Origin of the sequence: Leptospira stimsonii (genome assembly GCF_003545885.1) — a bacterium.
Lineage (GTDB): Bacteria > Spirochaetota > Leptospiria > Leptospirales > Leptospiraceae > Leptospira > Leptospira stimsonii.
The window spans coordinates 1,209,700-1,267,370 of the sequence record NZ_QHCT01000001.1 but is presented as its reverse complement, the minus strand read 5'-3'; the positions used below and the strand labels follow the sequence as shown (position 1 = coordinate 1,267,370).

Sequence of the window (57,671 nt, the reverse complement as noted above, 5' to 3'; positions counted from 1 at the left end):
ATTAAAGAAGGGAGACATCGTTTTCCTGCATTCCGATTGCCTTTTTGAAGTAAGGAATATGGACGGTGATATTCTTGGATACGAGGAATTTTTCGAAAGACTCCGAGAAATCCCGGTCCAAACTCCCGAAAAAATTCTTAAGACGTCCATAGATCATTCTTTGGCTTTCGGTCGCGGAAAACTTACCGACGATCTCGCGATCCTGATTCTGGAGGTTTTTTGATCATGAACCCTTATGTTCTGATTCCTTTTACCGCCTTGATGATCAACGGATGTTTGTTTGCGTATGTCAGCGCACTCAAAGGTAAATCAAGAACCGTAAATCTTTACCTTAGATTTTCGTTCCTTTTGGCCATCTGGCATATCGCACTCATTCTTTATTGGTCTTTTTTACCTGGAAACTGGCCTGAAATCATTTTTAAAATTTCCTCTTTTTCTTGGATCTTTATCGGTTGTCTGTTCTTCGAATTCGCTGTGGAATTCACGTCCGCATCGTTTCGGTTTCTGATCTATTTTTTTCGAGGCCTTTCCTTGGTGTCGTTTATCATAGCGATTAGCACCGATTTGGTGATCGCTGGTAGCACGAGAACTTATTGGGGCGACGTAATTGCGACGGGGCCTTTGTATATTTCGGTGAGCACCGTCGTCATCGGCGTTCCGACCTTGTTCGGTTCCGTGATTCTGATCGTTAAAAGTTTTCGTTCCCAAAATTCCTTTTTTAAAAAACAATCCAGACTCGTCGCGTATGGAACGATAGTAACCTTCGTCTTTAGTTTTCTTACCACCATTCTACCGAGATTTATCAATCCATCCCTAACCTTCCCTCCGATGAGCGGGAGCGCCGCGGTAATCCAATCGATCTGCATTTTTATCGCGATCCATAAATACGGATTTATGGATTTGAAGTTGGAGCACATTGCACTCCGACTTTACTCTGAAATCAGAGAAGGTGTGGTCTTACTATCACCGAAGGGAACTCTATTGTTCAGTAATCTCTCCGCGCGAAAGATGTTAAATCTCCCGGAAGGTTTTGGAATGGGAATGAAGTTAAATCTCTCCGAATATCTGGAAGGATTTCCTTCGGATACGTATTTCGAAAGAAAAGAATTCATGAATCTGAAGGTGAACGCCGAAAAAAATCTTTTCAGTCCACAGGAAGATTACTTTCACGTTCCGGAAAACAAATATTTGGAAGTTTCTTCCTCTCCGATCCCCCTTTCCGGAAAAAACGGAGGGAAAGTTTATATTCTAAGAGATATCACAGAGAAAAAAGAATCATTGGAGAAAATTAGAAAACTCTTATATAGATTGGACTTGGATCTTGACCTAGCGAGGGACATTCAGGAAATGATCACAACTCGCGACTTTCCCGATTCCCCGGATTACAAAATTCATTCCCATTTTCAACCTTACGTAAAGGTGGGAGGGGATATTCTAAACGTGAAAAAGGAAAAGGACGAAAGTCTTCATATTCTTTTCGGCGACGTTTCCGGTCACGGTATTTCCGCCGCGATGGTTGCGGCGATGACTTCCATCGCTTTCGGTGCCGCGACAGGAAGAAGCAATCTTACCGATCAGAATCTTTTGTTTATGCATCATCTTTTGAAAGATACGATCACGTTACATTTTCTTTCGTCTGTTTATATGAGATACGTTCCCTCGGCCAAACGATTGGAATACAGTTACGGAGGTCATCACCCCGGTCTTTTGATTCGCAACGGAGAATGTAGTTTTATCGAAGGTTCGGGCGGAATTCTTTTTGCGATCGCCTCTCCGAAAATTCATCGATACGAACTCGATCTGATCAAAGGAGATCGAATCCTATTCTACTCGGACGGTTTATTCGAAGTCAGAAATTCCGAAGGTAATATTTTAGGAAGGCATCAATTTTTAGACGCGGTGAAATCCTTGGTAAGCGAAGACACAAGCTCGATGATTCGATCCATTCTTTCCTATTCCAGTTCTTACGGCGGCGGAGAAATGTCCGACGATATTACAATCTTTTGTCTGGAAGTATTTTAAACCGAATTCGTTTAAACCGACACAATAGCGATTGTGGAAGAATCAACGATTCTTCTTCGAAATTCTTTCTGCGGTCTTAGGATCGGTTGATGGAGTTTAGGTTGGAGCCGCAGAGAAATACGTTGAGGACGGAAGCGGCTCGTCCTTGGGCGAAACGCCAAGGACGGATTCTCCAAAACTTTCCCTTAGAGGTCGGTCCGTTACGAAATTTTTTCCTGAATCAATTTCAGAAACGGAAGGAATTCGTCTAACGTTCCCGGAAGTTCATATTCGATCAAATCTCCGGCGCGAATAATGTCTTTCTCTTCCAATGCTACGGCGACCGATGCAAGAATCTCGTTCAATTCTCCGGTTTTCTCCTCGAAGCCGATTCCTTCGACTGAAATTTCGGAAAGATCCAAATCCGGTTTTCTGAATTTCAAAGTGATAAACGAAGTCAAAAGTACGTTGATCTGAGAAATCGATTGAGTCAGGAGTTCCGTCGCGACTTCGTCCTTTCCGGATTGGTAGGCTTCGTTTACTTTTACGAAACTTTCCTTGAGTCCGCCCACGTTTCCGATAAACGTATTCAAAATTTCTTTTAGAGTCGGCAAATCCAGATCCAACACTTGCGTTCTCGCGATGAGATCCATGATAAAAAGTTTGAGATCTCTCAGATTCTCCAAAAAGGATTCGATCGCTTCGGTGCTATCAAGATTCGTGCAATGCGAAGATATCTCGGATACGATCTGCGAAACGGTATTACCGGTCCCCATCGGTTTGATCTGATCCAATTTGAGATGAAGAAGGTTCGAAGCGGAATTCAAAACGGATTGTATCCACGTAACTCCGTCCGATAATTCCTTGGATTCCTTTTCAGTCAAAGAATCTCTTCCGAAAAGTGTGGAGCCAACCTTATCAACATAGAGATCCAACTCGGTTAGAGTGGAAACCAAAAAGTCCATCTCTTCCCCGATAAAAAATTCCATCTTGTTTGTGGAATCGATTCCTCGATCCTGCATTTCGGAAGGTTGAAACTCCACTCCGTCCACGGTGCAACCGAGAAGATACTTTCCTTTGGACTCGACCCACTTCGTGATTTCTCCGAAGACTTCGCCCAATTTCTTTTCGTTTTCAAGAGAACTATCTAAGAGATGTTCGTTGATATAAATTTCCATTTCATTCTCCTTCTTGAATCACTCGTTTCTGGCGCCTCTGAGGTTGTTGTTCAGATAGGCTCCCACGGCTTTGTTTTTACCGACTCCCTGCTCCATATAAAGAAACTTGGATTTCAGTTTTTTCTCGTAACTCACGAGATGATTTTCGTATTCTTTAATCTTCTTATTATTATCAGTGACTTGCTCTTCGAGCATCTTCACTTTTCCGGAAACAAGACCGCCCGCATATTGCGTGTAAGGTTTTACGTGTTCTAAAAGATCCACGGCGACTCCGGTATCCATTCTCGCGTCCGAATTTGTGTCGATCGCAAAGAGATTTCGAACCGCATCCGGATTTTCGGCGAGTTTGTTTTTCAACTTCTCTTCGTCGAGAATCAAAAAACCGTCCTGGATATCGGCCCATTTGCTTCCCACGTTTCCCGTGGAAATTCCGATGTCGCTTAACATTCGAACGGGATTCTCACCCGTAACCGGATAAGAAGAACTCGCGACCGTTTTCATTCCGGCGATCAGACGAAGAACGGTATGTTCTCCCGATAAAAGTCCCGTTTTGGTTTTTCCTTCCCAGAAGGTTTGCCCGATTTCGCCGCCGTCCTCTTTTCCGTCGTTTACTTGCGCGTTCTTATCAACGGCAGTGGATTCTTTTGAAAACTTCAGAACCGTATTGTAAGCGGCTATGAATTCTTTGATCATCTCGAGACCCTTATCGGAATCCGTCTTGATATCGATGCTAACCGGCCCTTCCGTTTTTTTGAGAAGGTTCATAGAAACCCCGTCGAGAACGTCCGTCAATCCCTCGTTTTTCGGACGACTGACTTCGATTCCATCTACGAGGAAGACTGCGTCTTTTGCTTCGGTAATTTCCTTTGCAGGTTTTGCTCCTCTGAATTCTCCGGGAACAACTATATGAAAATTTTCTAATACGACTGTCTTTCCGCTCGAGTTCGCAAAAAGAATCTTATGAGCTTTCATACCCGACGGAAAACTTTTGAGATTGAGGACGATCTTTCCTTCCTGTTTGGAAGCGGTTTCCAAGATCATCTTCTCTTTATCGTTTTCTTTATAAAGAATTCCTAATTCTAGTTTGTCTTCCGGTGCGAACTGGGTAGACGTGATGAGTTCTATCTTTGTATTCTTCTTAAATTCCGAAGTCGGAATTCCGAATTGAAACGAACCGACGCTCGCAACTTCGATCCATTTTTTTCCGTTCTCCTCTTTGAAAGTAGGTTTTGCATCTGCGGGAATTCCGTATTTTTCGGATTGAAACACGAGAATCTGATCCGCTTCGGGAAGAAGATTGATTTCTTTCGGCGGATCTGCGGGCTCCGTTGCGCCTACGAGACCGGAAGCTTGAAGAACTCCATTCGCATCCTCGAACTTGAGCTTGCGTTCTTTACCGGAAAGTCCAGCTGTCAACGTGAGAACGTAATTGTCTCCGTCCACTTTTACAAGACCCGTGTTCACAAGTCCCGCGGCGGATACTTTGATAGCGCTCGCAAGATCTCGAATCGTTCCTCCGGAGAATTCGATTTCTTTTTCGGAATCTCCCGAAAAGATTTTAAAACTTCCGGCAGGAATTTGTTTGTTCGCGTCGGTTTTGTCTCCGGAAACTTGGTGAAAGGTTGCGAGTTCTTTGATTTCGATTTTACGTTTTCCAGCGCTCGCGGAACGGGAAGCGTCCCCGCTTACGACACCTTCCGGTTCGGATACGATATTCTTCATCGCAAAGGGGGCGGTAAAAGAGATGAGTGCTCTGGTTTTATTCTGGAGGTCGGTGGTTACGATTTTTAGATCGTTCCACGCTTTTACTTGAGCTTTGTTAAACGAATTCTGTTGCTCAAGTCGGCGAATCGGTTTTCCTTCCAATTCAACCAGTTTTTTTACGATCAAATTCGTGTCTTGACCGGAGCTAAGTCCTGGAATCGTAAATGCGGGCATCTTGTCCTCCTAAGTTCTACATCGGTCGAAACGGAAAAAAGATAAGGGAAAATGAAAAAATTCAGGGCTCTAAAAACCAATTGCCGATCTTAGAAATCCGTGGATTTTGGTCCCGAATTTCGTGGGGGAATTATGATATCGCCTGTTTTGGGAGAATTTTTAGGAACTTTCGTCTTGATCCTTTTGGGCAACGGAGTCGTCGCCGGTGTTCTGCTCGAACACAGCAAATCCAAGGACAGCGGTTGGATCGTAATCACGACGGGCTGGGCTTTTGCCGTGATGCTCGGCATTTTTACTTCCAACGCCTTCGGAAGTCCGGACGCACATCTCAATCCTGCGGTGACACTCGCGTTCGCGATCAAGTCCGGAGACTATTCGAAATTACTAATATACATTCCCGCTCAAGTCGCTGGCGCTTTTTTAGGAGCAGTATTCAACTTTTTGCATTATCTTCCTCATTGGAAAGAGACAAAAGATAAAGGAAAGATCCTCGCGGTCTTTTCGACGGAACCTGCGATTTCAAATACCGTTTCCAATTTTTTTAGCGAATTCTTAGGAACCTTTTTACTTATTTTGGGAATCGTTTCCATCTTCTCTCCAACGATGCAAGGATTGACAACCCACTTCGGCGCATTCTTAGTCGGTATCTTAGTCTGGAGTATCGGCCTTTCGATGGGAGGAACAACGGGTTACGCGATCAATCCCGCGAGAGACTTAGGTCCGAGACTCGCACATTTTCTGCTTCCGATTCCGGGAAAAGGATCTTCGAATTGGAAGTATGCTTGGCTTCCCGTTGTCGCACCTTTGAGCGGAGCCGCGTTCGCCGGATTCGTGCTGGGATTTTTTTAAAGAGGATCAAATCAAATCTAAGAATGGATCGGCAAATCAGTTTTTAAAAAACTAAAAAACCGAGTGAGACAAAACTTGCGGGATCTCCCTCGTTTCGATTGCAATTTCACTGAATCTCCTAGCTAGCTTCTTACAAGATTTCGCAAGTAGCTCTTAAGAATTTTCCGAAATTTTCTCTGAACAAATATCAAGCCTTATCGTATAGCGGAACGGACTTTAAGTCCGTTACAAGCGATTTTTACGAAAAACGGTTTGTCGGAACAAGTGAGCGAGTTTTAAAAGGTTGATTTTATTTAAGAAAAGAATCGGAAGATTGCCTTCGGATACTTTTTAGAGTTCCCGATTTTTTCGTAAGCGTCGTTTATTAAACAGAAACGATTTGGATTTGAGAATCGATTTTATCAAGCAAGATGTATGAAGAATTTTGAATCTTTTTTTACAAAACTTACGGAAGAAGAAAAAGAAATCGTTTTGATTCTCAGAGGGATCGTTCTCGATTGTATCCCTAACTTAAAAGAGAAGATTTCATACAACGTTCCCTATTATTTTCTCAATACGAGAATTTGTTTTATCTGGCCTTCTTCCATCCCACTCGGTCCGAAAAAGGGCGTAGAATTCGGTTTTTGCCAAGGACATCTTCTTTCCGATCCTAGAAATTTACTCTTTTCCGGGGAAAGAAAGATCGTGAGATCGATTTCGTATTTTTCTAAAAAGGAAATCCAAACAAGGACTTTGCGAAACTTTCTCTTAGAAGCGGTGATCTTGGATGACCAGATCCGACCTTCTTCCAAAAGGAAACGTTAAAAATTCCGATTCAAGATCTTTGTCAAAGAGCCTGAAACGTCGGCTTCCAAGCGAGAGGAACTCCTTGTTCTCAAAAGAAAACTACGGAGAAGAATACCAATTTGCGAGAACTCGGAGTTCTAAGAAGAATCCGATCCAACGAAAGAATAGGATTCCTATGAAATCCCATTCTTTAACGAACTCGGAGGAATTCCACTTCCTTGCTCAAAAAAATTCAAACCTTCTTTCGATGATATAAAAAATACGAGGGATCCTCTTTATCTCCTCTCAGACTGAAAGATATAGGACCGTATTGGAGTCCCCCGAAAAATTGCTGACCAGGGATTTGAATCCAATGCATGAACTCGGGAAAGAAAAACTTTCCTCGATTTTTCATACTATAAAATGATGATTTACTCTATTTTTTGTTCACAAAAAGTAGTTCTACAGTATGCGAAATCGAATTCTCATCCTCATTTTTCTTTTGTCCCCTTTTATTTCCTTATTCTCGCAAACCGGAGAGTTCAAAGGAGAATGCAAACCGAAAGAATGGATTTGTATTCTTACTCGAAATGAGAATCAAAAGATCGAGTTTTATATCCAGAATAAAACCCCAAGCGCGGATTATCCTTTCACGGTTTATTTTAATTTTACAACGTTAGAAAATTTCGAATCAGACACTCCTCTTCCGCTTCGATTCGTTTCAAAAGGAAACAGCGAACCGACGAAAATTCTCACCATACAGCCATTAGACGCTCAAAAAGAACGTACCTATAGTTCGAGTATTTACGTGAGGGCGGGTGATTTTAACGCGAGTAAATCCAAAAATGTAGTTTATCGTCTACCTTTCGAATCTTCCGCGAGAATCGGTCAAGGTTATAATGGAAAGTTTACTCATTTCGGTCTCTTCGCTTACGCTCTTGATTTTTCTCTTCCGGAAGGAAGTTCGGTGATCGCCGCGAGAGAAGGTCTTGTCATAGCGGTTCAAGATAAATTTACTTCGGGAGGAACGACCCCTTTCTTTAAGGACAAGGCGAATTACGTTCAGATTCTTCATAAGGACGGAAGTATCGCGGAATACGCTCACTTGAAACACAAGGGTGTTTTCGTTCAGATGGGACAAATCGTTAAAACCGGAGAAAAGATCGGACTTTCGGGAAACACAGGATTTAGCAGTGCTCCACATCTTCACTTTCACGTTTTGAAACCGACGGAAGATTTTCAAAATTTGGAATCCTTTCCGACGGTCTTTGAAACGGATGAAGGGGTTTTGGAAGAACTCAAAGAAGGCGTCGTCTATTGGAATCCGTCAAACGCTCTTCCCGCAGGGAAGGCTATTTTTGAAGATGATTTTAAGATCTGTTCCGATCTCTCAAAGAATAAACTTTCGGAATGTGACGAAAAGTTCAATCCGCAGAAACGACCGATCATCTCTTTGGATATCCGCAAACCGGGGAAACGCGATTTAAAAGTCGAAGTCTGTAATCCGGATTCCGTTTGTAAAAGAGTCGATTGGATTCTGCAACCGGAATGGAAGGTTTCGATTTGGTATTTTGATTGGAGCATTCTTCCGGTCATCTCCGGAAAGTATAAGATTCAAGTGATCGACGATCTGGAAATTCTGAAAACATGGATTATCGAAAGATAGAACTTTTCGTTTTTCTTTTTCAAACAGGACGAGATAGTTTTCTTAGTTCTTAAAAAGGAAAACGGGATTCTCCAACGCTCTCCTAAAAAACGAATCTCTAAAAATGATCGTCCGGATGATTTTCCATAAGGATCCGGACAAGATTCATTCTTTATTTTGAATATTCTACGATTGGAATATATTTTATCTCTTTACACCGAGGAGACTGGAGAATACTCGATTACAAAATTCTCTTTCGACCTTCGTACCTTAGGTGCGTTCACGATCGTATCTTTTTCGACATCCCTGTAACCCAACGTTAGAATCGAAGTTGATCGCAGACCTTTCTCTTTTAGGTGCAACAATTCATCCAAAGCCTTTGCGTTGAATCCTTCCATCGGAGTTGCGTCCACACTTTCCATGGCGGCGGCTACGATTCCGGTTCCGAAAGAGATATAGGTTTGTCTCGCGGCCCAGTTGTAAGCGGTTTCCGGAGTATGCGACTTCAGCCAATTCAGCATGGAATTCTTAAATCCTTCCAGAGACTCCACGGTTTTGTTTCGGGTTTTGGAGATGAGTTGGATGTACTCGTTTATTTTTTCTTCCGTTACTTGTTCCCATGCGGCAAAGATGAGAAGATGAGAGGCTTCTTCGATTTGGGGTTGGTTGTATGCGATCGGACGGATTTGGCGTTTTAATTCTTCATCTTCAATGACGAGGACGTTATAGGGTTGTAAGCCGAACCCGGAGGCGGTCAAACGAATGGCTTCTAAGATTCTTTCCACTTTTTCCCTTGGAACCTTTTCTCCCGTCATTCTTTTTGTCGCGTAACGCCAGTTGAGTTTTTCCAGTAATTCCATGTTCCTTTCTCCTTTGAATTTCCCTATTTTGTATGATTTGGGATAAGATGTTACCTTGTAATAAACACTCTAACAGGTTGGACTGAAAAAAAGGAAAGAAGAAAACGATGAAAATCAGTTTGTGAGAGACATTTTTTTCTGACACTCGCCACGGACCTGCTTCATTACGTCCGCAAGGGAGAATTCTCCAAGTTTGGCTTCGAGCGCGGTTTGTGCCTGCGCGAAAATACATTCCAAAGCCGGAAGAATTCCCATTCCCACCGAACAATCTTGTTTCGGGTGGTCGTGGACATTGAAGAGACAATCCGAATCTTCGATTGCGCGATAGATATCGGAAAGTAGGATCTCCGTCGCCGGTTTTGCAAGGCTTGCGCCGGGAACTCCTTGTCTGGTCAAAACAAGACCGGCCTTTCTGAGTTTTCCCGTTAGAGTTCGGACGATCGCAGGATTGGTTCCTACGGATTGGGCGATCGTATCCGAAGTCGTATCTCCCCCGTTCCCGTTTTCCAGGAATGTGAGAATATGAATTGCGACTGCGTAACGACTGGGAATTGCCAAGTTTTTATTCCTTACTCTGTATTCATTGTTTTAGACGAGTACCTGCCAAGAAGAATTCAGCTTTTCCTACGAATAAAATCGTCTCGATCAGAAAGATTCGTTACTTTTGGATGCGGGAACTCCATGCTTTTTAGGGGAAGGGGGATTCGTCCGGTGAAATCGGAAAAGTAGGAACTCACACTTTTACCGAGGCACGAGGGAAACTCGTTTTACCAAAGTGCGGGAACTCCACACCGAAAAAACAGGGGACAGGACTTTACAAACCTCACTCGAACTCAAAGAAAAGCCTTGTGTGGGAGTTCCTACAAGGGAGGACTTTTTTCTTGCAAAGAGAATGTTTTTCTGGTAAGGAAAATTTCCCGAACGTTTTTCCGCCCCCCACCCCACCACCCAAAATCAGGGTGGGGCGCGCGACTTTTTACAAAAGAGTGTCGTTTCTCCGACAATGAAGTTTCGGAGAATCTTGTCCAAAAAGAAGAAGGGATCCGAAGCTCTTCATCAAAATCCCTCTTAGAATCATTGACTCCCCGCAAAGGAGGTTTAAACAGGAATAGAATCCCTCGTTTCGATCTCTTTTCCTCCGAGGGGTCCCAGAATTTTCAGGATATCCAAGTGTCAAAGCCAAGAATACAAGAACAAGCTCCTTCAAAGACGAGCGAAAACGGTTCTCCCAACGGGAATCAACCGGAGATCCATCTCGGCAACCCGAACATATTTTTCGACCGGGAACTTTCCTGGGTCGATTTCAACCGACGTGTTTTGGAAGAAGCGAACGATCCTGAAAACCCACTCTTAGAAAGACTAAAATTCTTAAGTATCACCGAAACCAATCTCGACGAATTCTACATGGTTCGAGTTGCAGGGCTCCGCAATCTCGTAAAAGAAGGAAACGACGAAAGAAGCCTCAACGGAGACAGCGCTTCCGAAATTCTCTCCGATCTTTCCGACAAGGTCCGCGCCTTTGTTAGAGAACAATACGAAACATTCTCCAATACATTAGAAGAATTGAAAGCGGCGGGAATCCACGTGATTCTCAATCCGGAAGAATTGACGATCGACGAAATCAAACAGATCCAGAGTTATTACAAAGAGGACGTCTCTCCGATCTTAACTCCTCTCGCGATCGACACTTCCCATCCTTTTCCACATATTCTCAACAAATCCTTGAACCTCGCGATGGTCCTCAGCACCGACGACGAAAAGACCGGCGGTAAAAAAGATCTCTTCGCCGTCGTTCAAGTGCCATCGGTTCTTCCTCGATTCTTACATCTAAAAACAAAAGGAGACGAGAGAAGATTTTTTCCTCTGGAAGAGATCATCAAACTCCACGTAGACGATCTCTTCTACGGAATGACTGTAAAAGAAATCTATCCTTTCCGAATCATCCGAGACGCGGACATCTCCATCGACGAAGAAAAATCGGTCAAAGATTTATTGATCACGATGAAAGACGAACTTCGCAACCGTATCTGGGGCGACGCCGTTCGAATGGACATTCATCAAGGAACTTCCCCTTTTATCAAAAACACTCTCAGGGAACTCCTGGAACTTCAAGATCACGAAGTTTTCGACGTTGCTTCTCTTTTGAATATCAACGACGCGATGTTCTTCTACGGTTTGGATCACACTTCCAAACTCAAATATCCTTTCTTTCAGCAGAAGATGACCCTGAAGTTCGATACTCCGGAAAAAATCTTCGAGGCGATGAAAAAGAAAGACCGTCTTCTTCATCATCCGTATCAATCCTTCTCGGCGATCGAAGATCTTTTAAGAATCGCATCCGAAGATCCGAAGGTTCTCGGAATCAAGATGACCTTGTATCGTACAAGCGGGGATTCTCCGATCATTCAATACCTCGGACAAGCGGCGGAGAATGGAAAACAAGTAACCGTCCTAGTGGAACTCAAAGCTCGTTTTGACGAAGAAAGAAACATCAAATGGGCGCAGAAACTCGAAGCCCGCGGCGTTCACGTCGTCTACGGCGTTGTCGGATTAAAAATTCATTGTAAGATGCTTCTCGTAGTTCGAAAAGAAGACGATCACATGGTGCGTTATGTGCACCTTGGAACCGGAAATTACAATTCTACAACTTCCAAGTATTATACGGACCTCAGTTTTTTTACCGTAAACAAACAGATCACCGAAGACGTTTCGACGATCTTCAATACGATCACGAGTTATGCGAAGATGCCGACTCTGAATCTTCTTTCGGCGTCCCCTCACAACCTCAAATCCACCTTTATCACGATGATCGAAAAGGAAACGGAGAATGCCCTCGCAGGAAAACCCGCAAGAATCATCTTCAAGATGAACTCTCTCGTAGATCCGCATATTATACTTTCCTTATACAAGGCGAGTCAAGCCGGCGTCAAAGTGGATCTTATCATCCGCGGAATTTGCTGTCTCAAACCCGGACTCAAAGGAATTTCGGAAAACATCACGGTTCTTTCCATCGTGGGACGATTTTTAGAACACACAAGAATCTACTATTTTCATTCGGGGGGAGCGGAGGCGACCTTCCTCGCTTCGGCGGATTGTATGCCCAGAAATTTCGAAAGAAGAATCGAGGTCCTCTTTCCGATTTTGGAACCTAAGAACAAGGATAGAATCAAAAAAATCCTGGACGTTCAATTGAGAGACAACGTCAAAGCTCGATTCCTCCATGCCGACGGACATTACAGAAAGAGAACTTTGCAGAAAGACGAAAAGCTGGTCGATTCTCAAATTGAAAGAATGAACTTCACTGAATAATTAAGAAACCTGAATATACTAAATTAGAATTATGACCACAACTTCCACAATCAACAAAACGGAATTAAAATCCCTCATCGGCCCGGGAAAAATATTTTTTAGAAACGACCCTGACTTTGACGAAGCGACGTTTCTTTCTTTTGGAACGGACAGGACCAAAGTTCACAGTCCCGATTTCGAAATTCTCGCGTTTCCTACAAACACCGAAGAAGTTGCAAAAATCGTAAAATACGCTTTTGAAAACGATATCTCCATCGTTCCTTCCGGCGGAAGAACTGGTTACGCGGGAGGAGCGATCGCAAAAAATCAAGAATTGGTTCTTTCCCTTTCCAAGATGGATAAGGTCCTAGACTTCGATCCTTTTTTCGGAAGTATCAAAGTGCAAGCGGGAATGATCACGAAGAATCTTCATAAAGAGGCTGAAGAAAGAGGATTCTACTTTCCGGTGGACTTCGCATCCACGGGTTCTTCCCATATCGGCGGCAACATCGCGACTAACGCAGGAGGAGTGAGAGTCGTCCACTACGGACTCATTCGTCAGTGGGTCTTGGGACTAACCGTAGTTACCGGCTCCGGGCAAATCTTAGAATTCAACGGCGAAGTTCTTAAAAACAACACCGGATACGATCTCAAACAACTTTTTATCGGTTCCGAAGGAACGTTAGGCGTCATCACGGAAGCGACTCTGAAACTCACTACAAAACCACTGGACAACCGAGTTCTTCTCGTAGCCGTTCCCGATTTTGTCTCCATCCTTTCCCTCTTCAAGGAAACTCACCAGGTGAAGGTTCCCCTTCTCGCCTTCGAATTCTTCACCGAATATTGTCTCGGAAAAGTAAAAGCCCATCTGGGAGTTTCCGATCCGTTTTCGGCTCCGAGCCCATATTACGTTTTGATGGAATTCGAAATCGCCGACGAAAGCGACGACGAAAAACTATTCGGCTTCTTGGAAACGATCACGGAAAAGGAACTGATCAGCGACGGAAGTCTGGCCCAAAATTCCAAACAATCCGAAACATTTTGGAAGTATCGGGAAGGAATCAGCGAAAGTATTTCCATCGATTATACGGTTCATAAAAACGACATTTCGCTTCCTCTTCGAAATATGGAACCCTTCCTCGTCGAAATGGAAGCCCTCTTGAAAGACGAATATCCCGGTTTTGAAATCGCGCTCTTCGGTCACGTGGGCGACGGAAATCTTCACCTAAACATTGTTAAACCGAAAGATCTTTCCAACGAAGAATTCTTCAAAAGATGCAAGAGCGTGGATCCGGATATGTTCCGTTTATTACAAAAATATCATGGATCGATCAGCGCGGAACACGGAATCGGACTTTTAAAAAAGGACTTTCTCCATTTTTCCAGAACGGAAGCCGAAATTCTTCTGATGAAAGAAATCAAAAAATCCATGGATCCGAAGAACATCATGAATCCCGGAAAAGTGTTCTGATGATTTCCACGAACGGAGCCGGTGGAAAAAAACCGAGGAAGAAAAAGAAGAAGATTCAATCCGATCATAGGATCGTCATCCGAGCTCTTACCTTGGATGACTACGAAGACGTGAAAGAAATCATGGACATCGTCTTTCCCGAGTTCGACGGTGCCTGGAAAAGAAATCAATACGAATCTCAGATCACAAAATTTCCGGAAGGCCAAATCTGTATCGAAGACAACGGAAAAGTCGTCGGTGCGGCGATCAGCCAAATCATCAAATGGTCCGATTACGGAGATAACCACACTTACGAAGAAATCGTAGGAAAGGGAGATCTCAAAAATCACAATGAAGAAGGAGATTCACTTTATGGAGTCGATATCTTTGTTCACCCGGAATACAGAGGTCTTCGTCTCGGTCGAAGATTGTATGACGCGAGAAAAGAACTCTGTGAAAGACTCAATCTCAAAAGAATCGTAGTCGGAGCTTGGATGCCCGGTTACGAAAACTATGAAGACTCGATGACTCCGGCGCAATACATCGAAAAGGTGAGAGACAAAGAAATCTACGATCCGGTTCTTTCCTTTCAACTTGCAAACGGCTTTCACGTGAGAAAACTAAAACGCGGTTACTTCGGTAACACGAAAGGTTTCAGTTCTTACGCGGTTCTATTAGAATGGTTGAATATATATTACGAGAAGGAAGAGACCACTCTCATCGGCGGCAAAAAAACGGTGGTCCGAGTGGGAGTCGTTCAACTTCAAATGCGCCCCGTTACCGGAATCGAAGAATTGATGAAACAGGTAGAATTTTTCGTGGATACGGTGGCCGGATACAACGTGGACTTTGTTTTATTCCCCGAATTCTTCAATGCCTCACTTCTTGCAAAATACAACGATCGAAGCCCTTCCGACGCGATGCGGGCCCTTTCCAGTCATACGGAAAGTATCATCGAAAGAATGGTGGAACTTGCGGTTTCATACAACGTGAATATCATCTCCGGAAGTATGCCGGAGTACAGGGACGAGACCCTTCACAACGTCTCCTATCTTTGTAGAAGGGACGGAACCTACGAAGAACAATATAAGTTGCACGTAACTCCGGACGAAGATTTCTACTGGGGAGTGAAAGGTGGTTACAACCTTTCCGTGTTCAACACGGATTCCTGCAAGATCGGAATTCTTATCTGCTTCGACGTGGAATTTCCGGAGCTCCCGAGAATTCTCGCGGAACAAGGAATGGACATTCTCTTTGTTCCTTTTTATACAGATACGAAAAACGGTTACAACAGAGTCAGACACTGCGCTATGGCGAGGGCCATCGAAAACGAATGTTATGTGGTGATCTCGGGTTCTGTTGGCGCGCTTCCTCACGTGGAGAATATGGACATTCAGTATGCTCAGTCCGCGGTTTTTACTCCTTCCGACTTTGCGTTTCCTCACGACTGTGTCGCCGCGGAATCGGTTCCAAATACGGAGATGACCTTGATCGCGGATTTGGATTTGGATCTCTTGAAAGAACTTCGTAAAAAAGGTTCCGTGAGAAATCTAAGCAATCGAAGAAAAGACTTATACGAACTCAAATGGATTCACGAATCATGAAAGCATTTTCGATCACCATCATTCTTCTTTGGATTTTGTTTGCGGCTCTTCAATGGAACGATCCGGATCCTTGGCTCTGGATGCCCATTTATCTAAGCGTCGTTTCATTATATTCAGGATTTTTAATCTATCCTGAGAAAACCAAAATCTGGCTGAGAACTTCTTTGATTCTTTCCGCCGCTTTTTCCGCGGGAACCGTTCTCGCCGCGATGCAAATCCAAAACCTTTCCTTCGACGACGAAGTTACGAGAGAAACGGGAGGTTTGATTCTTTCCGCGATCGTTTCTCGTATTCCGTCTTATATCATTCGGAAGAGAGAATTGAGTGAAGTTTCAAAAGGATGAGATTTTCTCGTATCACGAGAAAAGAAACTTCTATTCCGGTTTAATCTTTCTCTCCACCGTTTTAATCGCGGCGACACTTTTCGTCTTGGCGACTTCCGGGATTCTTAAATTGGAAATCCCGGGTTTGAGTGCGATTCAGAAACTTGTTCTTTATGTGAGCAGGGAAATTCAAAAACCGAGTTTGATCGGCGTCTTCTTTACGACCCTCTTCGGTGGTTTGTTTTTCTTTTATCTTCCCATCGAATTCTTATACATTCGCGCCACGTATTCCAAACTCGATGCGAGCGATCTCATCGCGCTTCATCTTCTCGGACTTCTGATTTCCTTTTCGATCAATTACTTTCTGGGAAGAATCGCGGCACGCGCTTGTATCAAACTCATAAGCCCGAAAAAATTCTATAGAATGAAAGGATTTTTAAATCGTTACGGCGTCTTGGCGATTTTTGCTTTCAATGTACTTCCCTTGCCGGCACCGATTTTAAGCGCGATCCTCGGTGTGATCCGTTATAAGAAGAAAATCTTTTATCCGGTTTTTGTTGCGGGACAACTTTCTCAGTCCGTCGTGATTCTCTTTTTTGTTCGTTTTGTTTTCACTGGAAAAGTTTTTTGAGGAGTTCCCGCATTCTTTGGTAAAGCAAAGCATTGTGTTGAGAGGAAAACGAGGGAGTTCCCGCATTCTTTGGCAAAGCAAAGCATTGTGTTGAAAGAAAAACGGGGAGTTCCCGCATTCTTTGGTAAAGCAAAGCATTGCGTTGAAAGAAAAACGGGGAGTTCCCGCATTCTTTGGTAAAGCAAAGCATTGCGTTGAAAGAAAAACGCGGGAGTTCCCGCATTCTTTGGTAAAGCAAAGCATTGCGTTGAAAGGAAAACGCGGGAGTTCCCGCATTCTTTGGCAAAGCAAAGCATTGTATTGAAAGGAAAACGAGGGAGTTCCTACTTTTTGTAGCCTCACTCCCTAAGTTCTAATTCCTAAGAATTTTTCTCGGACGTTCCTTCTTTTCTTTCCATTCTCCCTTGACTCTAAACCCAGCCCCCAAATATTGAGAATCATTTTCAAAATCGAAATCGACGATGTATAAAAAATCAATTCTGTCTCTCTCTATTCTTATCTTTTTCCTCATCTCTTGGGGAGTTCCCGCACAACCTCAGGAAATTACGGAAAATAAGGATAAGCCGGCTCCTGCCCCGAATCCGGAAGAAGCCGAAAAGGAAAAGTGGTCCCGAGGAACCATTTCCGTGATCGGAAAAAAGAAAAACGACCTCAAACGAATCCCCGGTTCTGCAACCGTGATCGAAAAAGAATACCTCGAACAAACTCGCCCGGTGGATTCGATGGAAGTTCTTCGAAGAGTTCCAGGGGCTTCGATTCGTTATCAAGATACGGGTCTGATCTTGAACATCGGTTTTAGAGGAGTCAACAGCGACCTTGGAAGAAAGGTCCTCGTCCTTGAAGACGGAATTTTCACTTCTCTCAATCCTTATTCCGCGCCGGAACAATATTATACGCCTAACATCGATCGTATGGAAAGAATCGAGGTAGTCAAAGGATCCGGAGCCATCCTCTTCGGACCTTCCACAATCGGCGGCGTCGTGAACTTTATTACCAAACGTCCTCCAAAAGATCCGGTCCTTTCCGTTTCTATGCAAGGTGGATCTTACGGATTTTTCTCTTCTCAGATTTCTTACGGTGGAACTTTTGGAAACACCGGTATCGACATTATGGTCCTTAGAAAACAAGGAAACGGTTTCCGAGATCATCAAGACTTCCGACTTCATGAAGTTTCTTTTAAATCCGTCACGGATCTCAATGAGAAACACGCTCTTACGACCAAATTCGTTGGCACAGTTCAAGACGCGAACATGACCTATCTCGGCTTGACGACGGCTCAATTTTGGAACAATTCTTCTTCGAACTTTGCCGAACAGGACAATCGTAAACTTCAGAGATATTCCGGAGACATCGGTCACGAATGGAAACTCACGGACAATTCTAAACTCGTCACAAAAGTTTACGCGGCTTATACGGAAAGAAACTGGGCAAGACAGAATTATGTTCGGAACACTGGCTCCTTTTTCGGCACACTTCCGGGTAACGTAATCAAAGCGTATGATACCGAACCTTTTGTCAATAGACCTGGAGACACCGTTTATATGTTGGATAGCGTGGGACATCGGGATCGCACCTATCGTTTCGTCGGTGCCGAATCCCGTTATCAGCAGGACTATCAATTCTTCGGAATTAAGAATCAGTTGGACGCCGGTCTTCGCTATCACTATGAAACCGCAGATATCAAATACGTCGACGGACCGTCTACTCCGGATTATGCGATCTTCGGCAACGGATTGGGAAATCCTGCGACCGGTACCGCGTCTTCCGAATATTCTCTCGCGAAGTCGGGACAACTCAGGGATCACGAGGTCAACAATACGAAGTCGGTCGCGGGCTTCGCACAGAACAGTTTTAAATTCTATGATAAATTTTCTGTGATTCCCGGAGTTCGTTACGAGACGTTCACCCAAAATCGTACGATTCTCCGTCAACAAGCGGTCGATCCCGTTACGAACCAGCCGGATTCGAATTCTCCTCCTCAAGAAGTCGACAAAGGAAGCACACACACGTATCACGTTCTCATCCCAGGTCTGGGTCTTACCTACGACATCAAAAAGGATCTCACCTGGTTTGCGGGAGCTCACAAAGGTTTCTCCCCTCCCCGTTATCAGGATGCCTTGAATAACTCGGGTGTAATCAATAAAATCGATCCTGAATATTCTTATAACTATGAGACGGGATTTCGCGGAGACATTACAAATTACTTAAATGCTCAGGTCACTTACTTTGATCTGAATTATATCAACCAAATCATCATCACTTCTTCCACATCCGGAAACGATTCCGCCTCCTCAGCAAAGAACGGCGGAAGAACATACAGCCGCGGTCTGGAGACGAACATCACTTTTGATCCTGCAAAAATCTTCGACGCAAACTTCAAACTTCCGATCGAGTTTATCTACACGAGAGCGGACGCGAAGATGAATCAATATTCCATCGATACTTCTAAAATTACTGCTAACCAATCCCTTTTGGATTTTGTAGTCACGCAAAGAGATAAAAACGGAAATTACGTCCCCTATGTTTCGAGAGACACCGCCACCATTTCTTTCGGATACGTTCATCCAAAAGGATTTTACGCAAGAGCGGATTATCAGTATTTTTCCGCTCAGTTCCACGACGACACAAACACTCGGACCGTCTATTGGGCGGATTCGATCACGGATCCACTCGGAAAAAAAGTATTACAATATTTGAATATTACTTCGGACAGTTCCGGGGAAACCGGAGTGATTCCCGCTTACGCTATCGTAAACGCAAACTTTGGATACAAGGATCCTATCAAACGTTGGAGCGTCTTTATCTCAGGGAAGAATTTGGGGGATGTCCGTTATATCTCCGGTCGTCTTCCTGAAGGAATCCAAGTTGGACCTTTTCGCCAGATCAACGTTGGAGTCAGCTTTGAACTCTGATCTCCTAAGAATGAGATCTCTTTCGAAGGAATCGCAGGCATTTTCTCTGCGATTTCGAAGTGTGAGTTCCTACTTTTCACCAATCCTTTCCACTTTTCGAAGACGAATTCCGACTTCGAAACGGGAGAACTCCCCTTTTCACGGATTTTTCTGCGGGAGTTCCCGCAAATTCAATCAGACAAAAGAATTTCGATTGACCAAAAATATGATTTTGAGAATTAGTATCAATATCATAACAACCAGTTCATCGAAAATTCCCCGGTTGTCGGCGAAAGCTTACGGCCGGGACCTTTTTTCAAAGACATTCAGGAAAAATACATGGATCTAAAAAAAACATCTCTCTTTCTCATACCTTGCCTCATCGGGCTTATCCTTTTTGCGAATTGCAAACCGGATAAGAATAACAACGATTCGACGATCCTCGCAGGAATCATAGCCTTAGGATCCGTTCCCACGGCGACAAAGGCCCAAGTGGTAGACCGTTATCTTCAATTGGGATATCAATCCTACGATCAAAGTTATCAGGACGCCGTTGCACTTCAAACCGCAGTGAATACGTTTGCTGGAACGGTGACCCCGACTGCGGCAGATCATACCAACTTAAAAAATCTCTTTGTGATCGCCCGAGCTTCTTACCTCGTAACCGAAGCATTCCGTTTTTCATCCGGCCCGATCGATAACTCCGACGTAGTCGGTTGTGGTGCCGCGGCAGACGGATCTGGAGGTTTCGAATGTGAAGGCCTTTTGAATGCCTGGCCTTTGGACGAAGATGCAATCGATAATTTTATCAATGGCGGCACCGCGGCAACGTACGCGAATATTCTCGCAGTCAATGGTGACTCAGGAGCGACCGGACCAAATGAAGGGGTCGACGAAAAGATTGTTACAGTCGGATGGCACGCGATTGAATACCTCCTCTGGGGAAAGGACCTCTCAGGTGCACCGGCAGGCGTTAATCAGGTTTCCGGCCAACGCCCTGTAGGCGACTTCAATGGTGCGGCAGGTGTTCCCGCTAAAAGAAAAGCTTACTTAAAAGCGATTACGGATGCGATGGTACTTCAATTAAGACTCATCCGCGACCAATTCTCCGATGGAACCACTTATTCCAATCTTATGAAATCCAATCCAAGCGCGGGACTCACAAATATCTTCCAAGGACTTGGAAAGTTCATCGCGGGAGAATGGGGCGGACAAAGACTTACAGGAACATTCGACGGATTACAGGAAGAGGAACATTCCTGCTTTAGCGATACAACCAAAGCGGACTTTTACTATGACGCACAAGGTGTCTTGAATCTCTGGACTGGCTCGTTTCAAATCAAAAAAGGAACCGTTATATCTACCGGTCCCGGTTTAAGCACTCTGTTCGGAACACTCACAGCTCCTCCGATCGGCTCACAACTTGTCGCTTCGAGAGACGCCTTTTGCATCAACCTTCCCGAGCAGGTCGCGGATCCGAACTATACGACTTCCTGTCCTACGGGTTCTTTGACAGGTCGTTACGATCAGATCATCCGAAACACGGACTCCGAATACAATATTCTTTTTAACACGCAGAAATTGATCGGAGATACTCTGAAAAAAACGATCACGGACGCGGCGAAAGCGGTCGGCGTTTCGATCACGGACTTCTCTATCTAAGTTAGAAAATAAAAAACAAAAAGATGAATCGTTATGAAAAACAAAATCAAGAAAATGAAGGAAGAATTTTCTTCCTTCAAGGTTTCAACATATTCTAATATACGAAAAGGATTCCTCTTTGGAATTCTTTTCGTTTTATTCTCACAGTGCGGAATTTTAGATCCTAAGAAAAAAAACAACGATCTAGAATTGGCCGCCATTCTTCTTGTCCTCCAAAATCTGGATCCGGGCGAACAATATTCCGGCGGATTTACGACGACCTTTGATAGTACGGTGAACGCGTTCGATTTGGTTGCGGCTAATCTTCGAGACGGCGGAAACATAGACTTTCAAGGTGGAAATTCCTTCTTCAATCGTCTTTGGGTTCAAGGCGGAAATTCCGCTTCCGACGGATTAGGTCCGGTCTTCAATAGTACCTCCTGCAACGGTTGTCACGTAAAGGACGGAAGAGGAACCCCACCCGCAAGCGGAAGTAGTGTTTTTTCCACGATGTTGATTCGAGTTAGTAAGAATGGAAAGGATCCGATTACGGGCGGCCCCGTAGGACTCGACAATTACGGACTTCAGATCAACGATCGCGGCGTAGCCGGTCCTCCACTAGTTGACGGAGAAGCGACCACAACGGTAACGTTCACGGAAGAACCGGGAACCTTTCCTGACGGAGAAGCCTATTCTCTCAGAAGACCGACCTTTACGATTTCCGCTTGGGCCTTCGGAATTCCTCCGGTGGTCAATCAATCTCCTCGTACGTCCCCTATGATTCCGGGGCTTGGACTTTTGGAGGCGATACCGGAATCTACGATTCGTTCTTTCGCCGATCCGGACGATACAGACGGAGATGGAATATCAGGAAAACCGAATATAGTTTGGGATGCGAGGCTTCAAAAGAAAGTTCTCGGTCGATTTGGATGGAAGGCGAACGAACCGAACTTAAATCAGCAAAACCAAGGCGCCTTCTTAGGCGATATAGGAATCACAAGCCCGCTCTTTCCTACTCAAAATTGTACTGCGGCCCAAGCGGATTGCCTAGCGTCCACACCTGGAAACAACGGAACACCGGAAGGCACCGAAATTTCCAAGAAGACCGCTGATCTTGTTACGTTGTATACAAGACTCGTAAGCGTTCCCGGTAGGAGAAACTGGACAAACGCGGATGTGGTTCGTGGAAAAGAACTCTTTACACAAGTCGGATGCAACGCCTGTCACAAACCGTATATCTTCACCGGCGCGATCGACGGCTTTCCGGAAATTTCTTTTCAACATATCAAACCGTATACGGATCTTCTTCTTCACGATATGGGAACCGATCTCGCCGACAATCGCGAAGACTTCGAAGCGACCGGAACGGAATGGAGAACCCCTCCACTTTGGGGAACCGGTCTCATTCAAAAAGTGAACGGACACAATAACCTCCTTCACGACGGAAGAGCAAGAGGTCACAAGGAAGCGATTCTCTGGCACGGAGGAGAGGCTCTCAATTCGAAGAATAAGTTTATCACTCTACCGAAAGCGGATCGTGACAAACTGATCCTCTTCCTGGAGTCTTTATGAGAAATTTAGAATTTTCTAATAAACTCAGAAAAAACGCCGAACTTGCAAAAAAAGTCAAAATTCTTCTTTTGACCTTCTTTGTGATTCTTCCGGGAATCCGTTGTGAGGAAATCGGGAAGATCTCCGGCGCCGAAACCTTGTTGGTCGCCCTTTTTGCAAACGCAAGTACGGGAGAATTTTTGAATTATACCGCCAATCAAGTGGCGGTTCCTCAGTTCAGCAAACTCTTGGTTGCTTCGAATCAATTGAAAACAAGCGCCGCGACGTACCAAACGACCGCTGGAACCGGAACAGGACAAACAGATTTAGCAGATCTTCAAAACAAATGGTTAGCCGCCAGAAAACTTTTCAAACAAGCGGAGATCTTTTATATTAACCGTTCCTACCTTCCTTCCACATACTTCCATAGGCTAGACGGATATATTTTGGGGGAAACCAATCGACCGGTTTCGACCGATTTAGATACGGCGGCAGGAACCAGTCCATCCTCAAGCACAGTAGACGGTTACCCGCTCGCAAGAAAAGGATTTGCGGCATTGGAATATTTTATCTTCGATAACGGAGCCAACGTACACACATTAGCCGCAATCGATGCCGCAAATGGAGGAAGCGCCGGCAGAAAAGCATACATTGCATCTCTCGCAACCGTTATCCAGCTCGATTGCCAAAGACTTTATAACTCTTGGAACTCCTCATTCGCAAACGAGTTTGCGACAGGTTCCAATTCGTTTAACGGAATCAAGGATGCGGTCGATTCGTTTATCAACGGGATCGTTCAGTTGGAATATACCAACCAGGACATTCGTATCGGTGTTCCAGCCGGATTGACACTCGCCGGCACAACTCAATATCCCGCGAAGCTGGAGTCGATTTTCAGCGATTCCTCCTATCGAGATCTACTTTCTTCGGTAGAAGGTCTCGAACTCGTTTACTTGGGCAACGGGGAAGCGGATTCCAGGTCCCTAAGTTATCTTGTAAAATTGCAGAATAGCTCTTTGGATACGAGAGTTAAAAACAAAATGACCACTCTCAAAAACAATCTCCAGAGTAGAATCAACGCATCCGCCACGTTAAAAGCGGATTTGACCGGAAATTTGACTTTTGTCGACGAACAAGTATACGATCTATTCAAAGACCTAAGAAACACCTTCGCGACCGAAGTCATCGGAATTCTCGGAGCGAATGCCCTTCCTTCGAACGCGGACGGAGATTAGAATTTTAAAATATTCTAATTTACCATCCGACGAACACCTAAAAGAGGGAACAGACGAAAGTTGGCTCCCTCTTTTAGGAATGAATCGTTTTAGAGGGAATACATAAAACAAGCCGGATTCACAACCGCGTTCGAATAGGAATATTCTCTCAATTTCAATCCGGGGTCGGCTTCTTCATAAGTCGCAAACTCGTCATTCGAAACAAAAAGTTTCGTTTTATAGGCGATGTAAATCTTTCCCGCGCCCGCATCAAAAGTACCGTCCAATCCGCCGTTTGAAAAGGGAAGCTGAATCAAGGTCCAGTTCGTTCCTCCGTCCGTAGTTTTATAAAATTTGTAGGATTGATACGGCCCGTAAAGTGCGTAACCGGTCGTTGTATTTAAGAATTTTACGACCTGAAAAGAACCACCGGTCAAATTGTGAGTGACGGAAGTCCATGTAAGACCGCCGTCTCCGGTCCGTAACAAAGGATTGGAAATGGAAAAGACCCATCCATTCGATGCGTCCAAAAAACTAAACTTTGCGTAAGAAGCGACAGCTCCATTGGTTTGCACAAACGTTCTGCCCGCATCGTTCGAGTGATAAATTCTAGTTACGCCGATTTGACCTTGAATCGATCCAATCAGAATTACCTCTTGGGATGATTTCAGCAAAACATTGGAGACGGAATAAAACTGAGAAGATAAATCCGTTTGTTCCCAAGTGTTTCCCCCATCCGTCGTGCGTTCCATATAAGAATTGAAATTCGAATAATCGGAAGTCCTCGCCGAAGAAAATCGGATTCCCGAATTTATATCTGCAAACTGAACCCAATGAAAGTTACTTTGATCTACAACCCCCCAAAAATTCGTAGCAAAAGGAAACGGAGACCAGCTTTGCCCCGAATCATTTGTTTTGTAGACGACGGCCTTGTGATTGGCCGCGTAAAAATCGAATTCGCTTCTTAAAAAATACTGAGCCTGATAACCGCCTTGAACCAAAGGTTTGAGTGTTCTACTTGAAAAATTCTTTCCATCCAAACTCAAGGACAACGTGACTTCCTCACTGGAATCCTGATTGTAATTGCTTGTTCTCTGATAGAGCGCCGCAACAGCACCCGAAGGAAAAACTTTCACTTCGTTCGGGGTCGCGGGTTCGACGACGTTGTTCGCGGGCAAACTACAAAAGGTCACACCCAACATAAATTGAAGAGCGCTGTTGTCTTTTTTCTCTTTGCAAGAAACGGCATCAAAACAAACAAAAAGAAGGAGAAGAATCGCTGTAATCCTTCTTTTCACGGAAGAAGAAATCGAAATATTGTTTCGATTCCATTGGATCAAAAAAACGGAAACCATTTGAATCTACCCGAACAGAATATTATAAATTTTGAAAATATTCGTTCTTTGAAAATCATATCCGGATGAGAGGGAATTCAAGTCATATTCGATAACAAAAAAGAGTGTTTCCTTCTTTCCCGAATAAACGATTCGATATTTTCTCGACGGGAAAATTCGTAATTCTTAAAATCGAAATTACGTTTCGGAATTCCCGCATGTATCTTTCTAAAAACAAATTCTTCTTGATCCTTTTTATTTTTCTATGGATTCCTTTTTTTTGTATGAGCCAAATTCACTACCAAACGATCACTCTCGAAGAATTAGTCCGAAGTTCTCCGTATATATTTTTGGTCCGTGCGGCCAGCCCTTCTTTTTCCCTAACAAAAATTAAGATTCATTCCAAACTCCTGAAGGAATTGGGAATTCGGGAAAAACTCCAAAAAAAAGTCCCCGATTTTGAAAGAAGAATCTCTCATTTCGAAATTCTGGAAATCTTAAAAGGAGAATCCGAAGAAAGAACCATATCGGTTCTACCGGCGAACTTCTTAAATTCTCTCGAACTCCACGTTCTCTATTACGGTACCGGGCTTTCCGTTTCTCCCATCTATCTTTCGTATCATTCCTCGGAAGAAGTGAACGAGGAGCATCAGGATTTTATCATATTCTTACAACGTTCTTCTCGATTTAAAATGTACGAATGGAACACGGCCGGAAGTTCCGAATCGATCAATCGAAAGAAAGATATTTTGGAACTGATCTCTGCCAAGCAATGAGAATACGAATCGTACAACCCATACGCGAATCGGGAGAATCGAAAAGTCGCTCCTTCTAAAATAAGTTTTTTTTCGTTTTCGAAACTTGATTTCCTTTTTTAAATTTCAGTGAACCCTTCGGATTCTTTTCAAAAGAAGAAGTGATCGATTTGAAAATCGACTTGCCTTCTTACAGAAGAATGATTCCATTCTCCGAAAAACAAAGAGTGGAGAAAAAATGAATCCTGCAATCATCGCGTTGATCGGTTTCGCAATCTGGACCATCTTTCTTGGAATCGGTGTGATTAGTATTCGTACGTTTAAGGTTCTAAAAGGAGAAAAAAAATCGAACGAGTTCCCCTCCGGCGTGGAGCACGGAAGCAGTTTTTATTGGAGATTAAACAGAGCACACGTAAACTGCGTGGAAAATCTTCCGATCTTTGCGACCTTAGTTTTAATCGGCGCTTTTGTGGGAGTCCTCGATTCCACATTCGCACTCGTCGCCAAAGTCATCTTAGGAGCGAGACTTGTCCAAACAGTTGCACATTTGAGTTCCGGTTCCGAGATCGCGGTTAACATTCGTTTTACGGCCTTTGTCACTCAATACGGAAGTTTTCTCTCTTTGATCTGGCAGATTCTTCATAGCTCCGGAATGATCTGAAAAACAAAAAGAATTGGATTCTTTAGAATTCTTCTGAATGCTGGAATCAGATGATTCTATTTGCGGACAAAGAAAAAGAATTCAAAGACTCGAAAAGTTTTTGGACCTCCCTAGGAAAAAACGTTCTCTCCAAATCCGGAGAGAACTCCGGAAGATTGATCGACGTCCGTATTCTTTCCGGAAATCTCTCGGGAATCGTCGTCCTTAAGGGTTTTCGTAAAATTTACTTTTCGAAAGAATATCTCAAGTCCGATTCCAAAGAAAGAATTCTTTTAAAGATCGATCCTCCGAGCAACCTTCTCGGCAAAAGAGTCTACGACAAAAACGCGAGACTCCTCGGATCCGTCGTTTCGATTCAAGTTTCACCGGGAACTTCCAAACTGATCCGCTTCTGGGTTCGGAAATTTCCATTCTCCCCAAAAATCGAATTTTATCCCGAAGACATTGAAACCTCCATTAAGAATGTCTTATTAAAGAAAGATTATGACAAACGAAAGTAACATAATCACTTCCGATGATATTCTCGGAAAGGAAGCCCTGGATCCGGAAGGTCAGATTCTCGGAGTTGTGGTCAAACTCCATATCGATCGTGTCGAAAAAAGAATCACCGGAATCACGATCGATCAAGGTTTTATGAAACCCGACCTTTTTGTCGGAATCGACTTTGTTCGTACTTTAGGAGTGGACGCGATTCTTTTGAACACGATTCCTTTTGAAAAATACAAAGGCCTCAAGGTTCTGAACAGCGACGGCTCCGAAGCCGGATTCGTCGAAGAAGCGGTTTCCAAAAACGGAAAGTTAGAATTCCTACTCGTGAAAACATCCCTCAATCCACTTTCGAAAGAGAGAAAGAATATTCCCGCCGCGAAGATCCAGGAAATCGGAGACAAGATCTTGCTCAAAAGAAAATCTTCTTGACCAAAACCTGTTTTTAAGAAGGATTCTGAGTACCTGAACTTTTGTCCACTTTCCGCGCTAAATTTCGTGCGGAACCTTGTTATCAAATCTGCAGGTCCTAATAAATTCTATGACTTCCAAGTTTGACTTCCTCCGCAAAAATCTCTACAGCATGGCGGAGCTCTGTCTCGAACAAGTACTCATTCTCGACGACGCTTTGGAAGCTGACGATTCCGAACTTGCAAGAAAGCTAATCGACCGGGACGATCTCATCGACAACCTTGAAAAACAAAACGACAACCTTTCTCAGAACGCAATCTTAGAAGCCGTCGCAAATCGGAATTCCATGGGGATGGATCAAGTCGACGGAGAAGTGATCTTAAAAAGAGATCCGCTTCGATTTGCCCTTTCCGCGATCCGGATCACTCGAAACTTAGAAAGAATGGGAGATCAGATCGTAAACTGCGCGAAGTGTTTTCGAAGAGGACTGATCCCGAAACGGTTTTTCTGCGACGAGGAAATTCTAAACAAACTTTTATCCAGGGTCATTACCATCGTAGGTATGGCAGTGGAATCGTTAGTCGAAGAAAAAAATCGTTTCTATGGAAGCGTTCATTCTGTCGAAGAAGAAATCAATAATCTCTGCCAATCCGCATTCTTAAAATTCGTTATGGATCCAAGATTGGATAAGAATCAATTTGCGGACGTATATCGTCTCATTCTTTGTTTGGAAAGAACGGGAGACTATGCGGTCAACATCGCGGAAGAATTGGTCCGTTTGAATACGGGAATGGACATTCGACACGTTTCCGATCCGGTTCAAGCAATCGCAAAAACTAGCTGAGATTCCGAGAAAACTCGTAAGAGTTTGTAATCTCTGGATGTATAATTCTGTTCATTTCAGAATATAAGGTGATAGGCAAATTTCTCTGCGATAAGTTATACTGAAAGTACGCAATCATTTCAATCTAAGAATTAGGTTTTATCATGAGAAAACATTTCACTCATACTCAGAACGGACTCGAGACATTCTGGCAAATCGAGATGTCCGGTTATTCCATCATTCTTTCTTTTGGAAAAACAGGTTCGGTCGCGAAAAGACGAATTCTTAATTTTGAAAAGAGAGACGATTGCAGTAAGGAATTCGAAAGACTCGTAGAAGAAAAATCGAAACAAGGGTTTCAAGAATCCAGTGAAATCCCACAATACAAAATTCTTTCCGGCGATCCGAACTTTCTAAAGAGCTGGAATCAAATCGTAGAATCTTCAGAACAAAAAGAAGCGCTTCGAAAACACTTTCAATTTTTGATCGAAACGGAAGAATGCAAGATTCTTCTGGATCAAATTCTTTCTCTAATCACCGACGTAAAAATCGAAGAGGATCAATTGATTCTCACCTTACCTTGGTCATACGACAACGAAACTCCTGTTCATCTTTGTTGGCAAAAACCGTTTCCGGGAAAAATCCATACTTCCGTTCCGAAATCCATGGCTGAATTCGCGAGCATCTTCAACGGTGTCGAAATCAAACACGCCGAAGACGATTATCCGACCTTTGCAATCCGAGGGATCGGCGCAAACGCAAATTCTCCCGAGCTTCCTGCGGTCGTGGAAGACGATTTCGGTTGGGAAGAGGGAATCTTAGAGGAAGGTGAAAGTTGGTGGATCGCCCCTCTCGAAATCGTTGGAAAGAATTTCTCCAACGTACAGTCGTTAGGCGCCTTTGACGATTGCCAGAACTGGCTCGTCTATCATCCCTTTATCAAAAACAAATACGGAGAACCCGCCATATCTTGTGTCGATCACGGAAGTTGCGACTTAGAACCTCCTGCGGTTCGTTACGGAATGGGCGGATTCTTACTCCGAGAAATTGCTCGCTGGGTTCGAGATATCGATGTGGACTCGAACGAGGATTTACCGTTCGACGGAACTCCGATCGTCTCCAGAAGGTTTCAAGAATTCATGGCCCACAAGGCGGTTCAAGTTTCCGAAAACGATTCCGAGGTCGCAAAACGAATTTTAGAATTCGACTGGCACTCTCTCGCATTCCGAATTCATAGAACGATTTTGAAATGGGTAAAGGGTCTTGGAAAAAAAGGCGTCGTAAAAAAGAAAATTCTCGTCTTTGATTCTTATTGGGACGACGCGGGAGAAGTCGTTTATCTCGGTTTTGATTGGCATTCGGGGAATGACTACGAAGAAGCGATTTCGGAGGGTGCCAACGTTATCGATTACTTTTTGAATTTCACTTCCTTTTACGAATTTATATTAGAAAATCATAAATCTTCACAGATTTCCGGGATTGAGATCATGGAAATTCTCGGAGACGATTACAATTCCGTTCGGGATATTCTCGCGTTCTTGTCCATAGAAAACTTCATCTCCGTCGCTCACGGAAAAGAATTCAAAAAGATTCCGCAAGAAGAAGGAATTTATTTCGCGTATTCGCATTACCACGACGAAGAAGCAAGTGTCGTTTATCATTCTCAAAAAGGGATTGAGAACGGATTCTTCGAAGAATATTTTCCGAAGGACAAAGCCGCTAAAGAGAAAAAGAAAATCTCGGAAGAAGATCAGGAACTTTTGGATGATATCGTCGGCGAAGTTATGGAGGACTACGCAGGCGTTTGGAAGAGCACGATGGAAGAATCCATTGAAAGGCTCGATCAAAACTTTCATGAGAATGAGGAAAGATATAAAAGAGAATTCGATCGAATCTTGGAATACAAAGAAAAGGTCACGAAAGAAGAGGAGAAAGAAAGATTAAGCGACTTAGGAATGCAGATCAGTTCCATCGCTTTGAATCGTTTCTTAAAAGAAAACAAACCGGATGTCGCGGGCTGGGTCCTCAACTGCTATCATGAAATCTATGAAAAATTAGGAATCAACACCAAGTCCGTCGTGAAAGGAAACGATTCCGGAAAGATGTACAATACAAATGAATATTTTGCGGGAGATATCATCGTCTTTATCGCCAAATACGGAGGCGGAAAATTTCTTTCCTTGGTGAAAAACCTTCTTCCTTACGAAATCAAAGATAGCCGTCTTGCTTTCAATCTGGCTTGTTTGAATTCTTTGGAAAAAAATAGAGATGAAATGCTACGTTATACGCAGATCGCCTTGGCTCTCGGGAAACCGAAGAACGATTTTAAGGATCGCGACTTTGACAATTTCCGAGAAGATCCTGAGTTCCACGCGTTGATCAGCCATTGATTGATGGAATTTTTAACTTGGAGAAAAAAAGAGGCTTGGAAGTTTTTTTCGATTCCTTTTTCTTTTGCTAAGGAAGATTTTGAATGCCGCTGATTTGGATGTTGTTTTTTTCGATCTTTGCTTTTTTTCTGGGAAAACACTTACAAAGTTTTTTCGGATTCGATCCTCCTTACTCTTTGTTTTACGGTGGCTTACTGTTTCAACTCTTCTCAATTCTGAATCTCTTTTTTTGTCTGGTTCTTTTTTTATCGATTCTTATTCTTCCTCGTTTCCGCTCGAAATTGCAAAAGTAAGGGTTTTTAAAGAATTCGAAAAAAATAAAGATATTTTTACGAAAAATCGATTTTGACTCCTTTGGGATCGTCCGTTTTGAGTTTGTGAGGAACCGTTCGGAGTATGGGGACAATCATACTTTATTCCGAAAGAAAAATTCATTCCGCTCTTTCTTCGTTTCGAAAAGAAACGGAAACGATTCTTTTTCCCGAGAGTTTCCTGATTTCCTTAACCAAGGAAGAAAGAAAAGTCCTTCCGAAGAGAATCTTTCCTCTCCTAAAAAGATATCAGAAGTTTATGTTATCTAAGAGAAGAATCAATAAAAAGGCCGGGAAGACTCTTTATCAGAAGGACCTTGGGAAGTTGGTTCGTGTGAATTTAAGAATTGAAACAGAGGCTTGGGCGCTCTTGGGGCTTCTTTCTGCGACACACGGTGTCTCCCGCTGTTTTCTGTTAAACTATCTTTTCTGGCTCGAGGCTTCCGGGGTCGGAGACTCTATCGATAAAGTCTTGAATGTGGGATGTCCCGCACTTCACAACTCTTACAGTTACGTCTGGCACCTCGACTCAGTTCAAAAGACTATCGTTCGAAGGATCGAATTCGAACCGGACCCGCTCTTTACCGATTCTTAGAAGAATCTCTAAAGAGCGGTCTCTGCGGGGATCCCAAAAATTATTCTTTAGGACTCACCACAATCGGGAGATTGCTCTTATCGAGAGGGATGAAGATCATCTTAGAATTCGGATTATCGAAAGCCTTGTACTGAAGATATCTCGTGGTCAACTTTTCGTTTATGATCGCCTGTGACTTCGCTTGACCGTCGGCTCGAATCATCTGCGCTTCCGCGTCGGCCCTCGCTTTCTTCTTCGCAATCTCTATACTTTTCTCGGCGATTTCAAGTTCGTATTTTTGTTGTTCTAGTTCCTGTTGTTTTGTAAGCTTCGCCTCGATTGCGTGCAACATATTTGGAGAATATTCGATGTCGTCCAAAATTACGTCGAAAACTTCGATGTGTTTTCCCTTAGTCCTTTCAATCACCGCAGTTTTGATGTCCCTTGCGAGAACGGCGCTGTTCTTAGAAATTTGAATCATCTGATGATGAGAAACTACGTTTCGAATCGATGCGCGAAATTCCGGTTGTACAATACTTCTGTAATATTCTGGACCGACCTCAAGATGAAGCTGATATACTTCTTCCCTTATCGGCCTCATAATGATTACAGCCTGAACGTCGATTTTAAGGTCGTCGTTTGAAAGCACGTCCACCTTCTCCTTATACGAATTCCATTGTGTGGAATATGTATAAATATCATTCCAAGGAAGAAGCCAATAAAACCCGTTAAAGACAGGATCCTTGCTAAGCCCGACTTCGGAAAAACCGAACGGTTTCCAAAACAATCCGATTTCACCCGGACGAACTGTTGCACCACATTCAAGTGTGAATGCGGCCAAAAATATGAAGATTAGTTTTCTGAAATTCATAAGTATACTCTTATATTCCTAATATTTAATTTAGTTGCTTCCGTCGAATTCTATCGTGAAACGAGCGATTAATTTAGGATCCACATGCCTCGCACTACCGTAAAAATCCCTCTTGTTTCCCGCGAGAAGACCTTGGATCGCGATTTGACAAGATTCCAAAAGAGAATCATCTTTATCGTAAAAATTTACCGTAAAAAAAGCCTCTGCGTAATCCTTCCCGGATTGATTTTCAATCTGTCCGTAAATTTCAAGATACGCGAATTGATCCTGAATTCCTACGTTGTAGTATTTGAATTTTCCATCCAGTGTGGTTTCGGGAGAAGATTTTCGGGACGCTTCTAACGGTCCGAAGTCGCGAACCGTAGAAAAAAACACCGTCAGAAGAAAAATCGAAAATAAGATTTGAGTCGATCTTCTCGAAAATAAGACTATAAAATGGATTTTAAGAATTTCAGATCTGGAAATTTCTTTCCAAAGCATAAAAACCTTTTTTTGCACTTTTTTTAGATCGACGGGTTTAATCGTACCTAACCATGTTTTCATTCAAAACGGTCCTCTGGAAAAAGAAAGAATAGGAAACGTATCAACATCGAGTCTCTCGATCCTTTATTCTTTACGAAGTATTATTAGATTCTTTTTTCGAAAAAGGTAAACAACTTTATGAGTTCTACAAATTCAATTGGTTCCGGTTCCTCCTTTTGGTTTCTCATCATTTTCCCACCGTTGAGTTTTTTGCTTTCGATTCTCGGATTCTCCGTCTTTTTTGTTCTTTCCGGATTACAAGAACCGGATCTAATTTCAAAAGAAATTCAATCCAGCGTCCCTCTGGTTCTTTTATTCTCTCAAATTCAAATTTTTCTCCTTTTTATTATTCTCCTAAATCGGAACAAACGCTACCGTATTCGGGAGGAATGGAGGATTGTCTCTTTTTCGAAAACCCTTCAGATGATCGGGCTCGGCTTTTTTTTGGGAACAGGGATGTCCTTATTTTACATCCTTATTCTAGTCGATTTTCATTCGTTTTTACAGACTCAATTTGGGGATTGGGTTCCTCCGGGAGAGATGTTCTCCTCCTTTCAAAGACCGGTCTGGGCTTTTATCGTTACGAATTCTTTCATGGCTCCTTGGATCGAAGAATCCATTTACAGAGGAATGACGTTGTCTGCCTTAGAAGAACGATTCGGATACACCAAGGCGATCTTTGGATCTGGAATTCTCTTCGGCCTCTTACATTGGTTAGGCGGATTCTGGTATATTCTTCTAACCGGGATCGTAGTCGGAATTCCGTTTGCTATTGTCAAACGTTATACGAAATCATTGTGGGTGGTTTTCTCGGCCCATTTCTGTTTAAATCTTATCGAAAGTTTCTGGATCCTGAGACGTTCTTTCTAATGTTCGGCATCGCCTTTCGAAAAGGACTTATTGGTCTCCAAGTGAATTCCGGACTGATCGTTAGAAGAAGATGATTATGATTTTTTTCGCAAAAAAATGGAATCGAAAAGAAAAGTTATACTTCAGGAACCTGGTCGAGATAACTTTTCAATTCTTCCTTTAATCCGGGAGGTAACGCAAGCCCAGCGCCTTCGATTCTTTCGTTGTATTTGTTAAACGAAAAGCGGTGTCTCGAAGTTCGGATGTAATCTTCCAAAGCCTCGGAACCCCATTCTAAAATATCCTGAAGAAATTCTTCATTTTCTTCCAGCTTTTCGCAATAAGGAATAAAAAGCGGACGATTCACCGGTCTTCCGATCGTTCGATAGAACATAAGTCTCTTCAAGAGTTCGCTCTCTTTTAGATTCTCCTTCTTCTCCATGGCTTTTTCCACCATTCTTAAATTGATACAATCCAAGAATTCGACTTTCAGATTTTCGTCGTTCAGACGTTTTCGAAGAGAGGCTTTGATCTCTTCTGTCTCGTAAAGAAAGTTAGGACAGTATTCGGGACATTCCACTTCTTTGTGAAGATCACAAAAGTGAAGAAGAATACAATCGATATCGGAAGCTGTTTCCACGATTCCGAAATTGATCGAACCCAAGATTTCGACTCCGGTGTGAAAACCTTTCTCCTGCAATTCTTTCAGCGCGATCCGAAAGGCCTGCATCCGTTTGAGCGCTTCTTTCGTATCGTAATTTCGATACTTGTTTTTTAGAGCGATGTATTTTTCTACAAGTGTTGCTGTCATCCGGTGATGTTCCTGAGGTACAGGTTCATTCCCCTAAGTACGATCTCAGGAATTTCGTGTCCACCCGGAAAAGCGATCATTTCCCCTTTCCACCCGGCTCCGATCAAAAGTTGTTCGAGCTTTTTCGCGGCAGGATAACCGAGAACAGGATCCATTCTTCCGTGACTCTGAAAGAATTTGTAATCCTTCTTCTTTTCCGCCAAACGCCTCCAATCCGTTTCACTGATCAGAGTTCCGGAAAGAATCAGAAGCCCGGCAGGATTGATCTCGGAATGAAGTGCGATATCGGTTGCGAGCATCGCTCCTTGACTAAAGCCTCCGAGAATCACTTTATCCATAGAAAGTCCCAAACTCCGGATCATTTCGACAGCCTTCTCGCGAGCGCTTTCAAGTCCGGCGGGATAACGATCCGAAAAATCTCTGTATCCTCCGGTGGTCATCGCTCTCTGAAGAGCTTCCATATCGATCGGAAACCAAGCCCTTCCATTATAACCGGGCATCACCGGGATTTCCAAGATCCCGTTTGGAAAAAGCCAATTGGTTCCTTCGGGAAGATCAAGATAAGCGCTGAGAGGAGAAAGGTCATATGCGTTCGCTCCGTATCCATGAAACAAAATCACTGTGTAGGCTTCCGAATTCCCGGGAAGATAAACGGCTTCGATTGGACCGATCGATTGCAAAGGGCGATTGTATGAGGACTGCATGTTTTGATTCTCCAAATTCAAAATGAAAGAATGTTCATCTAACGATGATATATTTTCGTTTTAGAAAGGCAAAGGAAATTCGGGAGAAAGTTTTTACTTGGCAATTCTATTTCTCTCACGGAAATGGAAAGCCAATCAGTATCTCGACACGAGGGAAATCATGTCTAAACAATTCGAAGGAAAAGTAGCACTCGTTACCGGAGCGGCGTCTCCACGCGGGCTCGGAAGAGCGATCGCAAATACAATCGCTAAAGAGGGAGGGGACATAGTAGTATGCGACCTCAACAAAGAACATATCGAACAAGCGGCCGCAGAGATCGCGAAAGAATTCGGCGTAAAAACTTTAGGAATTCCGTGCAACGTAACAAAGCCCGAAGACTGCGACGCGGTCATCGCGGGAATTAAGGAAAAATTCGGAAAACTTGATTTTCTTGTGAACAACGCGGGAGTTCTCAAAGACAATCTTCTCATGAGAATGAGCGAACAAGAATTCGACTTCGTGATGGACGTAAACCTAAAAGGCGTTTTTCTGATGACTAAGTCCGCATCGAAACTTCTTCTCAAAGCGGAATCAGGAAGAATCGTGAACATCTCTTCCGTCTCCGGTCTTACCGGACAGCCGGGACAGGCAAACTACTCCGCTTCCAAAGCCGGTGTAATCGCTCTTACAAAAGTTTCCGCAAGAGAATTTTCCGGAAGAAACGTTCTTGTCAACGCAGTATGTCCTGGTTACGTGCAAACCGACATGACCGCTTCTTTACCGGAAGAAGTTCAGAAAAAACTCACCGATCCTATGTTCATTCCTCTAAGAAGACCGGGAACACAACAAGAGATCGCAAACGCGGTAAAATTCTTCTTAAGTGATCAATCCAATTACATCACCGGAACCTATTTGAGAGTCGACGGCGGCGCCGCGATCGGAATGTAAATTAGATTTTTTGAATTTTGCGGAAGTCATTCAAAACGGCTTCTGCAGAATTCGAAATTCTGCATGTAATTCTTCTTTCATTAAAGATTCGTTCCAAAGTCGGAAACCGCAGGAACTCATACAAAAACAAAATGTAGTAAGCGAAATTTTTCACGCTTTCACAAACTTTGAAAAAGCCCTCTACTCTTTCTTTTCTAACTTGGCAAATCGATCCTTTCTCGAGAATTTTACTCGAACGGTTTCAAGTCCGATTCCAAGAATTTTTTCTCGAGAGAAAGAGATCGATTTCGTATTTCAAAAAAGTTCTCTTTGGCCTTTCCCAAAATCTGAGAATGTAGGAACTCCCACAAGAATCGGAAGGCGCAAATCGATTAAAAAGTCGCTAAACTTATAAAGAAGGAATTTGCGGGAACTCCAGCGTTTCGATTCTTATCTTACGATTTGTCTCATTTTTTTAAAAGTTTCGGGACAGGCTCCAAATTGTTTGTAGGAAGAATTGAGAAACGATTTTTCCTTGGTAACTTAAGAAAGGCGACTTTTCGGAAAGAACATTGAAAATCAAAAAAACGAAATTCTACGAGTCACTCTTCTTTGTTCTATTATTTTATTGCGATTCCCTTTTTTCCGAAGCGGCCTGCGTCGGCGCCGAATGTGCTTCTATTCCGCCTGAAATCGTCCTGGGAAGCAACCTCATCGACCCTGCGTTAGACGCCATTTATACGAAGGAATTCCTACTTTCCATGGGAGAAGCCGCCGTTCTTCAAAATATCAACTCATCGATGTTAGGCGGAACGATTCTTACCAGAAAAAGAATCGGACTCGGATATTCCATCGCAAGAACCAATTTGAGTCCGAGAAACTATTTCTTCGAAAATTCAGAACTGCGGGAACTCCCCAAACAAGGAATGGCCGCCTCTCCTTCGGTCAACTTCGGTTTCAACTTAGGAAACCTCTTCGAAAGTCCGAGCCCACAACTCTCGAAATGGAACATTCACTTCCACTATTTTCCCTACGAACTCTCGGAACAAAACGTTCCCTTTCTAAAACTGAGAAAGACCGACCTTCACGGAAAGGTTGCAAACACCGGCATCAACCTGAGATACTTTCCATTCTATTCTTCTTCAAACTCTTCCGAAACGAACGGGAAAGACGGACTCTCCTTCGGCTTCGGACTCTTTCAATCGCTTCAGACGATCAGTCTTCATTCTTACGATCGAAAACCGACCAACATTCGCCTTTCGGGACAACCTCGAAAATGGATCGGAATCAACGATCTCACATACAATTCGAATATCTACTCGGCTACATTCGATTTTCGTTATGCAAAGACGATCGGATTTTTTTCTTTCTACGGCGGTTTAGGCGGAATGTTCAATCAAGGAAACGTGGGGATTCAAGTGGAAAGAAATTTCGCCCTCTCCGCGCTCGCAAACAAAGATGATTTCACATCCAATCCGACTCTTGTCTACTTGGATCTGAAGCGGAATCTTTTTGTAAGTCACGCGAATTGGTATGGAACGATCGGTTTAGAATTCGCCTGGAAAGACGCAAACATCCTTGTAGAATATCAAAAAAATAAGAATTCGGAGTCGGTAAGTTTAGGAGTTTTTATCCATTTTTAAGAATCCTTCTAACGCTACTCATCAGAGAACATTATATAAATTGAATTTACTTTAAAGACGCATGAATCTACCGTTTTTAGAAATGATTTCGTACCGACCTGTTAGATTTAACGGAAGAAAAGATAATTTCAAGTTTCATCTTAATTCTCGCCTACTTTCGCTTATTCGAATATTTCATTGACTATGTCAATTCTCTTTTTTATATAAGAACCATGAAAGTAAGAGACAGCGGTATGCCGGAAGCCGAGTATTGGGACACTCTTTTTAACGTGCCCTTAATCTTAGAAAGAATGAATTTGTTAAAAGAAATCGGAACGATCGTAGAATTCGGTTCCGGTTACGGAACCTTTACGCTCCCATTGGCAAGAAATCATAAGAATCGAATCCTTGCCTTTGAAATTGAAAACGACTTAGTCCAAGATCTTCAAAAAAATGCAAAACAAGAAGGATTGGACCATCTCATTCCGATCGAAAAGGACATCATTGCGGACGGAACTTCTCTCACACCGGATTCAGTGGATTATGTTATGATTTTCAATCTTTTGCACCACGAAGACCCAATCGCAATTTTGTAAGAAGCGCACCGAATTCTAAAACCGGGAAGTTATGCGGGGCTTGTCAATTGGAACTACGATTCGAAAACTCCTCGCGGTCCCAAAATGGATATTCGTCCCAAACCGTAAGAAATTTATAATCGCGCGAAAGAAGCAAAATTTCAAATCGAAACGGCTCAACCGATCGATCTTCCTCCCTACCACTACGGCTTCCTCGCACGGAAATAAAAATAAGAAAGCCGATTCTTTACCCAATTTAACATAAACAAAAAACGCGAAAAAGACTGATCGAATCCGGCTTTGATCAGTCTTTTGCCGAATTCGATAAGAGGAGAATCGGAAAATAGGTTTTAATCGTTCGTAAGTCCGAAACAGCACCGGACTTAAGGATGAACTATGAACGAACAATTTCACTTTCTTCAAACCGTATCAGCGCTAATCCCTCACGCGCCGAAAATCTTTCTCATCGATTTTCTAAGATATTTCGTATTCGCCGGACTCGCTTTTACGGGACTCTATATCTGGAAACATCCCTTCCAACACAGAAAGATTCAGACTAAAAACGCAAAACCTTCCCAGTTTAGAAAAGAGTTTTTATACTCCGTCTCTTCAGTCGTAGTCTATACAACCGTAACCTTAATCGTCTTGGTTCTGAAAGGATACGGATTTTTTAAATTCTACGATAGAATCGAAGACTATGGTTGGGGTTATCTTCTTTTAAGCGTATTTCTTATTCTGTTGATCCAGGACTTTTACTTCTACTGGACCCATCGACTGATGCACACGCGTTTGTTCTTTAAAACCTTCCACAAAATTCATCACGACTCAACAACGCCCTCACCATGGACCGCGTATTCTTTTAGTCCCTGGGAAGCGCTCGTCCACGCTATGATTATGCCGATCGTGGTCTCCCTATTTCCGGTCCACACGCTTGCACTCGTGATCTTTATGACATTCCAGATCATCAGAAATGTATTGGGTCACAGCGGTTATGAAATGTTCCCAAGCTGGATAATCTCCAATCGAATTCTAAAGTATATCAATACGAATACGAATCACGATATGCATCACCAATACTTTCGATATAACTTCGGACTCTACTCTACGATTTGGGATGAGATGTTCGGAACAGTTCACCCTGAATACGAAAAGACATTTAAGAATATAACCGAACGAGAACCGATCAATCTTTCGCGAGAAGTTGAGACCCGATCCAATTAAAATTTTGTGAAAAGAAATGCAGAACGTAGCCATCATCGGAATACTGATTTTGTTTAGTCTCTTTTGTCAGCAGACACAAAAATCCTACCGCGGACAAGGGATGCTGGTCGGAAAGGAAAGAGAACTGACCGTAGACAGCGATGCGGCCGTAAAACTACTTCAGTCATCGGAAGCGGAATTGAGAATTCCATCACTCAAAGAACTTTCCTCTTTGGTAAAACGATATTCTTCCGATTATGCAACGATTTTTCTTCTGAGAGCCATCTATTCAAACAAGTTCCAGGAGCGATCCCAAAAACTATATTTGAATTTTGCCGAAACATTAAAAACAACCGGCCTCTCAAAAAGAGATCTCGTCAGGCTGGGTAAATTCCAATTTCTTTTTGTCCCAGGACTCGCTTATCGTCTCGACACTTCTACGGGAGCGGATTTTGCAAGACAACGCGAATGGTTTGAAAAACGAGGAATCAAAACCGTTCTCATAGAAACCGATGAGTTCGGTCTTGCGAAAGACAATGCGCTTATCATCCGGAAATATTTGGCGACTCATTCCGATAAACGCAAAATAATTTTAGTCAGCGCCTCGAAAGGAAGTCTGGATGTTCTCGCGTATCTGAATGAAATCGCTTCTCCGGAAGAAACCGCACGGATTCACGCGTGGGTCAATATCGGAGGAATCAATCGAGGAACCTTGCTTGCGGATGAATTCACAAAATTTCCGAAATCGTTGTTGGCGAAAATTCTTCTGGGATTTCGCGGGAGATCGACCGAACTCGTAAAGGATCTACAAAGAAAACAAGGTCCGATAGAATCCGGAAAATATTTTTTTCCAGACACGATTAAGGTGATTCATTTTCAGGGAGTTTTGCTGGAATCACAGGTGAACGATAGAATCCGATCTCGTTATAAGATTTTAAAACCGTTCGGCCCTAATGACGGACTGACATTGACGATCGATTCGATCACACCCGATGGAATCGTAATCACTGAAATCGGTCTCGATCACTACTTTCAGGATCCGGAGATCGAAAATAAAACGGCCGCGCTTGCCCTGCTTGCGGCGGACAATAAAAATATCTACAATGATTTAAAAATATTCAATAATCAGAATATATTAATTAAAAACACGATTGAGGAATAAATATGAAACTTACCGTCTTTACAAAAAGTTTAGCTTTTTTTATCGAAAATATCAAGCTAGGAGGTTTTGTACCCGTATTGGGACAAACTTTTATGACGATCACGTTTTTTTTGTTCACCATCTCCTGCGCGGGAATGAACCAACTTCAGTATTCTAAGATTTACTCAAGAGCGGGATGGCAACTTCCGGAACAAGTAGTGGAAACGCTTAAAATCAAACGTGGACAGATCATCGCAGACTTAGGCGCGGGAAACGGATATTTTACAAAGTATCTTTCCGGAGAAGTCGGTGGAACCGGAAGAGTTTATGCAATCGAAGTGGAGCCGGATTTGGTTTCAAAGCTCAAGACAAAGTTTTCCGATCACACACCTTCCAACATTCAGATCATTCTCGGAAACGCAACAAATCCAAATCTTCCCGAAAAAGTGGATCTAATCTTTTCCTGCAATACCTATCATCACATCGAGAATCGCACGGCGTATTTCTCGGAGCTAAAAAAATTTCTAAAATCGGAAGGAAGGATCGCGATCATTGACCACAAAGACGACCTAACCGGAATCCTTCGTGTTCTTGTAACAAAGGACCACTGGTCTTCAAGAGAAATCCTGATCAAAGAAATGAAAGAAGCCGGCTTTGAAGAAGTCGATCGTTTCGATTTTTTACCGACTCAAAATTTCATTCTCTTTCAGATACGAAAACAAAACTGAAAAATCAACTCAGCTTGTTTTTTGAAAAAGATTTTGTCTTCGGAAATCGGATGGAGTGACGCCTACGATTTCCTTGAACGCTCGATTGAACGGGGCCAAAGATCCGTAACCGAGATCCATCGCGATTCGAAGAACTTGCAATTCACTTTTGGAAGGATCTGACAAGATCATCTTTGCTTCGCGGATTCGATAGTGATTTAAGAATTCGTTAAAGTTTCGATAACCCAATCCCTGGTTGATCAATTTTCTTACTTTCTTTTCCGGAACGTTCATCTGCCGAGCAAAACTTAGAATCGTTAGATTTTCTTTCAAATAAATACGCTGTATATCCAAGAGCGAATTTAAGTTTTTGAGTAGATTCTCATCCAGGGGTTCTTCATCCGCTTTTTGTTTCCGTTCCGAAACCAAAAATGTGTTCTCTCTGAACTCAAAAAGTTGGAACGAAAAAAAGAAAACGAGCGCGGCGATCAAAACCGAATTCACCAAATCCAATTCGATCGAATATTCCGAATTTTTCATGATCACTTCCACCATTACTACCGAGATGGCGTAGATTCCGGTAATAGCCGCAAAGATCACACGAAATTCCCGCCTTGATTCCAAAAGATCCACATTCTTATCTTTCAAAACGCCGCCTAACGCAAAAAGGATGAGCCCTAAATAGAGTAGCTGAGGCATACTAAATAGAATTTTAGCCGTGACGGAAGTTTCATTTCGTATATTCGAAAGAATGAATATATAAAAACTGAAAAGATTGATAAGAAAAAACAGGACCCCGTGCCAAATCCTGAATCGGAATCCGTCCGCAAACAAGCTCGAAACAAAAAGATAAAAAAATATCGAAACGGAATAACACCCGATATGTACGATCACAAAAACGAACGGATTCACTTCGACATGGGAGAGCACGGGGCATAGAAAATACGCAATCAGGCTCATGCAAAAAAGACTGCCGAGAGCGGTCCGATATGTGATTTTAATTCTTATCAAGAAGTTAAGAATCAGAAATCCCAGATGTGCGACCGTAATCGCTTTTAATACAAAGATAAAATTTGCCAAATCGGACATTCTCCTTCTCTATCGAATCCGATTCGATCTATGATCCATCGGAGCAAATTTTTTTTCTTAAAGGTTCTTCCCACAGTCTTAAAAAGCAATCCTACGGATCCTCGGTAAAGAAGTAATTCAAAAGAAATCGCTTTGTGCTTCTGATTTTCAACGTAAAAAAGAAGTGCATTCTCTACGAACTTTCGAATTCTTCTTCCAAAACGAAGAAGGATCTCAAAGAAAAAGATGAACTTTTGTTCATTATTTTTGAAAGTCCTTACGATCCAATGCAGAGGGAGAATCTTCTATGAGAGAAGTCGCGATCATCGGCGCATATGAAACCGAACACGGAAACCACAAAGATCGAACCTTACGAGACCTTGTAACCGAAGCCGGAAACGGAGCCATCTTGGATTCCGGAATCGATAGAAAAGAAATCCAGGCGGTCTTTGTCGGCAATTACGCGGGAAACGAGTTCAATCATCAAAATACGATGGGATCTTATGCGGCCAACTTACTCGGATTAGGCGATAAGCCGGCGATTCGAACCGAAGGAGCTTGTGCTTCCGGAGGAATCGCGGTTCGTCAGGGATTCTTATCCGTCGCCGCAGGAATCTATGATACCGTTTTGATTTTGGGCGTGGAGAAAATGAACGGTCTCGATCCCGAAACCACGATGGAAATCGTCGCTCGAGGACAAGACGCGGACGTGGAAGGCGGTTATTGTATTTCCGGTCCCTCCGGTTTTGCACTCAATGCAATCCGTCATATGCACGAGTTCGGAACCACAAAGGAAATGCTCTCGAAGGTCGCTGAAAAGAATTATTATCACGGGAGCCTCAATCCGTTCGCTCACAAACAAAAAGAGATTTCGTTTAACAATATCATGAGAGCAAGAATGGTCACGACTCCTTTCGGGTTCCACGACGTTTCTTTAGTTACGGATGCAAGCGCCGCGATCGTGATCACCACTTTGGATAAAGCGAAATCGATTAGCAAAAATCCGATCGCAATCAAAGGTTCCGGCATTGGGGGAGATTATTTCAACGTCGCCCTGAAAAAAGATTCCGTCAGTTTTCCTGCAAGTATTCAAGCGGCCGCAGAAGCCTTCAAAATGTCCGGAGTAAAAAGAGAGGAGATCGACGTTCTGGAGTGCCACGATTGTTTTACGATTACCGAAATCATCAACATCGAAGATCTTGGTTTTGTGGAAAAGGGAAAGGGTGGACCGTTTACAATGGAAGGCCATACTCGCCTCGGCGGCAAACTTCCCGTGAATACTTCGGGAGGACTCAAAGCGAAGGGACATCCCGTAGGAGCCACCGGAGTCGGTCAAATCGTAGAGATGACGTTTCAACTCAGGGACGAAGCCGATAAACGTCAGGTCGCGAACGCAAGAACTGCGATGACGCATGTCTTGGGTGGACCGGGCGCGGTCAGTTGTATTCACATTCTTCAGAGGGTTTAACAATGTCGGAATCTATATTAGAAATTTTGAAAGGAAAAAAATGCGATGCCTGCGGTTTTCAGATGACTGAACCTTCGGTCGCCTGCACGAGTTGCGGAAATTCGGAAACTTCGGAAATTCAGTTCTCGGGAAAAGGTAAGATCTATACTTACACGGTCGTTCACGTCGGCTTCGGTCATCTCGCAAAAAGAGCGCCGTATGTTTTGGCGGTGATCGAACTAGAAGAAGGAATCAAAACGATGGGACTTTTGGAAGGATCCGTTTCCGGTGTTCCGGTAACGGAATCCGTTGCAATCGATCTTCCCGTTAAATTTTCAAAGGAAGAATCCGGTACCGGTTTTATCTTTCACCCCGCCTAAAACGAGTTCGGGGCTTGAGAAAAATCAAGTCCCGTGACAATAACCTGACAAAAAAATTCTATCGTGAAATGTCCTCTCAAGATATGCTGGTAGCATAAATAGAGGTGATTTTCGATGAACTCCAAAAATATGATCATTTCCATCGTGATCGCTCTTACCTCTCTGGTTCTTTTTTTGAACTGCGGAGATAAGTCCGAGAAACCAGCTGAAACGTCTGCGCCTGCCGCTACTGAAACCACAGCCTCCACCCTCAGCCCAGAACTTCAAAAAGGACAGGAAATCTTTTTGCAAAACTGCGCTTCCTGTCATGGAGAAAAAGGTGCTGGAGACGGAGCCGCGGCCGCGAGTCTGAATCCGAAACCTCGTAACTATAAGGCTCCTGCCGGACAGTGGAAAAACGGAAACACCGAAGCTGGAGTTTTGAAAACTCTGAACAACGGGATTCCCGGTGGTCCGATGGTCGCTTACAAATTCTTAGGTGATGAGAACATTAAACTACTGGCAAAATACGTAGTTCATCTTACTCAAAACTAAGATTGCTTCTTCGGGTCGGAAGATTCTGATTTTCCGACCCTCCTTCCGGTTTTTCGACTGGTATTTTTTAAACCCCGAAAGGATCCTACTTTTGTGAACTCTAACAACCAGCCGTCACCCTGCGGCGAAAATTGCGGAATCAGTAGAACTTCTCCGAACGCTCAAGAAAAAAAGACTTATACCAAATTGGGAATCTTTTTGATTCTTTTCGGAATCTCATCCAAACCAAAGGAAGTAAAATTCTTCTGTAAAAAATGCGGAAAGCAATTCGACCAATTGTCCTCGATCGAACTCGGAAATTATGCGTAATTCGATTGACTTTAATGGAATTTAGCTGTCTTTAGTTGAAAGATTCCTTATGTCCGACGATTTCAAAATTTTCGTAGATCTCACCGTATCTGTTCCCATCATCCATATTGAAGGAGAGATCACTTCCGAAGCGGACGAGGAAATCGTTGGGAAGTACGAGTCCATTCCCGCCGAAAAAAGGGGACGAGTGATCTTGAATTTTCAAGGAACTTCTTATATCAATTCCGCCGGAATCGCGACCCTCATCAGCTTGATCACAAGAGCTTCTGAAACGAAAGGAAAAATCGAATTTGCTGGGCTCAACGAACACTTCAGAAAGGTGATGGACATCGTCGGTTTAACCGATTTCGTCTTAATCCACAACACTCTCCAAGAAGCTCTTAAGTAACCAAACCTTTCTTCTTGAAATCTTGGATTACGATCTCAAGGTCTTCCGGCGTATCCACGGACAATCCCGCTTCCTTCGCTAAAAACACTCCGATTCCGTAACCTGCCTCGATCGCTCTGAGTTGTTCGAGAGATTCCGATTCTTCCAAGTTACTTTTCGGGAGAGAATTGTATTTTAATAAGAATTCTCGATCGTATCCGTATATTCCCAAATGACGATAGAGTGGAACCGTCGCCTTGAACTGACTCGGTATAAGCGACCTGGAAAAGTAGATCGCCTTTCCATTCTGATCGATGATAACTTTTACACGATTGGGATCGATTGCGTGTGTTGGATCCAAAAGTGGAACGGCGGCCGTACTCATCGTCCATTCCAGATGAGATGCTTTTAAACTCGCGACACCGTCGATCAGTTCCGGTTCGATTCCCGGTTCGTCCCCTTGTATGTTGACGATCACGTTAAAATCGGAAAACTTTTCGGCGACTTCTATGATTCGATCCGTTCCGGAAGGATGATCCGGACTCGTAAGAACACTCTTCCCACCGAATCCGATAACAACTTCATGAATGCGTTGGTCGTCGGTTGCTACGACTAATTCGGAAAGAGTGGAAGACCGAGAGGCATTCCGGTAGGTCCACTCTATCATCGTTCTGGCGCCGATCTTCGCAAGCGGCTTTCCCGGAAACCGAGAGCTCGCATAACGTGCCGGTATTACTCCGAGAATTTTTCTCATCAGTTGACGATAAATTCCGTAAAGTAGACTTCCTGAATCTTTCCCTCGGTAAGAATATGATTCACCTGAGCTTTGATCTCTTCACGAAGATCCAACTGATCTTCGATGTTGATCAATTCATCCTTGGATTTTCGTCCTACGATCAAGTTGATCAAATCCCGCATCTGTGCGTTCCTCTCCGCGAGTTCGGCGGACAAAGTTTGATCTTCTTTCGCGATTCCAAAAGCCAACTTCATCTTCACGAAGTGAGCTTCTCCTTTGTCCGAGGTGTTGATCCGAAATTCTTCCGTAAAGTTATAGTTCGCTAATGGTGGAGGAGGTTTTACCAACGCGACGTTCTTCATCTGTTTGAATGTGCTGGTCGCAGTTTGTTTTGCTACGACCATTGCAATGATCGCTACGATGATAATTCCAAAAATTGCTCCGGCTACGTAAAGAAGCCATTTGATTATGGGCGATGTTCCACCACCGCCTTCGGCGGCGGGTAGCCCGCCTTCTTCCTCATCTATTTCCGCATCACCCATTGGTTTGCCTCCTGAATTTTGACGTTAGTTGTTCTTCCGGTTACTCGTTGCCTGGTGTAGACGACTCGGAGCCGGGAATCCTAGTTTTTGGAAGTCCGAAATTGGTTTCGTATGGACTTCTCTTGGTAGACTTATCAGTCATGATTACGATATCGATTCTTCGATTGTATGCCTTCGCTTCCGGTGTTCCCGAATATTCCACAACCAAAGGACGAAACGCCCCGAAGCTCACGGCTTGGAACCAAGAAGGATCCAATTTTTCCACGTTGATGATATAATCCGTAGCGTTGATCGCCCTTGCACCGGCGAGATCCCAGTTGTTGATATAAGCCCTTTCTTCTTTTCCGGGTGCGACTCCGGGGTTTACCGCGTCTGCATCGCAGTGACCTTCGACTCGAACAAAACGATCGAGTTCTTTGATCAAGGAACTGGCTTTCTTCAAAGCGATCTTGATCGAATCCGTAAGAACCGCGGAGCCCGGATTAAAATAATCCGCGCTGACGAGAGAGATGATCAAACCTCTTTCGTCCTCCGTGATCTTTACCTTACCTGCTTCCACTTCCGGCTTAAAAAGTTCAGTCGCGAGTTTTTTGGATTTTGAAAGTGTCTTTCCGGTCGTCTGAGAAGGAAGACTTTCAATGTTCATTCCCATTTCCTCGAGTTTTCCTTTGGAAAGAGTCTGACCTCCGTCAAAAAAGCCCGTCGTCGTTTTGAATGCGGAGAGAATGATCTGCATCTCGATCGCGTTCGTTTTACCGGTGGTATAGAGCATGATGAAGAAACATAAGAGAAGCGTCACCATGTCCCCATAGGTAAGCATATACTCGGGGATATTCTGAATACATTCAGGACATTTTGATTTTGCCATAATGAAAAACCGTTCTTACTCGCTGTCGTCCTTGAGAACATCCCGTTCCGAAGGCGGAAGAAACGAAGAGAGTTTATCTTTTACGATCCTCGGGTTATCGCCGGACTGAATGGAAAGAGTTCCTTCGATCATAATCTGTTTGATCATAAGTTCGTCTTCCGATTTACGGATGAGTTTTTTCATGACGGGAATCGCGAACATGTTGGCGCCCATTGATCCGTAGAGTGTCGTAATCAAGGCGGCGGCCATCCCCGTTCCGATCGCGGAAGGGTCACCGGAACCGAGGTTCTTCAACATCTGAACGAGTCCGATCAGAGTCCCGATCATCCCGAAGGCGGGAGCCAAAGCTCCCCAGTTTTCCCACCAAGCCTTTCCGTTGTTGTGACGGGAAGCGATGTTTCCCATTTCCGTTTCCATGATGTTACGAACAAGTTCAGGGTCCGTTCCATCCACTACGAGTGTGATTCCTTTTCGTAAGAATTCGTCTGGAAGTTCGTTTACGTCGTCTTCGAGAGCGAGTAGACCTTCTCTTCTTGCTTTTTCCGAAAAGGAGACTAACGTTTTGATCAATTCGATGAGATCGTGTTTTTCGGTTCTAAAAACTTTTTGTGTGACTTTTCCGACCGCAAGCGTAGATTCCCAAGGAACCGCCATGATGGTTCCCGCAGTCGCCCCTCCGAACGTAATGATGACGGATGGAATATCAAAAATGTCTAATGGGCTCAATCCCGCCGAGATGATACCGAAGATCATCAGGACGACCGCCGATCCTAAACCAACTACTGTTCCAAAATCCATAATTTTTTATTCCACCCTTTTGAACTGGTCCGGAGAAGAGCCCAGAGGAAACACAAGAATCCGTTTCTTATATTCTAAAATTTTTTCGATGACTTCGGGAATGGATTCCTTTACCACAAACTTTCTATCGTTGGAAAGGGTGATCGTCGTATCCGGATTGGCTTCAAGGCATTCGATATGAGATGCGTTGAGCACGAATTCGTCCCCTTTCAGTCTATGGAGTAGAATCAAAATAATTATCCCTTTTTCCTCGGAGTTCTCATTCTAGTCTCGACCTGCTTTTGGATTTCGATAATGAATTTTTCCTCCGTAAATCGACTTACGTTCTTCTGAAAATCGGCGGTTTTCCAGGAAATTCGATCGGAACGTTCGATCGCCTCGTTCAGAGATTCCACGGTTTGTTCTTGGAAAAAGATTCCCGTTTTGCCCGAGATCACGGTTTCAAGAGCGCCGCCCTTTCCGAAGGCGATCACCGGTGTTTGGAAGGCTTGCGCTTCGACAGGAGCGATTCCGAAATCTTCCATTCCAGGAAAGATAAAGGCTTTTGCCTTTTTGTAATATTCCAAGACTTCTTCCCGTTTGAGATGAGGAAGGACTTCGATATTCTTCGGAAGATGAGAAGTCAATTTTTTGAATTCTTGGCCGCCTCCGATGAGAACGAGCCTCTTTCCATTCTTACGAAACGCTTCGATCGCGAGATCGATTCTTTTGTACGGTGCGAATGCGGAGACGATGAGATAGAAATCGTCTTTTTTTTCGGAGACTACTTTCCATTTTTCAGGAAGACAGGGCGGGAAGATGACTTTCGCTTCTCTACGATAGAATTTTTGGATTCTTCTTGCGACGAATTCGGAATTGGACCAGAAAGAATCCACTCTAGAAGAAGAGGCCGCGTCCCAGGTTCTCAGATAATTCGAGATGAGTTCGAAGGCGAAGAATTTGATTCCCTTGCGAGAAGGAAAATAATCATAGTAGAGATCCCAAACATAACGCATCGGAGAATGGACATAGCTGAAATGCAACGAATCCGGATCCGTGATGACTCCCTTTGCGACACAATGAGAAGAAGAAATCACAAGGTCATATCCTTTCAAATCCAAGGATTCGATTGCGGTCGGGAAAAGAGGAAGATACCAACGGTATTTGGAATCCTTAAAAGGAAGATTGTTTGTGAATGCAGTCGTGATTTTTCTTTGTTCGATCCGAGGATTCAGCTTTCCCGGGGTGTAGAATAGAGTAAAGAGATCGGCCGACGGATAGATTTTGAGGAGAGAATCCAGAACCAATTCTCCTCCGCGCATCCCGTTGAGCCAGTCATGGATGATTGCAACTTTCATATTGGTTTCATCGGCAGAATTTTGATTTCTCTGTTGAGAGAAAGTGCGGGAACTCCACAATCGAGATTCTTCTGTAAACGCCTGATCCTAAAAAGTAGGAACTCCTTCGTTTGAAATTCGGTGATTCATGGGGATTCTTGAAAAAGTAGGAACTCCCATTTGCGATTCGGTTTTTTAGAAAAGCGCTCACTGACACAATTCTAACCTGTTCGGAAGAATGTAGGAACTCCGCAATTCTGACTTGGTCAGTTTGATTTTCAAAGAAGTGCGGGAACTCCACCGTTCCGCTTTGGTCAGTTTGATTTTCAGAGAAGTGCGGGAACTCCACCGTTCCGCCTTGGTCAGTTTGATTTTCAGAGAAGTGCGGGAACTCCACCGTTCCGCTTTGGTCAGTTTGTTTTCAGAGAAGTGCGGGAACTCCACCACAATTCGCGATTCTTCTGTAAACGCCTGATCCTAAAAAGTAGGAACTCCCTCGTTCGAAGTTCGACAATCCATGGGAATCTTGAAAAAGTAGGAACTCCTAGCTTACAGTCTTAAGATGAAACGAAGCGGTTGTCCCGACAAAGAATCGCCGTCCCAGACGTTCCTAAAAAATTCTCAAAATACGATGAGGACTCAAATTCGCCAAACACTCCAGAAATAAATTCTGGAGTGGCCGATTGGAAATTCTCCTCGCGCTCGCGAAAGAAGAATTGAATTCTATTCTAAATTCTTCTGAGAGATTTTCGTAAAGAAAGAATCCGCTTCCACAGGATTTGCAAAAAAATGAATGCCTTCCACGATCTTTCCCTCAGCAAACTTCCAGAGAACACAAACGAGGTGATCCAAATTGGTCCCATCATCTCTATTTGTAAAAACGTGTTGGCTTTCGATCACATAATCATCGTTCGCCGCGACGATCAATTTTTCGGCTTTTACGTTGGATTTTCCCATTACGGAACCCATCGTATCAAAAAATTGGATCACTTCCTCAGAGCCGTTCCTCCAACCTCCATAAGGGTGTTTTCCGGGAAAACTCCACCTCGCATCCAGAGAAAGAACTTTCCTTAACTCATTCCAATCCCTTTGTATATACGCTTCGAAAAAACGATCTATGATTTCTAAATTCGGATGTTTCAAAATTGGATCTCCACCGGATTCAATCAGAATTTAGAGATCAGAAAATTCTCAAATTAAAAAACTTTTTTCTTTCTCACTTTCCTTTCAAGAATTTGAAAAGGAGAAAGGATCGAGCTTAGCTTTTTTAAATGTTCCTGAGTTTGGATCGTTCAAAGTAGAGAATGGAGAAATTTTATCTTTGAAAGACTTGGAAGAGAAAAAGCTTACGTAAGCATCCTAAGCTGAAAAAAGATCTTTAGAGTTTTCCGAAATAATAATCGTTTCCAACGCTTCCTATGAGAGTCGTTCTTCGATACATATTAATCGTAAAAGGGGCCGGAGCGGAACGTTCCAACTTACGATATCCTTCCGTATAACGTCTCGCATCGTTTCCGAAAATTCTCGCGTCCGTAAGAAGTTCCAGAAGATTATCGTAGGTTTCCGGAGAATGAATCATCTTCGGAATGGTTCCCCGATTGGATTTGAGTTTTTCGGAAATCTCGTAGAGATTCGCGAAGGAGGCTCGAATGTCTTCTCGATTCTCACGAATCACTCCCGTGGAAGCGGCAAAAAAATCTTCGAAATAATCCGCGGAAGGAAGGAAGTCGGGAGCTCGTTGTTCGTCCTCGAGATAAGTGGGTTGGAAAAAAGTTGTATCGTCTTTTTCGGAAGAACCCGGATCGATATCGATCGTTCTTCCGGAAAGAATCGTATTCGTCTGAAAGGTAATCTTATAATTGTCCCAGAGAGTAATCGGCTCCTTGAGTCGGATTACGATCTCGATCGCTTTGGTTTGATCCTTATTCAAAAATCGTTGGTCCCCGACTTCGTCGATCGGAACCACATCGAGACTTCGGACGATTCCTCTTTCCACCCCAAGGATTCGAACCGGCGCCCCGGGATGAATTCCTTCCAGACGTGGATAATAGATTTTCATCGTATAAGGATAATCGTCTATGGTTCCGGCTTTTTCCACTACGGCCATATACAATCCAAGTGAGAATCCTAAGAAGAATATGACGCCCGTGAGGACCGTTGTGTGTTTTGAGAGATTCATAAATGAATTCGTATAATGATAAGATCGGTATTAGAGACGTCGCTTTCCAAGAAGGAATTCTTTTTTTGAAAAAATAGCAACCTCTTAAAGAGTTCAACAAAACCAAAGTCGAATTCCGATTTTTTGGATTCTTCTTTTGGATCGGAATCTCTTTGTATTCCGGAAGAATGCGGGAACTCCCCTTTTTTTGAGCGCCTCGGAGAAAACGACCGCCTTTCAAATCGAAGGATTCTTCCCAATTGCAAATGCTTCCCAAGATTGCGGGAACTCCCCGTTAAAAACAAGCTGTACTTCAGAAAGAAATTCCCGATATTGGAACCAGGGAAGAAATTTACCTCAAGATCTGGCCATGAGACATAATCTGATTGACTTTCTAAGAGAATTCGTGCAGAAAAGGAGAAACATTCTCCTCTTGGCTCTTCTCCTCTGTATTTTGAGCGTTGGGGCGATTCTCGGATTTCGTTTTCAAGGAATTCCCCGAGAACTGAATAAGTTAATCATTACGGGGCACGAAAAGCTCAAAACGGAAGAAATCGTCAGAATGCTTGAAATTCAACCCGGAACCTCCTTTGATACTCTGGACTTGGATCTTCTGGAAAAAAAACTCTCCAGGTATCCGAGAGTGAATTCTGCACGCATCACGAAAAAGTCGGAAGACCAACTCCTCATAGAACTCACCGAAAGAAAAGCTTCCTTCATCGTCAACTCGGACGGACATCTCTACGAGATCGATTCCGAACACAGAGTTCTTTCGAAAGACGACGTTCGAGAAAAAGACCTCTGTGTTCTTTCCGGAAACTTTCCGGTCAAGAACGGCTTTATCCAAGACGCGAGTTTTCGAGATCTTTATAATTCCGTTGAACAGGCTTTTCGAATGTATCCGGCTCTCAAACCGAGAATCTCCGAAGTTCTTCTCCAAGAAGACGGGGAAATCTTTTTTTTCGCGGACGAGCCGATTCAATTAAGAATTCAGATCGGAACCCTTCTTCACAGGGATCAGATTCGTAAACTCTACGCAATCTTAGCCTATTTTGAAAAAGATAAGATTCAATCCGAACTCGTAGATATCAGAGGAGAAGACGCGGTCTATCACTGATATGTTAGAACCAAGAGATAGAATCATCGCCGCTTTGGATCTCGGGACTTCTTTGACAAAAGTAGTCGTGGCCAGACCGATCTCCGAATACGAAGTCGAAATTATCGGAACCGGAGCCTATCCTTCTTCGGGAGTGAAGAATGGATCCATCATCAATATCGAATCCACAACCCGTTCCATCATCGAAGCCGTGAGCGAAGCGGAACTCATGTCCGGACAAGAGATCACTTCTGTCGCGGTCAATATCACAGGCAAAACCGTCAAAGCCGATAACTCCAAAGGAGTCGTCGCAATCACAAACCGCGATCGAACCGTAGCCGAACCGGATGTGGTGCGAGTGATCGAAGCCGCACAAGCGATTCGAGTTCCTGCGGATCAACAGATTCTTCACGTTCTTTCCAAAGAATTTTCCGTCGACGATCAGACGAGCATTCGAGATCCGATCGGAATGACCGGTGTTCGTCTGGAAGCGGAAGTCCATATCGTCACCGCTGGTATAACAGCAATTCATAATTTAGAAAAGTGTATCGAATCTTCGGGACTTCATTGTGAAGTGATGATTCTTTCCAGCCTCGCTTCTTCCGAGGCAGTTTTGACTTCGGGAGAAAAAGATCTCGGAACCGCAGTTCTTGATATCGGCGCGGGAATCTGCGATTTGATCATCTACGTCGACGGAGGAATCTCGTATTCTTCCGTAATTCCTTTCGGCGGAATCAACGTCACGAGCGATATCTCGATCGGACTCAAAACTACATTAGAAACTGCTGAACTTCTCAAAAAAAGATACGGACATACCATTCTTTCCGAAATCGATCCGACTGAAACGATCGAAATTCCGCCGATCAGCGGAAGACCCGCGAGACAGGTTCTCAGAGAAGAATTGGTTGCAATCATAGAACCGCGAATGAGAGAAATCTTCGAGATGGTGGATAAGGAACTCGTAAAGTCCGGTAAAAAAGGACTTCTTGCCGGAGGAGTGATTCTTACCGGAGGAGGAAGTCTTCTCGAAGGGATCGATACGCTCGCCGAGGATGTGTTTCGTCTAACGGCATCCAGAGCGCGACCGGGCGGAATCAGCGGGCTCGCAGAAAAAGCCTCTTCACCCGAATTCTCCAACGTGATCGGAATGATCAAATATGCAGATAGAATGACGGACATGGATCAGAAATCCGTGGACCGATCGGAAGGTTGGACGAAAAAAATCAGACGATGGATCGAAGAGAATCTTTGACCGTCCTCCAAAAGGAAAATACGATGATCCGTTTTGAAGAAGAAACAAAAACAAGTCCTGCAGTCATAAAAGTATTCGGAGTCGGCGGAGGCGGAATGAACGCCGTCACGCGGATGTCCAACTCCACTCTCAAAGGAGTCGAGTTCGCGATTCTCAACACCGACGAACAAGTGTTACTCCGTTCTCCGGTGGAAAATAAAATCATCTTAGGAACCAAGATCACTCGCGGTATGGGCGCAGGCGGCGATCCCGAGCTCGGTTACAAGGCCGCGGAAGAAGATAAGGAAAGAATCCAGTCCGCGGTAAGAGGAGCCGACATGGTTTTTATCACCGCGGGTATGGGCGGCGGAACCGGAACCGGCGCCGCACCCGTGATCGCAAAGATCGCGAAAGAAATGAAATGTCTCGTGGTCGGGGTCGTGACTCTTCCCTTCTCTTTCGAAGGAAGAAGAAGAATGGAACTTGCTCGGAAAGGAATCGAACAACTTCGTTCGCACGTTGACACCCTCATTCTGATCAACAACGATTCTATCTTTCGAGTCGTGGATAAATCGACTCCGATCGATCTCGCCTTTCAGGTGATAGACGATATTCTTCTCAACGCCGTACGAGGAATCAGCGATATCATCAATAACCCGGGCTTGATCAACGTGGACTTCGCCGACGTAAAAACAATCATGCGCGATACGGGTGACGCGGTGATGGGAGTCGGTGAAGGGAGCGGAGAAGGAAAAGTTAAAGAGGCAGTAGAATTTGCGATCAACAATTCGCTGTTAGACTCTTCTTCGATCGCGGGGGCTTCTTCGCTTCTCATCAACGTTTCCGGCGGAAAGGATCTTACGATCTCCGATTGGAACGAAGTTTCCGGAATCATCACCTCTCAAGTGGATCCGAATGCAAATATCATCATAGGTCTTCACGAAGACGAAAGCCTAGCGAACAAAATCCGGGTCACTGTGATCGCAACCGGCTTTAGCAAGCGTAATCCTTCCGGAAAACTGATTCAGAATCAGGATCTCAGTACAAGAGTTCAGGAGAACTACGGTTTTCAGAGAAAGGCTGTGGGAATGGAATCTCCGAATGAGAGAAAGGAGTTCCTACAGGAAGATTCAGGAGAAACGGTCCGACTCCATCCTGGTTCTTTGAGGCCACGTTCGTCTAACACGCCAAAGCCGGAAGACTACGATATCCCCGCTTATCTAAGAAGAAACAATTTACCCAGCTGAAGAGGGTTTCATAGGAGTTCCTACTTTTTTGTAGGATTCTTTCTTGTAACGGTTACAATAAAAATGGCCCGAAGATCTCGGGCCATTTTTGTATTTTTCTGGAAAGAATCGGTTTTTCCGTATTTTACCGGATACGGGCTTCAAGTCCGTTTTCAATCTTATTTCGAAAGACATTCATTTGTCGGTAGAAGTTAAAAGAAGGAGTTCCTACTTTTCTTCCTTACCGAATTGTTTGCATTCTTTCAAATCCATAAACTTCTCTTTCCCAAGTTCACATTGAACTTGTTTCAGAGTCTTATCGGACATACAACGTAAAACAATCGCTCTCGACATATCCGGCTGGAGAATCTGCTTCAACATCAACTGTTGCATCCCCGTTGGAATTTCGTTTTCGGAAGCCTGAGCGATCAACTTCACGTTGTGCATCTGGTTTTCGACACACTCTTCTTCTGTCGGAGTCTTTCTACAATCCAAGAAAAAGAGAAAACAAAATGACAGTGTAGAAATAAGAAAAGCGGACTTTCGTCCGCTTTTCATACAATCAATTCGTTTCAAAGGAATCGATTACTTTGCGTTGCTTTCGTCAACCGCGAAAGTAGCTTCTACTCTCTTTCTAAGTTCTCTCAGGTAGCTCTTTTTCGCTCCGTTGATCTTCATAGCTTCTTCGTAGAGTTTGATCGATTTTTCGAAATCACCAGTAGAGAAGTAATAAGTTCCGAGGTTTGCTTTCGCTCCCCAAGACTGACCCTTCGCTTTTTTGTCGGCTTTTTCCCACGCTTCTTTTGCTTTTTTGAAACTTGGAGTTTCACCTTGGATTTCTTCGTAACCTTCAGCAAGAAGCTCTTTTACTTCTTCATCTTCGTCTTTTACAAAGATTTCGATTTTTTCAGTCTTAACGATTGGGGAAAGTCTGCTCTTAATGTAACCAGCCGCTTCGTCCAAACCTTGTCCAAAAGAATCAAGGATGGAAGGACATTCCAAGTTTCCAACACTGTTGAAGATTTTTGCAGGATTTGAAACCACCGCTTTTTTTACTTCTCCAGTATCTACTTTAATAAGAGTCGCATCGAGAGGAATCAACATGTAACGCACGCCGGTAGGTTTAGAAACTGGATCGTTTCCGGTGTTTACTTCTCTTCCAGTCGCCATAGAAGCCGCGAAACCCGCAACTTTCATTCCTGCGGCAACCATATCGATCTTATTTTCGCTACCACACTCAGTGTAAGGCTTTTGATATCCGATGTAAAGAATCGCTTCCGCACCGAGAAGGTTTCCGATCTTCGCTCTGGACTTAGTAATACCAGTGAGAGAAAGTGTCGCTTCGTTCAGAACGTCCGCGCGTTTGCTGAGGTCGATCAGTTTGTAATAAGATTCTTTGTCGAATGCTTCGAATACCTTAGAAGGCATTTGATCGATAAAGCTTGAACCTGCTCCGAAGATCGCTTCCCAAAGACTTTTCTTTGGAGGCTCAACAGCCAATCCTACGTTACGAATGGTTCCGAGGAATTTCTGAAGGGCACGGCCTTCCTTATCTTTCGGGAATACCGGATATTCTACATCGACTGTGTCTGCGCAATTTCCTAAGAACATAAGGAGAACTAACACAGAAATTAGAGAAGATAATTTTCTCATGGAAAGTAATACCAATCCTGTTTTTGATTTTGGGGATAAGGGCTTATTTAAATCTCGAAATAAATCGTGTCAATATATTTTAAAAATACAGATTTGCAATTTAATTCAGGCCGATTCCTATCTTATTTTTTGATTGAAGCAAGACTTCTCTTGAGAGAAATTGAAAGGGATAGGATTTTGCTGTGCACAAACAATCCATTTTTATTCTACTTTGTATCCTTTCATTCACTGGATGTTTTGCTTCAAAAAAAGAATCCGACTCAAAAGACCTACAACTTATTAGTTGGATTCTCTCTTCGGGTTCCGATCCGTCTTGTGTCGACTACTATACTCAAGGGAATCTCTGTTTGAAAACTCCGGTGGTCATCAGTGATAAATGTAAAGCCGCTGAATTGGATCGTTTTCAAATTGGAATTCAGCCCTCGAACCGGCAAAACCGGGACACTCTCGACGAACTCC

Annotated in this window: 57 protein-coding genes and 1 pseudogene (2 of these 58 only partly in view); 38 read left to right on the top strand and 20 right to left on the bottom strand. The window is 43.6% G+C overall.

What is annotated here, in order from left to right; all coding sequences use genetic code 11:
• Both DLM75_RS06190 and DLM75_RS06185 read left to right on the top strand, forming a co-directional pair.
• Window positions 1-223 carry the 3' portion of a SpoIIE family protein phosphatase gene (locus DLM75_RS06190; protein ID WP_118967584.1) on the top strand. It extends 1,517 nt beyond the left edge of the window, so only the last 223 of its 1,740 coding nucleotides appear in the window; its start codon lies beyond the left edge, outside the window; the stop codon is at window positions 221-223.
• Between the two features lie 2 nt (window positions 224-225).
• The gene (locus DLM75_RS06185) at window positions 226-2,022 is read left to right on the top strand and encodes a SpoIIE family protein phosphatase (protein ID WP_118967583.1); all 1,797 of its coding nucleotides are present in this window, start codon (window positions 226-228) and stop codon (window positions 2,020-2,022) included.
• Between the two features lie 200 nt (window positions 2,023-2,222).
• Here the strand turns inward: DLM75_RS06185 and DLM75_RS06180 are convergent, their stop codons facing one another.
• On the bottom strand, window positions 2,223-3,179 hold the full coding sequence (locus DLM75_RS06180) for a DUF8042 domain-containing protein (protein WP_118967582.1): 957 nt from the start codon (window positions 3,177-3,179) through the stop codon (window positions 2,223-2,225).
• A gap of 18 nt (window positions 3,180-3,197) precedes the next feature.
• The gene (gene fliD, locus DLM75_RS06175) at window positions 3,198-5,117 is read right to left on the bottom strand and encodes a flagellar filament capping protein FliD (protein ID WP_118967581.1); all 1,920 of its coding nucleotides are present in this window, start codon (window positions 5,115-5,117) and stop codon (window positions 3,198-3,200) included.
• 132 nt (window positions 5,118-5,249) lie between these two features.
• Here fliD and DLM75_RS06170 point away from each other — a divergent pair, with 132 nt between their 5' ends.
• From DLM75_RS06170 to DLM75_RS06155, 3 genes are all read left to right on the top strand, one after another.
• Window positions 5,250-5,966 (top strand): MIP/aquaporin family protein, encoded by a 717-nt coding sequence (locus DLM75_RS06170; RefSeq protein WP_118968010.1) that lies wholly within the window; start codon window positions 5,250-5,252, stop codon window positions 5,964-5,966.
• A 414-nt stretch (window positions 5,967-6,380) separates the two neighbouring features.
• Window positions 6,381-6,770, top strand: a complete 390-nt coding sequence (locus tag DLM75_RS06165; RefSeq protein ID WP_118967580.1) for a DUF1801 domain-containing protein — start codon at window positions 6,381-6,383, stop codon at window positions 6,768-6,770.
• Between the two features lie 430 nt (window positions 6,771-7,200).
• Window positions 7,201-8,397, top strand: a complete 1,197-nt coding sequence (locus tag DLM75_RS06155; RefSeq protein WP_118967578.1) for a M23 family metallopeptidase — start codon at window positions 7,201-7,203, stop codon at window positions 8,395-8,397.
• Window positions 8,398-8,588: 191 nt separating this feature from the next.
• On the opposite strand, the gene DLM75_RS06150 is transcribed toward DLM75_RS06155, so the two are convergent.
• Both DLM75_RS06150 and DLM75_RS06145 read right to left on the bottom strand, forming a co-directional pair.
• Window positions 8,589-9,236 (bottom strand): NAD(P)H-dependent oxidoreductase, encoded by a 648-nt coding sequence (locus DLM75_RS06150; protein ID WP_118967577.1) that lies wholly within the window; start codon window positions 9,234-9,236, stop codon window positions 8,589-8,591.
• Between the two features lie 114 nt (window positions 9,237-9,350).
• Window positions 9,351-9,794 (bottom strand): Rrf2 family transcriptional regulator, encoded by a 444-nt coding sequence (locus DLM75_RS06145; RefSeq protein WP_118967576.1) that lies wholly within the window; start codon window positions 9,792-9,794, stop codon window positions 9,351-9,353.
• A gap of 612 nt (window positions 9,795-10,406) precedes the next feature.
• Here DLM75_RS06145 and ppk1 point away from each other — a divergent pair.
• The 9 genes from ppk1 to DLM75_RS06090 all read left to right on the top strand — a co-directional run bounded on the left by ppk1 (window position 10,407) and on the right by DLM75_RS06090 (window position 23,850).
• Window positions 10,407-12,545 carry a polyphosphate kinase 1 gene (gene ppk1 / locus DLM75_RS06140; protein ID WP_118968009.1) on the top strand — a complete coding sequence of 713 codons (2,139 nt, stop codon included), beginning with the start codon at window positions 10,407-10,409 and terminating at the stop codon, window positions 12,543-12,545.
• A 31-nt stretch (window positions 12,546-12,576) separates the two neighbouring features.
• Window positions 12,577-13,995 carry an FAD-binding oxidoreductase gene (locus tag DLM75_RS06135; RefSeq protein ID WP_118967575.1) on the top strand — a complete coding sequence of 473 codons (1,419 nt, stop codon included), beginning with the start codon at window positions 12,577-12,579 and terminating at the stop codon, window positions 13,993-13,995.
• Entirely contained in the window at window positions 13,995-15,578 is a 1,584-nt protein-coding gene (locus DLM75_RS06130) for a bifunctional GNAT family N-acetyltransferase/carbon-nitrogen hydrolase family protein (protein WP_118967574.1), read from the top strand. Before DLM75_RS06135 ends, DLM75_RS06130 begins: the two co-directional genes overlap by 1 nt.
• Window positions 15,560-15,922 carry a transmembrane 220 family protein gene (locus DLM75_RS06125; RefSeq protein ID WP_118967573.1) on the top strand — a complete coding sequence of 121 codons (363 nt, stop codon included), beginning with the start codon at window positions 15,560-15,562 and terminating at the stop codon, window positions 15,920-15,922. Before DLM75_RS06130 ends, DLM75_RS06125 begins: the two co-directional genes overlap by 19 nt.
• Window positions 15,903-16,532, top strand: coding sequence for a VTT domain-containing protein (locus tag DLM75_RS06120; protein ID WP_118967572.1), 630 nt, complete (start codon window positions 15,903-15,905; stop codon window positions 16,530-16,532). The genes DLM75_RS06125 and DLM75_RS06120 overlap by 20 nt, the downstream gene beginning before the upstream one ends.
• A 461-nt stretch (window positions 16,533-16,993) precedes the next feature.
• Complete coding sequence (locus DLM75_RS06110; RefSeq protein WP_118967570.1) at window positions 16,994-19,444, top strand: TonB-dependent receptor family protein; 2,451 nt, start codon at window positions 16,994-16,996, stop codon at window positions 19,442-19,444.
• A gap of 318 nt (window positions 19,445-19,762) precedes the next feature.
• Complete coding sequence (locus DLM75_RS06100) at window positions 19,763-21,085, top strand: imelysin family protein (RefSeq protein ID WP_118967568.1); 1,323 nt, start codon at window positions 19,763-19,765, stop codon at window positions 21,083-21,085.
• Window positions 21,086-21,118: 33 nt separating this feature from the next.
• Complete coding sequence (locus DLM75_RS06095; RefSeq protein ID WP_118967567.1) at window positions 21,119-22,636, top strand: di-heme oxidoreductase family protein; 1,518 nt, start codon at window positions 21,119-21,121, stop codon at window positions 22,634-22,636.
• Window positions 22,633-23,850, top strand: coding sequence for an imelysin family protein (locus tag DLM75_RS06090; protein WP_118967566.1), 1,218 nt, complete (start codon window positions 22,633-22,635; stop codon window positions 23,848-23,850). Before DLM75_RS06095 ends, DLM75_RS06090 begins: the two co-directional genes overlap by 4 nt.
• An 89-nt stretch (window positions 23,851-23,939) precedes the next feature.
• On the opposite strand, the gene DLM75_RS06085 is transcribed toward DLM75_RS06090, so the two are convergent.
• Window positions 23,940-25,184 (bottom strand): WD40/YVTN/BNR-like repeat-containing protein, encoded by a 1,245-nt coding sequence (locus DLM75_RS06085; protein ID WP_241547834.1) that lies wholly within the window; start codon window positions 25,182-25,184, stop codon window positions 23,940-23,942.
• Between the two features lie 263 nt (window positions 25,185-25,447).
• Here DLM75_RS06085 and DLM75_RS06080 point away from each other — a divergent pair, with 263 nt between their 5' ends.
• From DLM75_RS06080 to DLM75_RS06045, 7 genes are all read left to right on the top strand, one after another.
• Window positions 25,448-25,939: a hypothetical protein gene (locus DLM75_RS06080; RefSeq protein WP_147456609.1), complete on the top strand. Its 492-nt coding sequence runs from the start codon at window positions 25,448-25,450 to the stop codon at window positions 25,937-25,939.
• Between the two features lie 217 nt (window positions 25,940-26,156).
• Window positions 26,157-26,579 carry an MAPEG family protein gene (locus DLM75_RS06075; protein ID WP_118967564.1) on the top strand — a complete coding sequence of 141 codons (423 nt, stop codon included), beginning with the start codon at window positions 26,157-26,159 and terminating at the stop codon, window positions 26,577-26,579.
• 50 nt (window positions 26,580-26,629) lie between these two features.
• On the top strand, window positions 26,630-27,079 hold the full coding sequence (locus DLM75_RS06070; protein ID WP_118967563.1) for a hypothetical protein: 450 nt from the start codon (window positions 26,630-26,632) through the stop codon (window positions 27,077-27,079).
• Entirely contained in the window at window positions 27,063-27,497 is a 435-nt protein-coding gene (locus tag DLM75_RS06065) for a hypothetical protein (RefSeq protein WP_118967562.1), read from the top strand. The genes DLM75_RS06070 and DLM75_RS06065 overlap by 17 nt, the downstream gene beginning before the upstream one ends.
• A gap of 109 nt (window positions 27,498-27,606) precedes the next feature.
• Window positions 27,607-28,320 carry a phosphate signaling complex PhoU family protein gene (locus DLM75_RS06060; protein ID WP_118967561.1) on the top strand — a complete coding sequence of 238 codons (714 nt, stop codon included), beginning with the start codon at window positions 27,607-27,609 and terminating at the stop codon, window positions 28,318-28,320.
• Between the two features lie 143 nt (window positions 28,321-28,463).
• On the top strand, window positions 28,464-30,689 hold the full coding sequence (locus DLM75_RS06055) for a TPR end-of-group domain-containing protein (protein ID WP_118967560.1): 2,226 nt from the start codon (window positions 28,464-28,466) through the stop codon (window positions 30,687-30,689).
• 396 nt (window positions 30,690-31,085) lie between these two features.
• Complete coding sequence (locus tag DLM75_RS06045; RefSeq protein ID WP_118967558.1) at window positions 31,086-31,595, top strand: DUF1564 domain-containing protein; 510 nt, start codon at window positions 31,086-31,088, stop codon at window positions 31,593-31,595.
• A gap of 40 nt (window positions 31,596-31,635) precedes the next feature.
• Here DLM75_RS06045 and DLM75_RS06040 read toward each other — a convergent pair whose 3' ends face one another.
• Together DLM75_RS06040 and DLM75_RS06035 are read right to left on the bottom strand one after the other, a co-directional pair.
• Complete coding sequence (locus DLM75_RS06040) at window positions 31,636-32,445, bottom strand: prohibitin family protein (RefSeq protein WP_118967557.1); 810 nt, start codon at window positions 32,443-32,445, stop codon at window positions 31,636-31,638.
• A gap of 30 nt (window positions 32,446-32,475) precedes the next feature.
• The gene (locus DLM75_RS06035) at window positions 32,476-32,988 is read right to left on the bottom strand and encodes an FxLYD domain-containing protein (RefSeq protein WP_241547833.1); all 513 of its coding nucleotides are present in this window, start codon (window positions 32,986-32,988) and stop codon (window positions 32,476-32,478) included.
• A gap of 117 nt (window positions 32,989-33,105) precedes the next feature.
• Between DLM75_RS06035 and DLM75_RS06030 the strand changes: the two genes are divergently transcribed.
• The gene (locus tag DLM75_RS06030) at window positions 33,106-33,837 is read left to right on the top strand and encodes a CPBP family intramembrane glutamic endopeptidase (protein WP_118967556.1); all 732 of its coding nucleotides are present in this window, start codon (window positions 33,106-33,108) and stop codon (window positions 33,835-33,837) included.
• A 115-nt stretch (window positions 33,838-33,952) separates the two neighbouring features.
• Here the strand turns inward: DLM75_RS06030 and DLM75_RS06025 are convergent, their stop codons facing one another.
• Together DLM75_RS06025 and DLM75_RS06020 are read right to left on the bottom strand one after the other, a co-directional pair.
• Complete coding sequence (locus DLM75_RS06025) at window positions 33,953-34,627, bottom strand: hypothetical protein (protein WP_118967555.1); 675 nt, start codon at window positions 34,625-34,627, stop codon at window positions 33,953-33,955.
• Window positions 34,624-35,331, bottom strand: coding sequence for an alpha/beta hydrolase (locus tag DLM75_RS06020; protein WP_118967554.1), 708 nt, complete (start codon window positions 35,329-35,331; stop codon window positions 34,624-34,626). The genes DLM75_RS06025 and DLM75_RS06020 overlap by 4 nt, the downstream gene beginning before the upstream one ends.
• Window positions 35,332-35,491: 160 nt before the next feature.
• Between DLM75_RS06020 and DLM75_RS06015 the strand changes: the two genes are divergently transcribed.
• The 6 genes from DLM75_RS06015 to DLM75_RS05985 all read left to right on the top strand — a co-directional run bounded on the left by DLM75_RS06015 (window position 35,492) and on the right by DLM75_RS05985 (window position 41,504).
• Entirely contained in the window at window positions 35,492-36,259 is a 768-nt protein-coding gene (locus DLM75_RS06015; RefSeq protein WP_118968006.1) for a beta-ketoacyl-ACP reductase, read from the top strand.
• A 551-nt stretch (window positions 36,260-36,810) separates the two neighbouring features.
• Window positions 36,811-37,881: an Lsa36 family surface (lipo)protein gene (locus DLM75_RS06005; RefSeq protein WP_118967552.1), complete on the top strand. Its 1,071-nt coding sequence runs from the start codon at window positions 36,811-36,813 to the stop codon at window positions 37,879-37,881.
• 212 nt (window positions 37,882-38,093) lie between these two features.
• Window positions 38,094-38,456, top strand: a complete 363-nt coding sequence (locus DLM75_RS24640) for a class I SAM-dependent methyltransferase (RefSeq protein WP_241547831.1) — start codon at window positions 38,094-38,096, stop codon at window positions 38,454-38,456.
• A gap of 375 nt (window positions 38,457-38,831) precedes the next feature.
• Window positions 38,832-39,656, top strand: a complete 825-nt coding sequence (locus DLM75_RS05995; protein ID WP_118967551.1) for a sterol desaturase family protein — start codon at window positions 38,832-38,834, stop codon at window positions 39,654-39,656.
• Between the two features lie 16 nt (window positions 39,657-39,672).
• Entirely contained in the window at window positions 39,673-40,797 is a 1,125-nt protein-coding gene (locus tag DLM75_RS05990) for a hypothetical protein (protein WP_118967550.1), read from the top strand.
• A gap of 2 nt (window positions 40,798-40,799) precedes the next feature.
• Window positions 40,800-41,504 (top strand): class I SAM-dependent methyltransferase, encoded by a 705-nt coding sequence (locus DLM75_RS05985; RefSeq protein WP_118967549.1) that lies wholly within the window; start codon window positions 40,800-40,802, stop codon window positions 41,502-41,504.
• A gap of 9 nt (window positions 41,505-41,513) precedes the next feature.
• Here the strand turns inward: DLM75_RS05985 and DLM75_RS05980 are convergent, their stop codons facing one another.
• Entirely contained in the window at window positions 41,514-42,572 is a 1,059-nt protein-coding gene (locus DLM75_RS05980) for an AraC family transcriptional regulator (RefSeq protein WP_118967548.1), read from the bottom strand.
• Between the two features lie 134 nt (window positions 42,573-42,706).
• On the opposite strand from DLM75_RS05980, the gene DLM75_RS24225 reads away from it, so the two are divergent.
• From DLM75_RS24225 to DLM75_RS05955, 6 genes are all read left to right on the top strand, one after another.
• Window positions 42,707-42,862: a hypothetical protein gene (locus tag DLM75_RS24225; RefSeq protein WP_158586451.1), complete on the top strand. Its 156-nt coding sequence runs from the start codon at window positions 42,707-42,709 to the stop codon at window positions 42,860-42,862.
• Window positions 42,859-44,019, top strand: coding sequence for a thiolase domain-containing protein (locus DLM75_RS05975; protein WP_118967547.1), 1,161 nt, complete (start codon window positions 42,859-42,861; stop codon window positions 44,017-44,019). The genes DLM75_RS24225 and DLM75_RS05975 overlap by 4 nt, the downstream gene beginning before the upstream one ends.
• Before the next feature lie 2 nt (window positions 44,020-44,021).
• On the top strand, window positions 44,022-44,378 hold the full coding sequence (locus tag DLM75_RS05970; protein WP_118967546.1) for a Zn-ribbon domain-containing OB-fold protein: 357 nt from the start codon (window positions 44,022-44,024) through the stop codon (window positions 44,376-44,378).
• Window positions 44,379-44,492: 114 nt separating this feature from the next.
• Window positions 44,493-44,912, top strand: coding sequence for a c-type cytochrome (locus tag DLM75_RS05965; protein WP_118967545.1), 420 nt, complete (start codon window positions 44,493-44,495; stop codon window positions 44,910-44,912).
• Window positions 44,913-45,005: 93 nt separating this feature from the next.
• Window positions 45,006-45,221 carry a hypothetical protein gene (locus DLM75_RS05960; RefSeq protein WP_118967544.1) on the top strand — a complete coding sequence of 72 codons (216 nt, stop codon included), beginning with the start codon at window positions 45,006-45,008 and terminating at the stop codon, window positions 45,219-45,221.
• Between the two features lie 49 nt (window positions 45,222-45,270).
• A complete protein-coding gene (locus DLM75_RS05955; RefSeq protein WP_118967543.1) occupies window positions 45,271-45,609 on the top strand; it encodes an STAS domain-containing protein in 339 nt (112 codons plus the stop codon).
• Here DLM75_RS05955 and kdsB read toward each other — a convergent pair.
• From kdsB to DLM75_RS05910, 8 genes are all read right to left on the bottom strand, one after another.
• Window positions 45,602-46,342, bottom strand: coding sequence for a 3-deoxy-manno-octulosonate cytidylyltransferase (gene kdsB / locus DLM75_RS05950; RefSeq protein ID WP_118967542.1), 741 nt, complete (start codon window positions 46,340-46,342; stop codon window positions 45,602-45,604). The two genes, DLM75_RS05955 and kdsB, sit on opposite strands and share 8 nt — an antisense overlap.
• On the bottom strand, window positions 46,342-46,866 hold the full coding sequence (locus tag DLM75_RS05945; protein WP_010573664.1) for a flagellar basal body-associated FliL family protein: 525 nt from the start codon (window positions 46,864-46,866) through the stop codon (window positions 46,342-46,344). Before DLM75_RS05945 ends, kdsB begins: the two co-directional genes overlap by 1 nt.
• 40 nt (window positions 46,867-46,906) lie before the next feature.
• Window positions 46,907-47,734 carry a flagellar motor protein MotB gene (motB, locus tag DLM75_RS05940; RefSeq protein ID WP_100784789.1) on the bottom strand — a complete coding sequence of 276 codons (828 nt, stop codon included), beginning with the start codon at window positions 47,732-47,734 and terminating at the stop codon, window positions 46,907-46,909.
• 15 nt (window positions 47,735-47,749) lie between these two features.
• Window positions 47,750-48,532: a motility protein A gene (locus DLM75_RS05935; RefSeq protein WP_118967541.1), complete on the bottom strand. Its 783-nt coding sequence runs from the start codon at window positions 48,530-48,532 to the stop codon at window positions 47,750-47,752.
• 6 nt (window positions 48,533-48,538) lie between these two features.
• Window positions 48,539-48,763 (bottom strand): flagellar FlbD family protein, encoded by a 225-nt coding sequence (locus DLM75_RS05930; protein ID WP_069608486.1) that lies wholly within the window; start codon window positions 48,761-48,763, stop codon window positions 48,539-48,541.
• A 5-nt stretch (window positions 48,764-48,768) separates the two neighbouring features.
• Entirely contained in the window at window positions 48,769-49,869 is a 1,101-nt protein-coding gene (locus tag DLM75_RS05925; RefSeq protein WP_118968005.1) for a glycosyltransferase, read from the bottom strand.
• A 702-nt stretch (window positions 49,870-50,571) separates the two neighbouring features.
• Complete coding sequence (locus tag DLM75_RS05915) at window positions 50,572-50,991, bottom strand: nuclear transport factor 2 family protein (protein WP_158586450.1); 420 nt, start codon at window positions 50,989-50,991, stop codon at window positions 50,572-50,574.
• A 235-nt stretch (window positions 50,992-51,226) separates the two neighbouring features.
• Complete coding sequence (locus tag DLM75_RS05910) at window positions 51,227-52,027, bottom strand: MlaD family protein (protein ID WP_118967538.1); 801 nt, start codon at window positions 52,025-52,027, stop codon at window positions 51,227-51,229.
• Window positions 52,028-52,376: 349 nt separating this feature from the next.
• Between DLM75_RS05910 and DLM75_RS05900 the strand changes: the two genes are divergently transcribed.
• The 3 genes from DLM75_RS05900 to ftsZ are packed head-to-tail and all read left to right on the top strand — an operon-like array spanning window position 52,377 to window position 55,580.
• A complete protein-coding gene (locus DLM75_RS05900; RefSeq protein WP_118967536.1) occupies window positions 52,377-53,123 on the top strand; it encodes a cell division protein FtsQ/DivIB in 747 nt (248 codons plus the stop codon).
• Window position 53,124: 1 nt separating this feature from the next.
• A complete protein-coding gene (gene ftsA, locus DLM75_RS05895; protein ID WP_118967535.1) occupies window positions 53,125-54,354 on the top strand; it encodes a cell division protein FtsA in 1,230 nt (409 codons plus the stop codon).
• 23 nt (window positions 54,355-54,377) lie between these two features.
• Entirely contained in the window at window positions 54,378-55,580 is a 1,203-nt protein-coding gene (gene ftsZ, locus DLM75_RS05890) for a cell division protein FtsZ (protein WP_118968004.1), read from the top strand.
• A gap of 207 nt (window positions 55,581-55,787) precedes the next feature.
• Here ftsZ and lep read toward each other — a convergent pair.
• Together lep and DLM75_RS05880 are read right to left on the bottom strand one after the other, a co-directional pair.
• Window positions 55,788-56,167: pseudogene (gene lep, locus DLM75_RS05885) on the bottom strand (LipL41-expression chaperone Lep).
• Window positions 56,145-57,212: a lipoprotein LipL41 gene (locus DLM75_RS05880; protein WP_118967533.1), complete on the bottom strand. Its 1,068-nt coding sequence runs from the start codon at window positions 57,210-57,212 to the stop codon at window positions 56,145-56,147. The pseudogene lep and the gene DLM75_RS05880 overlap by 23 nt, the downstream one beginning before the upstream one ends.
• Window positions 57,213-57,394: 182 nt before the next feature.
• On the opposite strand from DLM75_RS05880, the gene DLM75_RS05875 reads away from it, so the two are divergent.
• Window positions 57,395-57,671 carry the 5' portion of a hypothetical protein gene (locus DLM75_RS05875; RefSeq protein ID WP_118967532.1) on the top strand. Its footprint extends 230 nt past the window's final position, so the window shows 277 of its 507 coding nt (coding positions 1-277); it begins with the start codon at window positions 57,395-57,397; its stop codon lies beyond the right edge, outside the window.

Bases quoted from the DNA above. Each gene is read 5' to 3' on its own strand.
- DLM75_RS06185 (WP_118967583.1), top strand. From the start codon at position 226: ATGAACCCTTATGTTCTGATTCCTTTTACCGCCTTGATGATCAACGGA.
- DLM75_RS06180 (WP_118967582.1), bottom strand. From the start codon at position 3,179: ATGGAAATTTATATCAACGAACATCTCTTAGATAGTTCTCTTGAAAAC.
- fliD (WP_118967581.1), bottom strand. From the start codon at position 5,117: ATGCCCGCATTTACGATTCCAGGACTTAGCTCCGGTCAAGACACGAAT.
- DLM75_RS06170 (WP_118968010.1), top strand. From the start codon at position 5,250: ATGATATCGCCTGTTTTGGGAGAATTTTTAGGAACTTTCGTCTTGATC.
- DLM75_RS06165 (WP_118967580.1), top strand. From the start codon at position 6,381: ATGAAGAATTTTGAATCTTTTTTTACAAAACTTACGGAAGAAGAAAAA.
- DLM75_RS06155 (WP_118967578.1), top strand. From the start codon at position 7,201: ATGCGAAATCGAATTCTCATCCTCATTTTTCTTTTGTCCCCTTTTATT.
- DLM75_RS06150 (WP_118967577.1), bottom strand. From the start codon at position 9,236: ATGGAATTACTGGAAAAACTCAACTGGCGTTACGCGACAAAAAGAATG.
- DLM75_RS06135 (WP_118967575.1), top strand. From the start codon at position 12,577: ATGACCACAACTTCCACAATCAACAAAACGGAATTAAAATCCCTCATC.
- DLM75_RS06130 (WP_118967574.1), top strand. From the start codon at position 13,995: ATGATTTCCACGAACGGAGCCGGTGGAAAAAAACCGAGGAAGAAAAAG.
- DLM75_RS06125 (WP_118967573.1), top strand. From the start codon at position 15,560: ATGGATTCACGAATCATGAAAGCATTTTCGATCACCATCATTCTTCTT.
- DLM75_RS06110 (WP_118967570.1), top strand. From the start codon at position 16,994: ATGTATAAAAAATCAATTCTGTCTCTCTCTATTCTTATCTTTTTCCTC.
- DLM75_RS06100 (WP_118967568.1), top strand. From the start codon at position 19,763: ATGGATCTAAAAAAAACATCTCTCTTTCTCATACCTTGCCTCATCGGG.
- DLM75_RS06095 (WP_118967567.1), top strand. From the start codon at position 21,119: ATGAAAAACAAAATCAAGAAAATGAAGGAAGAATTTTCTTCCTTCAAG.
- DLM75_RS06090 (WP_118967566.1), top strand. From the start codon at position 22,633: ATGAGAAATTTAGAATTTTCTAATAAACTCAGAAAAAACGCCGAACTT.
- DLM75_RS06085 (WP_241547834.1), bottom strand. From the start codon at position 25,184: ATGGTTTCCGTTTTTTTGATCCAATGGAATCGAAACAATATTTCGATT.
- DLM75_RS06080 (WP_147456609.1), top strand. From the start codon at position 25,448: ATGAGCCAAATTCACTACCAAACGATCACTCTCGAAGAATTAGTCCGA.
- DLM75_RS06075 (WP_118967564.1), top strand. From the start codon at position 26,157: ATGAATCCTGCAATCATCGCGTTGATCGGTTTCGCAATCTGGACCATC.
- DLM75_RS06070 (WP_118967563.1), top strand. From the start codon at position 26,630: ATGATTCTATTTGCGGACAAAGAAAAAGAATTCAAAGACTCGAAAAGT.
- DLM75_RS06065 (WP_118967562.1), top strand. From the start codon at position 27,063: ATGACAAACGAAAGTAACATAATCACTTCCGATGATATTCTCGGAAAG.
- DLM75_RS06060 (WP_118967561.1), top strand. From the start codon at position 27,607: ATGACTTCCAAGTTTGACTTCCTCCGCAAAAATCTCTACAGCATGGCG.
- DLM75_RS06055 (WP_118967560.1), top strand. From the start codon at position 28,464: ATGAGAAAACATTTCACTCATACTCAGAACGGACTCGAGACATTCTGG.
- DLM75_RS06045 (WP_118967558.1), top strand. From the start codon at position 31,086: ATGGGGACAATCATACTTTATTCCGAAAGAAAAATTCATTCCGCTCTT.
- DLM75_RS06040 (WP_118967557.1), bottom strand. From the start codon at position 32,445: ATGAATTTCAGAAAACTAATCTTCATATTTTTGGCCGCATTCACACTT.
- DLM75_RS06035 (WP_241547833.1), bottom strand. From the start codon at position 32,988: ATGAAAACATGGTTAGGTACGATTAAACCCGTCGATCTAAAAAAAGTG.
- DLM75_RS06030 (WP_118967556.1), top strand. From the start codon at position 33,106: ATGAGTTCTACAAATTCAATTGGTTCCGGTTCCTCCTTTTGGTTTCTC.
- DLM75_RS06025 (WP_118967555.1), bottom strand. From the start codon at position 34,627: ATGACAGCAACACTTGTAGAAAAATACATCGCTCTAAAAAACAAGTAT.
- DLM75_RS06020 (WP_118967554.1), bottom strand. From the start codon at position 35,331: ATGCAGTCCTCATACAATCGCCCTTTGCAATCGATCGGTCCAATCGAA.
- DLM75_RS06015 (WP_118968006.1), top strand. From the start codon at position 35,492: ATGTCTAAACAATTCGAAGGAAAAGTAGCACTCGTTACCGGAGCGGCG.
- DLM75_RS24640 (WP_241547831.1), top strand. From the start codon at position 38,094: ATGAAAGTAAGAGACAGCGGTATGCCGGAAGCCGAGTATTGGGACACT.
- DLM75_RS05995 (WP_118967551.1), top strand. From the start codon at position 38,832: ATGAACGAACAATTTCACTTTCTTCAAACCGTATCAGCGCTAATCCCT.
- DLM75_RS05990 (WP_118967550.1), top strand. From the start codon at position 39,673: ATGCAGAACGTAGCCATCATCGGAATACTGATTTTGTTTAGTCTCTTT.
- DLM75_RS05985 (WP_118967549.1), top strand. From the start codon at position 40,800: ATGAAACTTACCGTCTTTACAAAAAGTTTAGCTTTTTTTATCGAAAAT.
- DLM75_RS05980 (WP_118967548.1), bottom strand. From the start codon at position 42,572: ATGTCCGATTTGGCAAATTTTATCTTTGTATTAAAAGCGATTACGGTC.
- DLM75_RS05975 (WP_118967547.1), top strand. From the start codon at position 42,859: ATGAGAGAAGTCGCGATCATCGGCGCATATGAAACCGAACACGGAAAC.
- DLM75_RS05970 (WP_118967546.1), top strand. From the start codon at position 44,022: ATGTCGGAATCTATATTAGAAATTTTGAAAGGAAAAAAATGCGATGCC.
- DLM75_RS05965 (WP_118967545.1), top strand. From the start codon at position 44,493: ATGAACTCCAAAAATATGATCATTTCCATCGTGATCGCTCTTACCTCT.
- DLM75_RS05955 (WP_118967543.1), top strand. From the start codon at position 45,271: ATGTCCGACGATTTCAAAATTTTCGTAGATCTCACCGTATCTGTTCCC.
- kdsB (WP_118967542.1), bottom strand. From the start codon at position 46,342: ATGAGAAAAATTCTCGGAGTAATACCGGCACGTTATGCGAGCTCTCGG.
- DLM75_RS05945 (WP_010573664.1), bottom strand. From the start codon at position 46,866: ATGGGTGATGCGGAAATAGATGAGGAAGAAGGCGGGCTACCCGCCGCC.
- motB (WP_100784789.1), bottom strand. From the start codon at position 47,734: ATGGCAAAATCAAAATGTCCTGAATGTATTCAGAATATCCCCGAGTAT.
- DLM75_RS05935 (WP_118967541.1), bottom strand. From the start codon at position 48,532: ATGGATTTTGGAACAGTAGTTGGTTTAGGATCGGCGGTCGTCCTGATG.
- DLM75_RS05925 (WP_118968005.1), bottom strand. From the start codon at position 49,869: ATGAAAGTTGCAATCATCCATGACTGGCTCAACGGGATGCGCGGAGGA.
- DLM75_RS05910 (WP_118967538.1), bottom strand. From the start codon at position 52,027: ATGAATCTCTCAAAACACACAACGGTCCTCACGGGCGTCATATTCTTC.
- DLM75_RS05900 (WP_118967536.1), top strand. From the start codon at position 52,377: ATGAGACATAATCTGATTGACTTTCTAAGAGAATTCGTGCAGAAAAGG.
- ftsA (WP_118967535.1), top strand. From the start codon at position 53,125: ATGTTAGAACCAAGAGATAGAATCATCGCCGCTTTGGATCTCGGGACT.
- ftsZ (WP_118968004.1), top strand. From the start codon at position 54,378: ATGATCCGTTTTGAAGAAGAAACAAAAACAAGTCCTGCAGTCATAAAA.
- DLM75_RS05880 (WP_118967533.1), bottom strand. From the start codon at position 57,212: ATGAGAAAATTATCTTCTCTAATTTCTGTGTTAGTTCTCCTTATGTTC.